Source organism: Enterobacter cloacae complex sp. ECNIH7 (assembly GCF_002208095.1).
In the GTDB taxonomy this organism is placed as follows: domain Bacteria; phylum Pseudomonadota; class Gammaproteobacteria; order Enterobacterales; family Enterobacteriaceae; genus Enterobacter; species Enterobacter cloacae_M.
Genome location: NZ_CP017990.1, coordinates 4,183,889 through 4,241,322, shown reverse-complemented (window position 1 = coordinate 4,241,322; position 57,434 = coordinate 4,183,889). Strand labels below are relative to the sequence as shown.

56 protein-coding genes and 2 pseudogenes (2 of these 58 running past the window's edge) are annotated in these 57,434 nt (G+C 50.6%); 35 read left to right on the top strand and 23 right to left on the bottom strand.

Going from position 1 to position 57,434, the window contains the following annotated elements:
* From traD to WM95_RS20895, 18 genes and pseudogenes are all read left to right on the top strand, one after another.
* On the top strand, window positions 1-1,436 hold the 3' portion of the coding sequence (gene traD / locus WM95_RS20985) for a type IV conjugative transfer system coupling protein TraD (RefSeq protein WP_032676579.1). It extends 676 nt beyond the left edge of the window; only the last 1,436 of its 2,112 coding nucleotides appear in the window; the start codon falls outside the window, past its left edge; its stop codon occupies window positions 1,434-1,436.
* Entirely contained in the window at window positions 1,423-2,184 is a 762-nt protein-coding gene (locus tag WM95_RS20980) for a TIGR03747 family integrating conjugative element membrane protein (protein ID WP_024132198.1), read from the top strand. Before traD ends, WM95_RS20980 begins: the two co-directional genes overlap by 14 nt.
* Window positions 2,185-2,376: 192 nt before the next feature.
* Window positions 2,377-2,694, top strand: a complete 318-nt coding sequence (locus tag WM95_RS20975; protein ID WP_001216596.1) for an integrative conjugative element protein, RAQPRD family — start codon at window positions 2,377-2,379, stop codon at window positions 2,692-2,694.
* On the top strand, window positions 2,685-2,930 hold the full coding sequence (locus WM95_RS20970) for a TIGR03758 family integrating conjugative element protein (protein WP_001251235.1): 246 nt from the start codon (window positions 2,685-2,687) through the stop codon (window positions 2,928-2,930). Before WM95_RS20975 ends, WM95_RS20970 begins: the two co-directional genes overlap by 10 nt.
* A 12-nt stretch (window positions 2,931-2,942) precedes the next feature.
* Entirely contained in the window at window positions 2,943-3,308 is a 366-nt protein-coding gene (locus WM95_RS20965) for a TIGR03745 family integrating conjugative element membrane protein (protein WP_000673116.1), read from the top strand.
* A gap of 9 nt (window positions 3,309-3,317) precedes the next feature.
* Window positions 3,318-3,698, top strand: coding sequence for a TIGR03750 family conjugal transfer protein (locus WM95_RS20960; RefSeq protein ID WP_000268263.1), 381 nt, complete (start codon window positions 3,318-3,320; stop codon window positions 3,696-3,698).
* Window positions 3,695-4,354, top strand: a complete 660-nt coding sequence (locus WM95_RS20955) for a PFL_4703 family integrating conjugative element protein (RefSeq protein WP_032676581.1) — start codon at window positions 3,695-3,697, stop codon at window positions 4,352-4,354. The genes WM95_RS20960 and WM95_RS20955 overlap by 4 nt, the downstream gene beginning before the upstream one ends.
* Entirely contained in the window at window positions 4,351-5,250 is a 900-nt protein-coding gene (locus WM95_RS20950; protein WP_032676582.1) for a TIGR03749 family integrating conjugative element protein, read from the top strand. Before WM95_RS20955 ends, WM95_RS20950 begins: the two co-directional genes overlap by 4 nt.
* Entirely contained in the window at window positions 5,247-6,773 is a 1,527-nt protein-coding gene (locus WM95_RS20945) for a TIGR03752 family integrating conjugative element protein (protein WP_032676583.1), read from the top strand. The genes WM95_RS20950 and WM95_RS20945 overlap by 4 nt, the downstream gene beginning before the upstream one ends.
* An 11-nt stretch (window positions 6,774-6,784) precedes the next feature.
* On the top strand, window positions 6,785-7,048 hold the full coding sequence (locus WM95_RS20940; protein ID WP_305955352.1) for a DUF7446 family protein: 264 nt from the start codon (window positions 6,785-6,787) through the stop codon (window positions 7,046-7,048).
* 16 nt (window positions 7,049-7,064) lie between these two features.
* The gene (locus WM95_RS20935) at window positions 7,065-7,448 is read left to right on the top strand and encodes a TIGR03751 family conjugal transfer lipoprotein (RefSeq protein ID WP_086544374.1); all 384 of its coding nucleotides are present in this window, start codon (window positions 7,065-7,067) and stop codon (window positions 7,446-7,448) included.
* Window positions 7,448-10,264, top strand: a complete 2,817-nt coding sequence (locus WM95_RS20930) for a conjugative transfer ATPase (RefSeq protein ID WP_032676587.1) — start codon at window positions 7,448-7,450, stop codon at window positions 10,262-10,264. The genes WM95_RS20935 and WM95_RS20930 overlap by 1 nt, the downstream gene beginning before the upstream one ends.
* Window positions 10,261-10,663, top strand: a pseudogene (locus tag WM95_RS20925) (hypothetical protein). The gene WM95_RS20930 and the pseudogene WM95_RS20925 overlap by 4 nt, the downstream one beginning before the upstream one ends.
* Window positions 10,664-10,929: 266 nt before the next feature.
* On the top strand, window positions 10,930-11,337 hold the full coding sequence (locus tag WM95_RS20915; RefSeq protein ID WP_032676590.1) for a TIGR03757 family integrating conjugative element protein: 408 nt from the start codon (window positions 10,930-10,932) through the stop codon (window positions 11,335-11,337).
* Entirely contained in the window at window positions 11,334-12,305 is a 972-nt protein-coding gene (locus WM95_RS20910; RefSeq protein WP_032676591.1) for a TIGR03756 family integrating conjugative element protein, read from the top strand. Before WM95_RS20915 ends, WM95_RS20910 begins: the two co-directional genes overlap by 4 nt.
* 11 nt (window positions 12,306-12,316) lie before the next feature.
* Window positions 12,317-13,711 carry an integrating conjugative element protein gene (locus tag WM95_RS20905; protein ID WP_000709002.1) on the top strand — a complete coding sequence of 465 codons (1,395 nt, stop codon included), beginning with the start codon at window positions 12,317-12,319 and terminating at the stop codon, window positions 13,709-13,711.
* Window position 13,712: 1 nt separating this feature from the next.
* The gene (locus WM95_RS20900; protein ID WP_032676594.1) at window positions 13,713-14,051 is read left to right on the top strand and encodes a hypothetical protein; all 339 of its coding nucleotides are present in this window, start codon (window positions 13,713-13,715) and stop codon (window positions 14,049-14,051) included.
* A gap of 10 nt (window positions 14,052-14,061) precedes the next feature.
* Window positions 14,062-15,603 (top strand): conjugal transfer protein TraG N-terminal domain-containing protein, encoded by a 1,542-nt coding sequence (locus WM95_RS20895; RefSeq protein ID WP_032676595.1) that lies wholly within the window; start codon window positions 14,062-14,064, stop codon window positions 15,601-15,603.
* Between the two features lie 131 nt (window positions 15,604-15,734).
* Here the strand turns inward: WM95_RS20895 and WM95_RS20890 are convergent, their stop codons facing one another.
* Together WM95_RS20890 and WM95_RS27660 are read right to left on the bottom strand one after the other, a co-directional pair.
* Complete coding sequence (locus WM95_RS20890) at window positions 15,735-16,943, bottom strand: IS256 family transposase (RefSeq protein WP_015386429.1); 1,209 nt, start codon at window positions 16,941-16,943, stop codon at window positions 15,735-15,737.
* Complete coding sequence (locus tag WM95_RS27660; RefSeq protein ID WP_088544975.1) at window positions 16,853-17,278, bottom strand: hypothetical protein; 426 nt, start codon at window positions 17,276-17,278, stop codon at window positions 16,853-16,855. Before WM95_RS27660 ends, WM95_RS20890 begins: the two co-directional genes overlap by 91 nt.
* Window positions 17,279-17,504: 226 nt before the next feature.
* Here WM95_RS27660 and ppl point away from each other — a divergent pair, with 226 nt between their 5' ends.
* The gene (gene ppl / locus WM95_RS20880; protein WP_032676599.1) at window positions 17,505-20,192 is read left to right on the top strand and encodes an anti-phage protein Ppl; all 2,688 of its coding nucleotides are present in this window, start codon (window positions 17,505-17,507) and stop codon (window positions 20,190-20,192) included.
* Between the two features lie 170 nt (window positions 20,193-20,362).
* Here the strand turns inward: ppl and WM95_RS20875 are convergent, their stop codons facing one another.
* Window positions 20,363-22,192, bottom strand: coding sequence for a hypothetical protein (locus tag WM95_RS20875; protein ID WP_032676600.1), 1,830 nt, complete (start codon window positions 22,190-22,192; stop codon window positions 20,363-20,365).
* A 447-nt stretch (window positions 22,193-22,639) separates the two neighbouring features.
* Here WM95_RS20875 and WM95_RS20870 point away from each other — a divergent pair, with 447 nt between their 5' ends.
* The 4 genes from WM95_RS20870 (at window position 22,640) to WM95_RS20855 (ending at window position 28,267) form a co-directional block, all read left to right on the top strand.
* Window positions 22,640-25,759, top strand: coding sequence for a hypothetical protein (locus tag WM95_RS20870; protein WP_032676602.1), 3,120 nt, complete (start codon window positions 22,640-22,642; stop codon window positions 25,757-25,759).
* Between the two features lie 528 nt (window positions 25,760-26,287).
* Entirely contained in the window at window positions 26,288-26,575 is a 288-nt protein-coding gene (locus tag WM95_RS20865) for a hypothetical protein (RefSeq protein ID WP_123923331.1), read from the top strand.
* An 82-nt stretch (window positions 26,576-26,657) separates the two neighbouring features.
* On the top strand, window positions 26,658-27,476 hold the full coding sequence (locus WM95_RS20860) for a hypothetical protein (RefSeq protein WP_032676604.1): 819 nt from the start codon (window positions 26,658-26,660) through the stop codon (window positions 27,474-27,476).
* A complete protein-coding gene (locus WM95_RS20855) occupies window positions 27,476-28,267 on the top strand; it encodes a site-specific integrase (protein WP_032676605.1) in 792 nt (263 codons plus the stop codon). The genes WM95_RS20860 and WM95_RS20855 overlap by 1 nt, the downstream gene beginning before the upstream one ends.
* 27 nt (window positions 28,268-28,294) lie before the next feature.
* Here the strand turns inward: WM95_RS20855 and WM95_RS20850 are convergent, their stop codons facing one another.
* Window positions 28,295-29,569 (bottom strand): Y-family DNA polymerase, encoded by a 1,275-nt coding sequence (locus WM95_RS20850; protein ID WP_032676606.1) that lies wholly within the window; start codon window positions 29,567-29,569, stop codon window positions 28,295-28,297.
* Window positions 29,569-30,003 (bottom strand): translesion error-prone DNA polymerase V autoproteolytic subunit, encoded by a 435-nt coding sequence (gene umuD, locus WM95_RS20845; RefSeq protein WP_032676607.1) that lies wholly within the window; start codon window positions 30,001-30,003, stop codon window positions 29,569-29,571. Before umuD ends, WM95_RS20850 begins: the two co-directional genes overlap by 1 nt.
* A 186-nt stretch (window positions 30,004-30,189) precedes the next feature.
* On the opposite strand from umuD, the gene WM95_RS27270 reads away from it, so the two are divergent.
* Window positions 30,190-31,377 (top strand): FRG domain-containing protein, encoded by a 1,188-nt coding sequence (locus WM95_RS27270; RefSeq protein WP_032676608.1) that lies wholly within the window; start codon window positions 30,190-30,192, stop codon window positions 31,375-31,377.
* 583 nt (window positions 31,378-31,960) lie between these two features.
* Here WM95_RS27270 and WM95_RS20825 read toward each other — a convergent pair.
* Window positions 31,961-32,254, bottom strand: a complete 294-nt coding sequence (locus WM95_RS20825; RefSeq protein ID WP_123923334.1) for a hypothetical protein — start codon at window positions 32,252-32,254, stop codon at window positions 31,961-31,963.
* 89 nt (window positions 32,255-32,343) lie between these two features.
* On the opposite strand from WM95_RS20825, the gene WM95_RS20820 reads away from it, so the two are divergent.
* Window positions 32,344-33,234 (top strand): integrase domain-containing protein, encoded by an 891-nt coding sequence (locus WM95_RS20820; RefSeq protein ID WP_032676611.1) that lies wholly within the window; start codon window positions 32,344-32,346, stop codon window positions 33,232-33,234.
* Between the two features lie 175 nt (window positions 33,235-33,409).
* Here WM95_RS20820 and WM95_RS20815 read toward each other — a convergent pair whose 3' ends face one another.
* From WM95_RS20815 to nirA, 5 genes and pseudogenes are all read right to left on the bottom strand, one after another.
* Window positions 33,410-34,618: an IS256 family transposase gene (locus WM95_RS20815; protein ID WP_015386429.1), complete on the bottom strand. Its 1,209-nt coding sequence runs from the start codon at window positions 34,616-34,618 to the stop codon at window positions 33,410-33,412.
* Window positions 34,619-34,797: 179 nt separating this feature from the next.
* A pseudogene (gene nirD / locus WM95_RS20810) lies at window positions 34,798-35,291 on the bottom strand (nickel resistance OB fold protein NirD).
* A gap of 159 nt (window positions 35,292-35,450) precedes the next feature.
* The gene (locus WM95_RS20805) at window positions 35,451-36,593 is read right to left on the bottom strand and encodes a nickel/cobalt efflux protein RcnA (RefSeq protein WP_032676613.1); all 1,143 of its coding nucleotides are present in this window, start codon (window positions 36,591-36,593) and stop codon (window positions 35,451-35,453) included.
* Window positions 36,594-36,605: 12 nt separating this feature from the next.
* Complete coding sequence (nirB, locus tag WM95_RS20800; protein WP_032676615.1) at window positions 36,606-36,875, bottom strand: nickel-sensing transcriptional repressor NirB; 270 nt, start codon at window positions 36,873-36,875, stop codon at window positions 36,606-36,608.
* 105 nt (window positions 36,876-36,980) lie between these two features.
* A complete protein-coding gene (gene nirA, locus WM95_RS20795; RefSeq protein ID WP_032676616.1) occupies window positions 36,981-38,279 on the bottom strand; it encodes an MFS transporter in 1,299 nt (432 codons plus the stop codon).
* 273 nt (window positions 38,280-38,552) lie between these two features.
* Here nirA and WM95_RS20790 point away from each other — a divergent pair, with 273 nt between their 5' ends.
* Window positions 38,553-39,506 (top strand): chromate resistance protein ChrB domain-containing protein, encoded by a 954-nt coding sequence (locus WM95_RS20790; protein ID WP_032676617.1) that lies wholly within the window; start codon window positions 38,553-38,555, stop codon window positions 39,504-39,506.
* A 39-nt stretch (window positions 39,507-39,545) separates the two neighbouring features.
* Window positions 39,546-40,979 (top strand): chromate efflux transporter, encoded by a 1,434-nt coding sequence (gene chrA, locus WM95_RS20785; protein WP_032676618.1) that lies wholly within the window; start codon window positions 39,546-39,548, stop codon window positions 40,977-40,979.
* 228 nt (window positions 40,980-41,207) lie between these two features.
* Here the strand turns inward: chrA and WM95_RS20780 are convergent, their stop codons facing one another.
* The 6 genes from WM95_RS20780 to WM95_RS20755 all read right to left on the bottom strand — a co-directional run bounded on the left by WM95_RS20780 (window position 41,208) and on the right by WM95_RS20755 (window position 45,365).
* Window positions 41,208-41,966: a hypothetical protein gene (locus tag WM95_RS20780; RefSeq protein WP_032676619.1), complete on the bottom strand. Its 759-nt coding sequence runs from the start codon at window positions 41,964-41,966 to the stop codon at window positions 41,208-41,210.
* Window positions 41,967-42,019: 53 nt separating this feature from the next.
* Complete coding sequence (locus tag WM95_RS20775) at window positions 42,020-42,940, bottom strand: hypothetical protein (RefSeq protein ID WP_032676620.1); 921 nt, start codon at window positions 42,938-42,940, stop codon at window positions 42,020-42,022.
* Between the two features lie 63 nt (window positions 42,941-43,003).
* The gene (locus WM95_RS20770; RefSeq protein ID WP_226991620.1) at window positions 43,004-43,366 is read right to left on the bottom strand and encodes a hypothetical protein; all 363 of its coding nucleotides are present in this window, start codon (window positions 43,364-43,366) and stop codon (window positions 43,004-43,006) included.
* A gap of 149 nt (window positions 43,367-43,515) precedes the next feature.
* Complete coding sequence (locus WM95_RS20765; protein ID WP_032676623.1) at window positions 43,516-44,205, bottom strand: hypothetical protein; 690 nt, start codon at window positions 44,203-44,205, stop codon at window positions 43,516-43,518.
* 13 nt (window positions 44,206-44,218) lie between these two features.
* Window positions 44,219-44,956: a HupE/UreJ family protein gene (locus WM95_RS20760; RefSeq protein ID WP_032676624.1), complete on the bottom strand. Its 738-nt coding sequence runs from the start codon at window positions 44,954-44,956 to the stop codon at window positions 44,219-44,221.
* A gap of 43 nt (window positions 44,957-44,999) precedes the next feature.
* Window positions 45,000-45,365, bottom strand: a complete 366-nt coding sequence (locus WM95_RS20755) for a hypothetical protein (RefSeq protein WP_032676625.1) — start codon at window positions 45,363-45,365, stop codon at window positions 45,000-45,002.
* A gap of 749 nt (window positions 45,366-46,114) precedes the next feature.
* Here WM95_RS20755 and WM95_RS20750 point away from each other — a divergent pair.
* The 7 genes from WM95_RS20750 (at window position 46,115) to WM95_RS20720 (ending at window position 51,100) form a co-directional block, all read left to right on the top strand.
* Window positions 46,115-46,531 carry a hypothetical protein gene (locus WM95_RS20750; protein WP_032676627.1) on the top strand — a complete coding sequence of 139 codons (417 nt, stop codon included), beginning with the start codon at window positions 46,115-46,117 and terminating at the stop codon, window positions 46,529-46,531.
* Window positions 46,532-46,619: 88 nt separating this feature from the next.
* Entirely contained in the window at window positions 46,620-46,985 is a 366-nt protein-coding gene (locus WM95_RS20745; RefSeq protein WP_001003975.1) for a hypothetical protein, read from the top strand.
* 154 nt (window positions 46,986-47,139) lie between these two features.
* Complete coding sequence (locus tag WM95_RS20740) at window positions 47,140-47,448, top strand: hypothetical protein (protein WP_032676630.1); 309 nt, start codon at window positions 47,140-47,142, stop codon at window positions 47,446-47,448.
* Window positions 47,449-47,529: 81 nt separating this feature from the next.
* Entirely contained in the window at window positions 47,530-48,153 is a 624-nt protein-coding gene (locus tag WM95_RS20735) for a hypothetical protein (RefSeq protein WP_032676632.1), read from the top strand.
* A 95-nt stretch (window positions 48,154-48,248) separates the two neighbouring features.
* A complete protein-coding gene (locus WM95_RS20730; RefSeq protein WP_032676633.1) occupies window positions 48,249-49,241 on the top strand; it encodes an ArdC family protein in 993 nt (330 codons plus the stop codon).
* A gap of 91 nt (window positions 49,242-49,332) precedes the next feature.
* Window positions 49,333-50,286, top strand: a complete 954-nt coding sequence (locus tag WM95_RS20725) for a DUF1281 domain-containing protein (RefSeq protein WP_000493293.1) — start codon at window positions 49,333-49,335, stop codon at window positions 50,284-50,286.
* A gap of 130 nt (window positions 50,287-50,416) precedes the next feature.
* Window positions 50,417-51,100, top strand: a complete 684-nt coding sequence (locus WM95_RS20720) for a hypothetical protein (RefSeq protein WP_000793034.1) — start codon at window positions 50,417-50,419, stop codon at window positions 51,098-51,100.
* 83 nt (window positions 51,101-51,183) lie between these two features.
* Here WM95_RS20720 and WM95_RS20715 read toward each other — a convergent pair whose 3' ends face one another.
* The 6 genes from WM95_RS20715 to WM95_RS20690 form a co-directional block, all read right to left on the bottom strand.
* Complete coding sequence (locus tag WM95_RS20715) at window positions 51,184-51,462, bottom strand: hypothetical protein (RefSeq protein ID WP_032676634.1); 279 nt, start codon at window positions 51,460-51,462, stop codon at window positions 51,184-51,186.
* Window positions 51,459-52,106: a hypothetical protein gene (locus tag WM95_RS20710; protein WP_032676635.1), complete on the bottom strand. Its 648-nt coding sequence runs from the start codon at window positions 52,104-52,106 to the stop codon at window positions 51,459-51,461. Before WM95_RS20710 ends, WM95_RS20715 begins: the two co-directional genes overlap by 4 nt.
* A 35-nt stretch (window positions 52,107-52,141) precedes the next feature.
* Window positions 52,142-52,687: a hypothetical protein gene (locus tag WM95_RS20705; RefSeq protein ID WP_032676637.1), complete on the bottom strand. Its 546-nt coding sequence runs from the start codon at window positions 52,685-52,687 to the stop codon at window positions 52,142-52,144.
* A 57-nt stretch (window positions 52,688-52,744) separates the two neighbouring features.
* Window positions 52,745-53,941, bottom strand: coding sequence for a conjugal transfer protein TraF (locus WM95_RS20700; protein WP_072268468.1), 1,197 nt, complete (start codon window positions 53,939-53,941; stop codon window positions 52,745-52,747).
* Window positions 53,942-54,049: 108 nt separating this feature from the next.
* Window positions 54,050-55,066 carry a hypothetical protein gene (locus tag WM95_RS20695; RefSeq protein ID WP_032676639.1) on the bottom strand — a complete coding sequence of 339 codons (1,017 nt, stop codon included), beginning with the start codon at window positions 55,064-55,066 and terminating at the stop codon, window positions 54,050-54,052.
* 176 nt (window positions 55,067-55,242) lie between these two features.
* The gene (locus tag WM95_RS20690) at window positions 55,243-55,803 is read right to left on the bottom strand and encodes a hypothetical protein (RefSeq protein ID WP_032676640.1); all 561 of its coding nucleotides are present in this window, start codon (window positions 55,801-55,803) and stop codon (window positions 55,243-55,245) included.
* 197 nt (window positions 55,804-56,000) lie between these two features.
* Between WM95_RS20690 and WM95_RS20685 the strand changes: the two genes are divergently transcribed.
* On the top strand, window positions 56,001-57,434 hold the 5' portion of the coding sequence (locus tag WM95_RS20685) for a TraI domain-containing protein (protein ID WP_088544974.1). It continues 105 nt past the right edge of the window; 1,434 of the gene's 1,539 nt are visible here — the first part of the coding sequence; it begins with the start codon at window positions 56,001-56,003; its stop codon lies beyond the right edge, outside the window.

The window sequence follows — 57,434 nt, the reverse complement described above, 5'->3', positions numbered from 1 at the left end:
TTGACCCGAAAGGAGATGCCGATCTGTTGAGGCGAATGTATGCCGAGGCACACCGTGCTGGTCGTCAGGATAACTTCTGGGTGTTCCACCTCGGATGGCCAGATATAAGCGCTCGCTACAATGCCGTTGGACGGTTCAGCCGTATCTCGGAAGTAGCATCACGTGTTGCAGGACAGCTCTCCGGAGAGGGCAATTCTGCTGCATTTCGGGAATTTGCTTGGCGATTTGTCAATATTATTACCCGTGCGCTGGTCGCACTTGGCCAGCGTCCTGATTACGGTCTCATACTGCGTTACGTGACAAACATAGGTGAACTGTACGAAACCTATGTTGAGAATATGCTGAGTGAAAAGGCACCACAGTTGCTGAGTACAGTCGAAGCGCTGTTAGGTAGCGGTATAAGCGAGAAGGATCTGCCGCGTCACATGCAGGGCAGGCCTAATGGCATGAATATCTGGGCTATTGAGCAGGTACTGGCCAGCGAAGAAGGAAAAAAACTGTGGGACCCGGTGCTGGATGGGCTACGTAGCGCTGTGCAATATGATCGAACGTATTTCGACAAAATTGTTGCGTCACTGCTGCCGCTGCTTGAAAAGCTTACAACTGGTAAAACGGCCGCATTGCTGGCACCTGACTATACGGACCTGAACGATCCGAGACCGATCCTGGACTGGCATAACATTATAAAATCGCGCGGCGTGGTTTATATCGGCCTCGATGCACTATCCGACCCTGTTGTCGCAGCAGCAGTCGGCAACAGCATGTTCGCTGATCTCGTTTCCGAAGGTGGACACATCTATAAATTCGGTCTCGGTGATGAGGATGGCAGAAAAAGTTCGAAAGTGGCGATAAATCTTCACTGTGACGAGTTTAACGAGTTAATGGGTGATGAGTTTATTCCTCTCATCAACAAAGGGGGTGGTGCGGGCTTCCAGGTGACTGCATATACGCAGACTCTTTCGGACATCGAGGCCCGTATAGGCAGCAGTGCTAAAGCGAATCAGGTAGTGGGGAACTTCAACTCATTGATAATGCTCCGTGTGCGTGAAAAAAACACTGCCATGCTCCTGACCGACCAATTACCGGAAGTTGACGTCTACCAGAAAACCCTTACATCGGGTGTCACTGACGTATCCCGGCCGGGAGAGGGTACTGATTTTAACAGTAACGTTCAGGACCAGGTCAGTCTGGTTAAAGTCCCGATGCTCAACCCTTCAGACGTTATCAACCTGCCGAAAGGGCAGGCATTTGCCCTGCTTGAAGGAGGGCGCCTGTGGAAAATCAGGATGCCGTTGCCGGCTGATAACGACGATCCTTACATGCCCGCGAGCCTGAAGCAGCTGGCTGACAACATGGAGCAGAATTACCGAACTGGAGAATCCTGGTGGACAGGCGGTGATGCGGCATATTCGGGGGGGCAAAATGTCTCAGCATGACAGAGATACTGCCAATCGCAGTTCGCCATCCCGACAGAAACAATCCGGACCATTCGGCATGTTGCTCTGGGATTTGCCTGTCAGTTTAATTGGCATTCTGCTGGGGTCGCTTCTGGTTAGCCTGCTGATCGAATATGCCTGCATTGCCATACTCTGGCCTGACGAAGGTGCTTCACATAGCTACCGGGTGATGGTTGCAGAAAGCCACTGGTTGTCGGAAGGGTACACGCGGAGTTTACTGATGGCAGCGCCGGTTGAGACGATTTCGCGGTGGGTACATACCGCCTGGAACTGGTTGTTTGTCGATAGCGGATTCAGCCATTGGCTTCAATCATTCAGGGAAACTGGTCAGAAGGGGACTGGAGTTATCCCAACGATAAACCGGTTCGGTGACTCACTAATCGGCTGGCTTGGGGAGTACCTGCAAGCTACGCTCTGGGTAACTCTGATTTTCTTCATCAGGGTGATGATCCTTTTTCTGAGTCTGCCGCTGTTCGGCCTGGTGATTATCACCGGCATAGTTGAAGGGCTGGTCCGTCGAGATTTGCGTCGTTACGGAGCTGGATATGAATCGAGCTTTGTCTACCATCACGCCAAACGTTTTATTAAACCCGCACTTTACGGCCCCTGCATGTTGTATCTGGCCTGGCCGACTGCTGTCTGGCCAAATCTCCTGTTGCTGCCATCAGCATTATTACTTGGCGGTGTTCTGGCCATCGTCACGGCGTCCTTTAAAAAATACCTATAGCCCAGGAAGTAGCTGTTTCGGGAATTCCCCGGAGCCCGCTCGATGTCGCGGGCTTTTTTTTTGAAGGTCCATCTGTATTAACCAGCTCACTTTGTGTCATTTAATTTTCTGACCTTCATAAATATTTTCCTGCTGCCAGCATGTCCTGTTTGCGTCAATCTCCCGACGACAAGTTATTAGGGAGAGTCGCAAATGCGTCACACCACAATCATCCTGGCAATGTTATTGCCCGTTCTGCCGGTGCTGACCTGCCAGGCGTCAGAAAAAGATGAGCTGGCACTCGTGATGCGCCAGCTGGATCAGGTTCAGGCTGGCCTTGATCGCGCCCGCGTCGTAGCCAATCAGAATCAGGACGCTCGCTTTTATTTCGACTATCAGCAGGCAACCCGTGACATCTCAACGATGAGGCAGGGCATATCCACTTATCTCGAGCCGTCGCGCGCGCAGCCAACAGCACCCTCCACTTTAGTCACCGGGCAGTACCGTGCTGAGGAGCCCTCATGGCGATGAATGGCTCTCAGCTAAATGGATGGAGTGCGGGCACCGGAAGCAGCCTCACGCCCGGGCAACTGAACCTCTTGATCCTCGGTACGCTCGCCATCGTCGTTCTCCTTTTCAGCGCATGGGCACTGGTGCAGGCCTACCGTGGCCTGGTCAGTAAATCAGTGACGTTCAGGCAGTTCAATGAGCTGCTAATTCGACTGATTGTGCTTTATCTGCTGACCCTGTTTCTGTTTTTCCACTGAAAGGATGACTCAATGAAATTCACTTTCTTCAGGCATTTTCGTTCTGCCTATTCCCGTGCGGGATATTTGTTGCTTACCGGTCTCTTAACTGCAAGTCAGGCTATGGCAGACTTGCCAGCTGTTGAACAGCCAACATCTGGAGGCGGTGGCGGAACCTACAACACCGTTATGGGCTACATCAAAATGGGGGCACTTGCGATAGGGCTTCTCGTATGTGTCGGTGCTTTTTTTGCCGTAGCGCATGCCGTGATTACCGCATTTCACGATATCCGTCGTGGTAAGGGGGAATGGACTCAGTTCCTGGTCTATCTGGTTGTCGGCATCATCCTCATCCTTTTGGTTATTTACCTCGCAACTAAAGCTTCAGATATCCTGTAAGGAGCCCATATGGCCGTCATTGATTTCCTCCCTGACAGACTGAACAACCCCCCCGTGGTCTGGAAAGGGTTCACATCCGGGGAGTTTGTGCTGGCGGCCGTCATCGGTGTTATTGCCGGTATCCCTCTGGCAATACCGTTAGCTCTGGTTCCTTTTGTCGGATGGCTGGCTTTTCCGACGTGCATGCTGCTGATGCCGCTGTTGGTTATTTTTTTTGGCGGCAACTGGATTGCCAGCTACAAGCGCGGTAAGCCAGAAAATTATATCTGGCAACGTCTGGAGGAATTGCGCTGCCGTGCACGTATGTCCCGAACCATGATTCTGGATAGCAGGGCGTGGGAACTTAAACGAACGAAACCTGTTCCGTTGATGCGCGGAGGGAAAGTATGAGTCGTTTTCGTAACGGTATAACCGCCCGCGATAATCATATTATTTCGTTACGTATCGCTTGTGTTTTGCTGGCTCTGGGGCTGTTCGTCACCAGTCTGGGATGGATGCGAGCGCCCTCGGAACTGACAATTCACAACCCACCCGACCTGCGTTCCGGCAGCACCCGAAAATGGTGGGAGGTCCCGCCATCTACGGTTTACAGTTTTGCTTTTTACATTTTTCAGCAACTGAATTCCTGGCCGAAAAATGGGGAAGCTGACTACACAGCCAAAATTGCCCAAATGAGCCCGTATTTGACGCCGTCCTGTCAGGATTTTCTCAATAAGGACGCCGAGATGCGCAAGAATAATGACGAGCTGCGCGATCGTGTACGCGTGGTATACGAAATCCCCCGTCGTGGTTACAGCAACCGCAGCGTGACCGTCATTGATGAAGATCATTGGGTGGTACGGCTGGACCTGGTAGCTGACGAATATTTCCATACCGAACCCGTTAAGCGTGCCCTGGCGCGTTATCCAATGAAAGTGGTTCGCTGGGAAGGTGACCCAGAGCGAAATCCGTTTGGACTGGCACTGGATTGCTATGACAGCGCGCCACAAAGACTTGAGGCGATCTCCTTGCCTGAGCCAGAACAAAAGTCGGGAGCATTCAATTGAAAAAATTCTCAGTGATCCTGCTGACCCTGGTACTGGTCTCAGCCGGAGCTCGTGCTGTTGAGCTTATGAAATGGGAACGGATACCGTTGCAGATTCCCCTGACTGTAGGGCAGGAGCGAATCGTTTTTGTAAACAAAAACGTGCGAGTGGGGTTTCCGCCCGCACTCAACGACAAGCTGCGTATTCAAAGCTCCGGAGGTGTAGTTTATCTCGATGCGAAAGAAGCCTTTCCGGTGACGAGACTGGAACTTCAGAACAAGGAAAACGGGGAAATACTTCTACTTGATGTTTCTGCTGCCCCCGGTAAAACCACGCGGGAACCTGTCAAAATTGTCTACGACGGAGAAGTGGCTACCGCTTCGGCGACCGATAAACAGACGGTCAGCAGTGATGGGGACAGTGCCGGCCGTCAGTCGTCGGCAGAGGCAAAGGCAGAAAGCCGGAGGCCCGCAAAACTCAATGCGCCGCTGCCCGTTGTCCTGACTCGTTATGCCGCACAGAACATTTATGGACCGTTGAGAACGGTAGAGCCCGTACCGGGAGTAAGTCCGGTTTCACTGAAGCTTCCCCCCCGGATCACCACACTTATGCCCTCTGAGTCCGTCAGCGTCACGCCGATGGCTGCCTGGAGTCTGCAGGGCAGCAGTGTAATTGCGCTGCAGGTGCGTAACCGATCAGCAGTAAAGGTCATCCTCGACCCTCGTTCGCTGCAAGGTCAGTTTACTACTGCGACTTTCCAGCACCGTTGGCTGGGGCGTGCCGGTACACCGGAAGACACGACAGTTCTATATCTGGTTACTACAGGACGTCCCGAAAGTGCCTTTATTGCTGAACAGCGTTTACCCGAATCTGAAGGAAAGGAGAGTAAGCGGAGTAACCGAGGAGCGCATAAATGAAAAAGCCTGCTTCAAACCTGCTTGTGAAAATTGCGGTTCCCGTCGTAGTGGTGGGCGCCATCATGATTGGGGTTAAATCCTGTACAGATAAAAACGATAAAAATGAAGCAGGCCAGAAAACCTCTAATGTCGCCCTTAAGGATCTGACACCAGAAGATCTCAAAGCGCTGGGTGTGGAAGGTGACACCGCGCAGGATACTTTGCGTACCCTGGTTGGTAGTTACCGTAAGGTTCAGGGGCGGCTTGACAGCCTTGAAAGCGATAATAAAACGCTTGCTGATGAAAATAAGGAGCTGAAAAAAAATAGCACCAATGTTGATCAGCAAATCAGCCAGGCTGTGGGGCAAGTTCGTTCCGAAGAGGCCCAAAAACGTGCACAACTGAGTTCTCAGGTTACTGATCTGAGCTCGCAGGTGAACCAACTTCTTGATCAACTCAAAAATGGGTCCTCCGGCTTAACGGCAGGAAATAAAGGTAACGCTGCAGGCAGCGATATTCCTGTGGGACTGGGTTATGACAATGGTCTGACCGGAGGCGCGGGAAATATATCTCAAACAGATGGAAACGGGTTGCAATGGGTTGAACCGAAAGATGGTATTGCCACGGATGCGAACGGTCGACCGGTCTCAGATAAAAACAGTAATAACGCGACTGGTTTTTCTTTTGCCACCTCCTTTGGCGCTGCAGGTGATGCAGCCAGGCAGGCTACGTCAGCAGTAAGTACAACGGTACAGAACAACATTCCCGGATCTGAAAAAAATGCCGCCCCTGTTTATACCCTTCCGGAAAACTCCACGCTTGTGGGTAGTCGGGCCATGACCGCGCTGTTGGGACGTATTCCCATTGATGGCAAGGTGACTGACCCTTACCCGTTCAAAGTGATGATCGGAAAAGACAACCTGACGGCAAATGGCATTGAATTGCCTGATGTACAGGGGGCGATCGTTTCGGGAACCGCTACGGGGGACTGGACGCTTTCCTGCGTGCGTGGCGCCATAACCAGCATCACTTTTGTTTTTACTGATGGCACTGTTCGTACGCTTCCTTCACCTGAGGGGCAAGGCAGTAATGGTGGTAATCAGAACAGCCAGGGTGGGAATAACAGCAGTATTGGCTGGTTGTCAGATGACAACGGCATTCCATGCATTTCGGGTACCCGAAAATCAAACGCTTCTACTTATCTGCCAACCATTGCCGTACTTGCAGCTGCCAGCGCAGCTGGTGATGCCGTGGCCGAAAACCAGAATACCAGCCAGACCAATGGCTATGGTGGTGTGACGTCAACGCTGACGGGGGATGCCGGTCAGGCAGTGTTGGGTAAGGCGTTATCCGGCGGTATGCGTGAGACCGTTGACTGGGTTAAAGCGCGATATGGTCAGACGTTTGACGCGATCTATGTACCGCCTGGACAAAAAGTGGCTTTACATATCACTCGTCAGCTGGCGATTGATTATGAAGAAAAAGGCCGCAAGGTGAAATATGACAATTTCAGCCTCGCTGGTAGCAGCACGGGCATGGACTGATGGGGATAAAGATGCAGAACAATAAAAACCTCGAATATCGGGTGGACTATATACCACTGGGTGGCCGTCTCTTTGCCGGTTTTGTCAGGTGTGATAATGGCAAATGGGAAGGTAGCAGGCATGAAGTCACCGAACAGGCCCTGCTCGCTGTCGGAAAGAAGCTTCTGAGCGAGGGTAATGGAATGCAGATGCAACTGCCTGATGGGCGAGTGTTTCGTCTGTCAGCTGTCATCAGTGATTCGGATGAAGCGGAGGTGCATGTTGCTCAGTTTTAATCATCTGGCCACCATTATGTTGGTCGTTGTACCGCTTGCCCTCTCGGGTTGCAGTACGTCAAAAGAGGAAATGTTGCCGCCTGGCGACAGCACCATGCTTGAATTATGGAACGATGGTGCATCGGCAACTCATGCTACCAACGAGAGCAGAACAACACTTCGCCGGCCAGTTACAGACAGCGAACGTGAGATCAATCAGCAGGTCAGTAACAGCTACAGCCGCACCCAGGAAAATGAAATTCAGCAGACGTTCCCGCGTCTGCCAAATCCTGACATGGTCATGTATGTTTTCCCGCATCTGGCTGGCGGGAACACGCCGGTTCCAGGCTACAGCACCGTCTTTCCTTTCTACAGCCAGGTACAGTATGCGTTGCCTGGTGAGCGAACGGAGGATCTCTGATGGCTTTCCCCCTATTTGGCCGACGTCGAGCGTCTCAGGATGCTCATCAGTACGGTAACGGTCCGTTTTCCGTCAGTGGGTATGAACCGCTTACCCGGGAAGGGCAACTGACTCATTCAGATGAAGCGCGTCTGTATTCCACTGCACCTTCCATTATCGATCATGTTCCATGGGGCGAGTATTTGCCAGAGCATGAATGCATTCTGCTTGACGATGGTGTATCCGTTGGGGCCGTATATGAGATTATCCCGGTGGGCACTGAAGGGCGCCCGGAAACACGTCTGGACGAGATCTGCAATATCGCTGAGAACGCCCTACAGGACAGTCTCCCTGAACTGGATGATCATCAATGGGTGGTACAGTTTTTCTGCCAGGATGACTCTGATCTCTCTACTTATATGGATACTATCAGAGGCTATGTCAGGCCAAGAGCTCAGGGAACCGCATTCACTAAAGCCTGGCTGGCTGAACAGGAGCGCCACCTTGAAAATGTGGCGGTGGAACAGGGGCTTTTTGTAGACGAGGCTGTCACAGGGGCCGCCTGGAGAGGGCAAATTCGCAGAACGCGCATGGTGGTTTACCGTTGGGTTGAGACACCGTATCGTGACCCCATGCCACCGGAGGTGCTGCTGAAACAGGTCTGCGATCGCCTGACAGCAGCTCTGAGCGGTGCCGGTATCCGGTGCGAAAAGCAGAACGGCGAGCAAATCCATAGTTGGCTGTTGCGCTGGTTCAACCCGGCGCCGGCGTGGGTCGATAAGAAAACATTGTATCGTTGCGCAAAACACTCCGATCATGCACCGGGCGATCTGCCTCTTCTGAATGATTTCAGCGAAAGCCTCTGGTTTACCCGCCCGCGAAGTGATGCCGAAAGCGGTGTGTGGTGGTTTGATGATGTGGCACATAAAGCTGTTCCGGTTGCCCGCCTGCGTACTGCACCTTCCACTGGTCATCTGACGGGGGAGGTAAAACGTGGTGATAATGTGAATGCCATTATGGATCTGCTTCCGGAAGGGACAGTTCTGGCCATGACCCTGGTGGTTCAGCCTCAGGACAAACTTGAAGAAAGTTTTGCGAGCCTGAGCCGCAATTCAATGGGGGAGAATGTTGATTCCCTGCGTGCTCGTGAAGACGCTGCTACAGCGCGTAATTTCCTGGGAAACAAACACAAACTTTACCGTGCGGCCATCACACTGCTTATCAAGGCTCAGGACAAGGAAACACTCGATAAACGGTATCTTGATCTCAGCAGTAAATTACTGAACTGTGGGATGGAACCGATAAATCCAGAACACGATATTGGCCCTCTCAGCAGTTATATGCGTGCGTTACCCATGTGCTTTAACCCTCAAATGGATAAACACAACTGGTACACGCGCCTTATGTTTGTACAGCATTTTGCATGTCTCGCCCCTATTTATGGTCGTGACACCGGTACTGGTCACCCGGGGCTTACGTTCTGGAATCGTGGTGGTGGCCCCCTGTCCGTAGATCCACTTAATAAAAATGACCGTACCCAGAATGCGCACCTGCTGCTTTTCGGGCCGACAGGTGCCGGTAAATCTGCCACTGCGCTCGATAAACTGGCTCAGATGGTGGCAATCTACCGCCCCCGTATATTTTTGCTGGAAGCGGGTAACAGCTTCGGTCTGTTTGGAGATTACTGTAATTCGCTGGGGCTCTCAGTGCACCGTGTCAGTATCAAGCCTGGTAAGGTTATTTCACTTGCTCCGTTTGGCGATTCACATCTGCTCATGCAGGCGAAACCTGAGACGCTAGTGACAAGCGAAGAGGCCCTCCCTGACATTGATGAAGATGATGAGGACAAGGACGAAGAACGTGACATTCTGGGTGAAATGGAGATTGCAGCGCGGTTGATGATCACCGGTGGTGAAGCAGCAGAAGAGGAGCGAATGACACGCGCCGACCGCGGTATGATTCGTGAGGCGATACTCATTGCGGCTCGTAAAGCGTTTGACGAAAACCGCCAGATGCTACCGGAAGATTTAATGTTCTCGCTTGAGAACATTGCCCGCGATGTCAGCATGGGAGAAGACGGCCGCGAGAAACGCACGCCAGCGCGACGTGCGCGAGCTGAAGAGATGGCAGAAGCATTACGCATGTTTACCGAAGGTTTTGAAGGGGAGTTGTTTAACCGTCCGGGCGCGCAATGGCCAGAGGCAGACGTGACTATTGTTGATTTAGGTACGCTGGCGCGTGAAGGCTATGAAGCTCAGATGGCCGTTGCTGTCATCTCGCTGCTTAATACGATTAACAACATCGCAGAAAGGGAACAGTTCAGCGATCGGGATATCATTGTGCCAATCGACGAAGCGCATATTGTAACTGCTAACCCGCTGTTGGGCCCGTATGCAACCAAAATTGTCAAAATGTGGCGTAAGCTCGGATCATGGCTGTGGTTGTTCACACAGAACCTGGAGGATTTCCCTGACACTGCGAAAAAAATGCTCAATATGGCGGAGTGGTGGATCTGCCTCGTTATGCCACCTGATGAAGTTGAACAAATAGCGCGATTTAAGACGCTCACAGAAGAGCAGAAGGCGATGCTGTTGTCCGCGACAAAACTTCCGAGAAAATACACAGAGGGAGTTATTTTGTCCCGTAAGGTACAGGCGTTGTTTCGTGCGGTCCCCCCCAGTTTGTACCTGGCGCTGGGAATGACTGAAAAAGAGGAAAAAGCCGAAAGACGGGCCATTATGAATGAATTAAATTGCCCGGAGCTTGAGGCCGCATTTCACGTTGCGCGCCGCCTCGATGAGAAACGTGGCATTGGTACTATTCAGGGGACAATATGAAAAAACTGATTATGGCGACGCCGATCGTTGTACCGGACAAGGCTTTTATTGCCTCTGTTATTTTTACCGTTCCGCCGTTCTGCCTCAGTCGGTGTGGCTGACAGTGAGTCGATTAAGCATCTGCAAGGGGAGATCGTTAAGAGACTGGAGCAGCCTGTATTGCTGTCGGTCTATCCTCACCGGGTTGGCCGGCGCAGCTGCGTTGCAGTGCACCTCAGCGACGTGCATGAGAAAACCCTGGATATCCTGATAACTGTTACCGGCAATACACTCTGGCCAGCAGAACAGGAGTACCGGTCGGGTATCCGATGGAATATCTGTGTACCCGATGCAACCGATATGCTCTGGGTTCTTAAGGAAATCGACAGGGTGACCTGTGACACCGGATGTGACTTATAACCCTCCGACCTTGCCAGACAGCGGTGTGTTTTCCGCTGTCTGGTAAGGGGGGAGGCTGCGGGTGCGGGCGGCAAAGAGCCCGCGTGTATTAAAGTTCCTGCATTTAAAAAATGACATTTCCAGCGATCTGAGATTTATGCTGACGTACAGATGATGAATTACCAGGGCAAGATTAATTATCATTTTTCACGTCAGAATTAATTACTGACCCCTCCTTAAAGAGAACGCACCCTGAATAGGTTTTTCACACTCAGGGAGTGTTTTTCATGAAAATGCCATTTTGCTGCCTGGCAGCACTGTTCCTTTCCGTCGGTGCCAGTGCCGGCACAGTGATATATACCGACTCCTCTCATGCCATAGCAGCAAATCCTGGTCCGGATGTCTCCGTTGTTGAGCTCGATGCGCCCGAACGTGCACAGGCTGACATTTTCGGTCAGTTATCTGCCGATCCCGTTCTTGCAGAACAACGTGCCCGGGCAGTGATCTCTTCCCCGAATTTCCGGCAGCAGCAACAACAACTGGCGGAAGCTTATGCGGGTGTCACTCATGCCTGGTCCCTCGGCCTGGAAAAATACCCGGCTGTGGTTTTTGATGACGTCTTTGTTGTCTACGGTACGACTGATGTCAACGAGGCGACCCGTCAGCTCGCTGCCTGGAAGGAGAAGAACCGATGAAATCTTTCTCCTTCCGCCCACGTCGACTGGCGATCGCCACATTGCTGGTTTGTTCCGGCACCATGGCCAGCGTCAATACAGCGAATCTTCTGGCCAGCGCGGCAAGTACAGACTGTATCAGCTGGCGTGTCAGTGGTATCTGCTACTGGTTATTGTGTACTCCATTTGGTTGCACGGTGAAAACCTCGGTAAAAGTGACGCATTTCATTCCGGAGGCTGTGGTATCGGCTTACCTCAATCCCGGAGATAACCCCTGGACTGAAATGGCCACAGTTAGTGACGCCGCCAGCGGTGCTGAAGGTTCCCTGCTGGAAAGTGTGACGGGCGTGAGTACGGGGGGCGGTCGTCAGGAGATGAAAGCTCCCGGGGAACGTAAGCAGAACCTGCATTTCTATTACGGCGACGCCTGGGGCCATCCAGCTACGAAAATCATTGGCGGTATGGTGCCGGGCTATTCATGCGACAGCGCTGCTACTCCTTTCATGCCCTATTTCAACAGCTCACTGGATGCTCTGGTCTGGCGAACGGGCGTCCCGGAGACCCTTTATCCCGAAGCACTCATCCCCGGGCAACGAGAAATCGGGGAAACCACATCCGGCAATATGTGGGGGAACGTTTATCCACGTAGCGGGTTTGTCACCCAGACAGACAGTTACAAATCAGCAGCGGTTGTAGTTCAGCGTGTCGCTGACGTCATTACCCGCTCCGGCCAGCTCCATGTCTACAACCCCCTTACGGGACAGAAGTCCCCGGGTTACTGGCCACCCGAGCCGGTAAAAGAAAATACCGGCACGAAAAACCACAAATGGCAGCGACTTTCGCCTCAGTTGTCCCAGACCTGTGCAGTGTTTCCCGACACCAATGGCCAGATTGCCCAGGACGGTAACTATGCCTGGGCATTGTGGCAACCGTACAGCTGCTGCAAACGTCGCGGCCAGACGTTCCTTTCCAGCACCGATTTCTCATAAAGGTTCAGAACATGAAAAAAGCAGGACTTTTACTGATTTTTGCCTCGCTGCCGGCAATGGCAGCTGATATCTCTTTGTCTTCATCGGGGGCGTCAGTTAGCGGTAACGCTATCAGCGATGGGCTCTTTTATTCTATTGGTGGTGGTTCGGTTATTTCACCCCCGCCCAGTCGTAACAATATGTCCAGGATAGGCATTAATGGTGGCCTTAGCAGTGATCTGATGTGTGGCAATTTCGACATCAAAACAACCGTTGGCAACCAGCTGAATGGTATTACCAGCGGGTTTAAGGATTTGATGGGGAATGTGATTCAGGGGGCGACCGGTGCTGTCATGAGTATGCCGGCAATGGCTATTCAGCGCGCAAACCCCGGGCTGTATGAAATGCTCACCAATGGCGTTCTGCAGGCCGGTTTGAGTTTTGATAAAGCGATGTTGAACTGTCAGAGCATGTCGAAGAAGCTGGCTGATTATACCATCGGCAATAAATGGCAGCAGGTAGCCGTCTCTGAAGAGTACAAAGATATTGTGGCCACAAGTGGTGGCGATGCGGTTTCCAGCGACCAGAAACTGCAAAAAGCAACCGGAGAGGAAGGCGTGACGTGGGTCGGTGGGCAGAAAAGGGGAGGTAAGGGGCAGCCCGCAATTCAACCCACTCGGGATCTGGCCAAAGCTGGTTATAACATGATGAATAATTTGCCAGTGACCAGTAACAGCAGCGTCGGCTCCTCGAGCTGCAATGGTACCGCATGCCAACGTTATAAATCTTCTGAAGAGGCCGCAGCGGCCGTTGTTAAAGTGCTTGGTGATCGCTCCATCAGGACTTGCCGGGAAACCAGTGAATGTACCAGTGGTGGAACCGATAACCAGCCGGGCAGTGCTGTCGCTGGTACTGGCTTTTCTCCCATCCTTGAGGATGCCACGAAAGAGAATCTGGAGCAGCTTAGTAAGCTGGTTAGTGGTGAACTGCAGCCCACCACTGATAACCTTTCCGCACTGAAAACCGGCAGTCTGGTTGTCACCCGCGGGGTAATTCAGGCATTACGTGACGATCCAGACAAAGCGGCCCTGGTTCAACGGCTTGCCGGCGAACTGGCGATGTCCGATACCGTTGAAACCGCGCTAACAATGCGCAGGATGCTCACCACCGGTGAATCCGAACCTAATGCTGCAGAGCAGCCGGAAGCTATTGCCGAGGGTGATCGCCGCATCGATGCCCTCGATCGCGAGCTGACGGCGCTGCGTAATGAGATGGAGTTACGCAAATCTATCAGCAATAACAGTCTGCTTACGGCACTGGAACGGCAGGGAACAAGGAATCAGGATAACCGTCTGCAGCAGAAAGCCGGTAACGAGGACCAGGGCTTCAGCCAGATGGGCCAGTCTCAGTCTTCCGGAGCAAACTGATATGAGACTTAACCCGCTCAGCGGCCATATTGGCCGCATTCTCCTTATGGTGCTGCTCATTCTGTTGATGACGGCCAGCATGTTTGCTATCGCAGCGGTATTTATGGCTTACGACCCTGATGGCCACATCACACGGCGCTGGTTGCATGACAGCCGATGGGGACTGTTTGCCTGGCGACTGGTTCTTTATGGCTGCCTTATTACCGCCTGGATACTGAAGGTACGCCCACAGGCATTAATCCGTTGGCCGGACGGACGTCCACGTCTTGTGCGTATGGAACTGATGGGGGTGTTGTTCCTGGTAGCCACAGAATATGTGGCCTGGACAAGCGCTGTGTAAGGAGAGGACGATGACAGCAAACAGTTTTCTGGAATATTTTCTCGTTCTCTTTGGCTGGGTAATGAACAATGCCATGTGGAGCATTCTCAGCAATACGGGACTTTTTGCATTGCCACTGGTGGTCAGGGTTCTTGGCGTCTGGCTGAAAGTGAGGGAGGAGGGGGCTGACGAGGGGAACAAAGGGCTCCTTGCCCTTCCGCGAATCGAACATGCACTGTATGTGTCTTATCTTGTGATGCTCTTTTGCTGTATTCCGCTGTTGCCGGTTGATATCAGCACAATCAAGTTCGACAGCTCGCGCGCTAAACAGTGTGGCGTCAGTGTGCCGACGCCACAGAATTCCGGCTACAAGGGACTCGTTAATGATTTTGACGGTCGTACGGCCGAGGTTCCAGTATGGTGGTATCTCCTGCATATGATGTCGAAGGGTACAACGCAGGCAATGATTGCATCAATCCCATGCGGTACGAATTTGCGGCAGATGCGTTTTGACGTTCAGAACACGAAGCTGCGTGATCCTGTGTTGCTGCAGGAGGTCCAGGAATTTGCAGATCAATGTTACTCGAGAGCATATTTCAGGTTGAAAAACAGCAACAGCCAGCTCAGTGATGCCACCATCAACTCTGTGGGCTGGATAGGTAGCAGCTACTTTCTGAATACTACCGGATATTATGACTACTACACGGCTATGACGCCACGTAGCCAGTGGCCTTACAACAGCAGCCGGGACAGTGGCTATCCAGATACTGGCGCAGGTGGATATCCAACATGTAAGACGTGGTGGTCCGATGGTACTTCCGGGCTTCGCAAAAGAGTTCTGGCCAGCTTTAGTGATAACACACGTAAGGAGATGCAACGCCAGTTCCCCGGACAGCAGTGGGAAGAAATCGCCCTACGCTGGCTTGTCAGCCCACGTAACGCAGATCTGTCCGGGGGCGGTACCACTTATGCTGTTGGCAGTAGCGATACAACCACCGGAGTAGTTGGTAATCTTACACGCCTTACCTCGTCTATTGGTCTTGGACTGAAACAGGCCGAAGCGTTACCTGGTTTTGATGCATTGAAACAGGCATTGCCAATGATTCAGGCATTATTGTTGATGATGGTAATCACGGTCATACCGGCATTACTGATGTTCAGCGCCTACGATCCGAAAACTATTTTTACTATCTCCTTCGCGTTATTCGCTCTTCAGTTCATCACGTTTTGGTGGGAGCTGGCAGGCTGGCTTGATGACAGATTGATCACCATCCTCTATGACAATATGGCTGAGCAGGGGATTGCAAACAGCTCGGTGCCTTTCGCGGCTTTCTTTAGTTCAACGGCTGATGGATGGATTATGAACCTGGTTCTGGGGATGATGTACTTGGTATTTCCCGCGTTTTGGGTAGGAATGCTTAGCTGGATTGGCGTTAATTTGGGAACAGCAATAACTACTGGATTAGAAAAAGGTGGTTCTCAACCACAGCAGGCGGGAGCCGAGGCTGGAAGAGGAGCTCAGCAGATTGTTACAGATAAAGTCGGGGGAGCTATAAAAGGAAGCTTCAAATAGTAGTATTCATTCCATAGAGGACTGCCCATAGAGGACTGCGCGATATTTGAAACGCGCAGTTCATCTATTATCAGTCCATTTCCTATCTTGATCTGCCGACCCTGTACACGATTCTGTGTAAATGCCTTTTCTCAGAAGTGACCGTCCAGGCGGTCACCGAACTCGATAATAAAGCGGCTCATTGCCATACGCCAGTCCCTCAGCGGCATCGTCCATTTCTGTGAGGCCGCCTGGATTGCCAGCCACACCACCTTTTTCACCGCGTCGTCCGTCGGGAACACCTTACGCTTTTTGATAGCATGCCGGATCACGCTGTTCAGTGATTCTATGGCGTTGGTGGTGTAGATGACTTTGCGGATGTCTGCCGGGTAAGCGAAGAACGTCGCCAGGTTGGCCCAGTTTGCCTGCCAGCTTCGGCTTATCTGCGGATAGCGGCTGTCCCAGGCTGCGGCGAACGCTTCCAGCGCCTGCTGGCCTGCTTCTTCCGTCGGTGCCTGGTAAATCGCTTTCAGGTCGCGGGTGACGGCTTTGTAGTCCTTCCAGGAGACGAACCGCAGGCTGTTGCGCACCATATGCACGATGCACAGCTGGATGCGGGCCTCCGGATACACCGCGTTGATGGCGTCCGGGAAACCTTTCAGGCCGTCAACGCAGGCAATGAGGATATCGTTCAGGCCACGATTCTTCAATTCTGTCAGCACATTCAGCCAGAACTTCGCCCCTTCATTTTCGGCCAGCCACATCCCCAGCAACTCTTTCTGGCCTTCGATATTAATGCCCAGCGCCAGGAACACTGATTTATTGATGACACGACTATCCTGTCGGACTTTCAGGACGATACAGTCAAGATAAACAATGGGATAGACTGCATCCAGCGGACGATTTTGCCATTCGACAACCTGCTCCATGACCGCATCGGTGACCTTTGAGACCAGCGCGGGTGAGACATCCGCGTCATACAACTCTTTGAACGCGGCGGCGATCTCGCGTGTGGTCATCCCTTTGGCATACAACGATAAAATCTGGTTATCCATGCCGGTAATGCGGGTCTGGTTTTTCTTCACCAGTTGGGGTTCGAAGGAGCCATCACGATCGCGTGGGGTACGTAGTTCCAGAGGGCCATCGCCGGTGGTAACGGTCTTTGTGGAATAGCCGTTACGGGAATTAGCCCCCAGTTTGGGCTGATTTTTATCGTAGCCCAGATGGTGGGACATTTCGGCGTTGAGAGCCGCCTCAACGCTGATTTTCTTCAGCAGGCGATCGAACTGGTTGAGATCGTCAGGGGTTTTGAGATTTTTGGCCAGTTCGTTAGCCAGAGCCTGCAACTGTTTTTCGTCCATAAATTAACCTGCTTTTGATGTTGGATTGAACATATCAAAATCAGGCAATTACACAAATTTATGTACAGACTCTGATCTGCCCATTCAGCCCTTTCTTCTTCCCAACGTGCTCTCCATTCGTCATTTCGTTTTTTACGTTCGGGAGTTATGGTCAGAATATTTGCTATACCATCGAGTACGGAGGTTCCACATGCATTGGTTGCACTGGTTAGTGCAATTGGCTCAGGTTTTTTCCGCTTTAACTTGGACTCATCACAAACGATATTGCGGCGTTTTGTGGTGAAGCGCGCAAAGGTGCTGCTTAGGTCATCTTTATTGAAACCGTCTTCGCTCATGGCAACGACTCCTCATTTTGTCTTTTTGTCTAATAAATAAGCTACTAAAAATCCCCTTTACACGCAAATTATAAAGCGCTATTGGGGGAGGGTATCGGCTCACCTGCGCGTTCTTTGGCGGCGAGCTCCAGCCCGCAACCTAAGAATATATGACGAAATGTTTCTGGATTACTAGGTGAATGCTTCTATAGTGGGATGACTTCTGGCATCACATGGAAAAGAAACAATGACGGTAGGATCACGCTGGTTTAAATTTGATTTTCATAACCATACCCCGGCCTCAGATGACTACAGAGTACCGGATCTCCAGCCCCGGGAATGGCTGCTGGCTTACATGCGACAGCAGGTCGACTGTGTTGTCATTAGTGACCATAACAGTGGGGCCTGGATTGACGTTTTGAAAGCGGAACTGGCGAACATGTCCCGGGACGCCAGTTCCGGTGAACTGGCAGACTTCCGGCCGTTGACTCTGTTTCCGGGGGTGGAGCTCACGGCCACCGGCAACGTCCATATCCTCGCAGTGTTGCACACCCAGAGCACCAGTGCCGAGGTGGAACGGCTCCTGGCCCAGTGCAACAACAACTTCCCTATTCCGCGTGAAACCCCCAATCATCAGCTTGTGCTCCAGCTGGGACCTGCGGGCATCATCAGTAATATCCGTCGTAACCCGGAAGCGATTTGTATCCTCGCACACATTGATGCAGCGAAAGGCGTTCTGACAAGCCTTACTAATCAGGGGGAATTGGCTGCCGCTTTTCAGGCAAACCCTCATGCTGTGGAGATCAGACACAGGGAGGAGGATATTACGAACGGGACTCACCGGCGTCTGATTGCGGATTTGCCATGGCTCCGGGGATCAGATGCGCACCACCCTGAACAAGCGGGAGTGCGCACTTGCTGGCTGAAGATGTCCGCGCCTGATTTTGACGGTCTCAGGCATGCATTACTCGATCCGGAAAACTGCGTGTTGTTCGATGATAACCCTCCGGAGGCACCAGCTTCACATTTGCGAAGCCTGACATTCAGGACTCGACTTTGCCGGCCGGCGGACCAGAATGGGGCCTCCGTCGAGTTCAGTCCGTTTTACAACGCGGTGATCGGCTCCCGGGGCAGTGGTAAGTCCACGCTTATCGAAAGTATCCGTCTGGCCATGCGAAAAACCGAAGGACTGACTGTGTCTCAAAGCAACAAGTTGAGCCAGTTCAGTCAGACGGGGATGGGCATGGAGGCGGATTCTTTCATCGAATGTGTATTCCGCAAAGAAGGCACCGATTTCAGGCTCAGCTGGCGGCCCGGTGGTCGTCATGAATTGCATATCTTCAGCGAAGGTCAGTGGGTGCAGGACAATCACTGGTCAGCAGACCGTTTTCCCCTCTCGATATACAGCCAGAAAATGCTCTACGAGCTGGCGTCGGACACAGGGGCATTCCTGCGCGTCTGTGACGAGAGTCCGGTGGTCAACAAACGTGCCTGGAAAGAGCGCTGGGATCAACTGGAAAGAGAATATCTGAATGAGCAAATCACGCTGCGTGGTCACTTGGCCAGCCAGACGATCGCGGGCACACTGCAGGGGGAGCTGTCTGATGCTGAACGGGCCGTCAGTCAGTTGCGGTCCAGTGCGTACTATCCAGTTTGCACCCGTCTGGCCACGGCCCGGGCTGAACTGTCTGCGGCGACTCTTCCTCTGGAGCATCATGAACAGCGTGTCGCTGGCCTGAGGGCGCAGGCGGAAGAGTCAGTACAAGTCCCGGTTCTCCAGGTGGAGGCGTCTGCACCACTGACAGCATTTATGACGCGTCTTTCGGACGTACAGCAACAATATGAACAGCGTCTTGACACGCTGTTGTCAGACTATGCCGCGGAACTCGATGCCATCAGGCAGGAGCCCTCTCTTCTCGCACTGGAAGAGGTGGTCCGCAACCAGGAGGAAACCGTACAACGTGAGGCTATTGCGTTACGGGAGCAGGGGCTCAATCCGAATGTCCTCGATGAGCTGATGACACGTTGCGAGTCGCTGAAATCGGAGCTGAGAAATTACGCCGATCTTGACGGGACGATTGCTGCCTCCGCAGCGAAGTCCGCAGAATTGCTGGCTGAAATGCGTAACCACCGTATGGTACTGACCGAAAAGCGGAAGGCGTTTCTGTCCTCCCTGTCTCTCAGCGCGCTGGAAATAAAAATTCTGCCGCTCTGTGCCCCGTATGAAGACACTGTATCTGGCTATCAGGCGGTAACCGGCATAGGCAACTTTGCCGAACGTATCTATGATAATGGTGACGGAAGCGGGCTGCTTCACGGCTTTATCAGTCTGCGTCCGTACAGTCCGATGCCAGCGGCTACGGAAAGCAAATATCTTGAGCTGGATAAGCTTAAAGCGCTGCATCTTGCTATCAATCGCGAGGAGCCGGGCGCCGGGGCAGAGCTTCACGGTGCTTTCAGAAATCGCCTTAAAGGTCTGAATGAAGCGCAACTGGATGCCCTGCAATGCTGGTATCCGGATGACGGGATCCACATTCGTTACCAGACGCCCGGGGGAGGAATGGAAGACATTTCCTCTGCCTCACCAGGACAAAAAGGGGCGAGCATGTTGCAGTTCCTGTTGTCGTATGGCACCGATCCACTTCTGCTGGATCAACCAGAAGACGACCTGGACTGCCTGATGCTAAGCATGAGCGTTATCCCTGCCATCATGGCAAACAAGAAACGCCGGCAGCTGATTATCGTGTCGCATTCTGCCCCAATAGTCGTCAATGGTGATGCGGAATACGTTATCAGTATGCAACACGACCGCTCTGGCCTGTACCCGGGGCTTTGTGGAGCGCTTCAGGAGACGCCGGTGAAGGCGCTGATTTGCCGACAAATGGAGGGAGGGGAAAAAGCATTCCGTTCCCGTTATGAGCGGATACTAAGCTGAGAAACTGTACCATCCCTAGGGCAGACAGACGTGTCAGAAGAGTAGCACCTGCGTGCCATTGAGTGTTTGAAAACCCGAACATTGGCCCCCATCATGCTGTTGGAGGCAGCATGATGGGGGCCGATGAGGCCTGTGAGTTACCCTTTCCCCTGACAGCCGTCACCAGAGTGTCAGTGGTGAGCATTGAGCCATGCAATCAGAAGTGCATCGCTACGGGAAAGCGTCCCATTTTTCAGCTGATTATCAATGGCTGTGTACAGTTTTTTTTCAGTGATTCCGTGAAGGGGGTTCAGTTCCCTGAAAACTGACTCACTGGTAAACTGGCACCGGGTAAATGCTTCCTCAGCGGTACTGACGGTTGGGTGGATCACCACAATATTAAACAACGCGCTGATGGTTGCCCGCAGATAGTGTTCAAGGTTCACCGTCAGCAGGTCAATGTGCGGGCTGGTGCCTGCATTGTGCACGATGGTGTTTCTCAGCAGATACAGGCGGTGAAGATGCCGGGTGACTTTCTCTGCATGCTGCTGCAGTTTATCCGCCATTTTCTCGGGTGACGCACAGATCCCGGCAAGCTTACGCACTCGGTACATGACATACGGAAAGTGCTGTAAATCTGCCTGAAGCTCCCGGGCCCGGTCTGCATCTTTAAGAAGGGCATAGAGCTGCCCCAGTGGAAGTGAGGCAATGTCTGGTGTGCGTAAGGGGTGTCCCGGTTCTCGCAGGATGAAGCGAAGCACTTTTCTTAGTGAAAAAAGCTGTTTAACAATATAATCCAGCACCATGCAGGGAGCCACAACGCTGATGACATGCTGTTCATGTGATGGTGTGCCAGGGGCAACCCCTAGCGTTAATGATTCAAGTGCCGACCAGTAAGCGGTGAAACGACTCTCCTGAACCTGGCTTTCAATACCGTTACGGAAAAACCGAAATACGGAGCTGATTTTTTTACGGGACACATCCGGTGTATCTGTGAATAGCCGGTTCATCGCCACCATAAAGCGCGCAAACTCCTCGTCCGTTAACCGGTCCGAGTTTGCCTCGATTTCATTATCGAAGCGCGGCACTTCGGCTTCGTCTTCATCCCTGATTATCATGAACTGTTTCTGGACGGTGATATCTCCCTTACCCACCATGTAGGCAATGACATCCAGGGATTCACGAAGCATCTGACCGGCCATGTTACGGGCAGATGTGTCAGACATTGAGCAAACTGGTATATCGACAGAGAGGGAGAAGCGTTGTCGGGCTTCATCAAGTGGCCGGAACACACATCCGTTGAACTGCAGTGTGGGTCCTTGCGTGTTAAGCAGGGTGTGCAGTTTCTCACTGATAATAAACATCCGGACTGTTACGTCCCGGGTAGGTGTTACCAGTTTCTGCCGGAACGAGTGAAAGGCGGTCCGGAAAGCGTCCGGTTCAGTACTCACATTTCTGAAAATATTGATGTACAGCAAGTAACATTCCGTAAGCGTCATTCCCCGGGTGAGGAGCACACTCATGACCCCGTTCGTCAGTGCGTAAATATCCCGCGCACAGTTTTCATCCAGAGGGTGCTCTGTAAACAGCTCCTGTTCAAGCATCTCAAGAGCCTCAGTGATATAACTGGCCTCGGTGATATCCGCCAGTTGTACGCAGAGGCTACAGATAAGACGAGGACGCTTTTCCACCGGGCTGCGAGTGGGGTCAACCAGCAGATCTCTGTCCAGAAGACTCACCAGTTGAGCGGGGATGTCCTCAAATGCCTCTCTCCTGAGAACTTGATCGGTCTCGAGTAACTCGAGCAGTTCTGTGGCCACCCGGAGTCTTTTTTTATCGGCACTGAAACGATCTTCCATTTCGTAAAGAAACAGCAGTTCGCGGATTGTGTTGAGTGGATTGCTGTATCCGACACGGTCCGTATCCGGGCTGTTTTTATGGCAGAAGTTGGACCAGCATTCAGTAAAATAGAGCTGACGCTCGGTAAGCACGTCCCTGTTCAGACGTCGGTCGATACGCATAGGTCTGGAAATCTCTTGTACGGTGAGTTATGATTCATTCATACCATATTTAAATCATCTGCCGCCATGCGGGGGATGTCACCGAAAAAAACGGCTCTCCCTTCTGTCAGTGGCTCAGTCCCGGGAAGGCTCAGGGCCTCATCTTCAGAAAGCCACCCTTACTGGTGGCTTTTTTTTCAGCAGTCCGGGATCCTTGTTTCACCTTGGCACTCCTAGAAATTGCAGGTTGTAAAGCTCACAGTATTACATCATTGCTAAAATTGCATTGTATTCCGATTTTGTCTCTGATTATGCAATGTTCTGTTTCCCTTCGATCCGAAAAAAGCATAAATCGGATAATAGGGTGACGAACTTTGCATGAAGGGCATCAGGTGACATTTTCCAGAGAAAAAAAGCTCCCTACCGCTTATTATTCATGAAATTTCTTATGGAAAACGCAGGATATCTATGTTTGGAAAACTTCTAAAAAGTGTCTCATGGCAGGTCAGAGCTGAGCTCCGACGGAGCCTGAAGTCGAACCGGGATTACAAAAAACTACGCTGGAACCCGGTGGAGAGAATACTTATTGCCTGCACCACCCATTACATCCGGGCTATGCTGGTTCTCTGGTCCGCAGCCTTCGCGGCTGTTGGCGTGGTCGAATATTTTCGCCCTGTACTACTACCTTTCGCTCTGCAGCATTTCAAGGGTATTACCACGCTTTCAGGTTGGATGTCTAATTTACTGGGTAGCCAGTTGACTATTATCGGTATCGTTTTTCCACTTGTCGTGGGCCTTATAAGTGTTCTGTTTCAAAAAAAATCAGCAAGGATCCATATCCAATCAGCATATCAACTTCATTCCGGATATTTGTTTGCTGGTCTGAGTGGACTGTCACTTGCCGCATTTATTGTGTTGGGCGGTATGACGTTATCTGTTGGTGACAGATACCTTAATACAGCTTTCGCCGTTACTGCTTTTGTGTGGATGCTTTTCAATATTATTCTGTCTATCTGGTTCTTCGTCTCCAGTCTGAATGTCCTGGATGAGAGCAAGCGCGATCGACTAATGAATAAGTTTTTTTTGTCTCAGATAGTGGATGACTACATTCAAAAAGCATATATTCTGGCGTGGCTGCGCTACCCGGGGGCTAACGTAGGTGAAAATTACCTCGGTAATATTAAAACACTGCCTTACTCAATCTCTGAGAAAGACGACATGCTTCATGTTAAATCTAATATCAGTAAAGGTGATGTTGTTACAGATATTTATGTTAGGCCATTTTTATTTCTGCTGAGAAGGCTAGAGGCGGTAGATGGGCAGGATGCGGAAATTATCATTTTGCCCTCCTTTGGTGTTCGTTCTGGTGAACTGACTTTATTGTCATCGAGAAATATCAAGCCTGTTTCAGGATTGTGGCGGTGGTTATTTAGCCGTTGTATTGTAACAGGGCGCCCTGAGAACAAAAGGGATCTGGATGATATTACTTTTGATTTCTTTGGTGAGGCTTACGATGCACTTAACGATAAAAATATTAGCGTCTTCAGAACAGGGATTGAACGATTAACAGATACCTATACCTCTATCAAAAGAAGTTACAATTACGGGGTCGATAAAAATTATCTGGATGAAGTAAAAGAATCAGGTTTTAGCCATACTTTCAGTGATTCATTCCATTATGAATTGAGAAAGTTTTTTCGTGAATCCGTAAAATCAACGGAATATTCAGGCGAATATTTCCGTGAATCGATGGCCATTCCATTGCAAGTGTACAGAAAAACACAGAGCACGTGTTTTACCGATTTCAGACAGTTTTTACTTTCGCTTTTCAGGGTGTGGCATGTGTTAAACGAGTGGAAAGCGGGACTGGGGGGCCCCCTCTCGGCCAGCCAGGAGCTGACTCACCAGGCCCTTATCCGCGAGTATATCGGACTGTGGGAAGGCTGGAGTATGACCACGATCACTGGCAAACCCGGGAGTGAAGATTCTTCTGGCCGCCTGATGTATCATCTGCATAATACCGCCAGGCTTCTTATTCCGTCAGTGGTTGCCGATAATGCCTCTTCCGTGCGATATGCTCACGACGTTCTCTGCCTCTGGTTTAATCAGAGCCGGTTTACACGGTACTGGGAGGAAGAGTACCGCTGGCACAGTTTCTTCCTGACTCCGGATTATCTGTCCCAGAAGGAGACTGATCCGCAGTGGGATATGTTACTCAGGGGCAGCCTGTATAAAAAAGATGCGGCCTTGTCCATTATATTTTCAAATGCCTTATCTGATTTGCGGTTGTTAATGGCAGGGTATCTTATTGCGCATTTTGAACCGCAAAAAAATATAGACTTAGCCGATCTTGTGAATCATCTCATTATGTCTGAATTATATGAAGATAGAGATACACATGACACGCTGACGCCTGCATTCAGATGTTCTGTCGATATCATTGACATGATACTGAGAATTGAGCACTGTAATCTGCATACGAATACAAGCTGGTACAGTGGGTTATCCGAAACCATTGAGGTTATGAACTCATATAATGAAAGGCCTTACATTCCTGGGCGTATGTATACAGGAGTATATGAAGATTTAGGGAGTCTCTACGGGGCGTTTGCCTTGCTGGCTATAAAGCTCGCAAGGCCTGCGGAACAGGTTACACAGCGTGTTAATGAAGCCCTGGCGGGAGGGTTGTTTTCCTACTTCAGTAAACACAGAATAATTTCTATTCTTGAACGACTGAAGCGAGACCCTTCAGTCCCTTATGAAGGCTATATCATTTCAGAAGCAGATTATGTAACGAATGTGGTTTTTTTTAATGATGTTCTGGATAAATACATTGATGTTTTCAGTCGTAGTAAAATGGCAGATATCCTTGCTGCTGAAGTAGACCAGGAACGACTGCGGAATACCGATATTCGTCTTACAAAAGAATCCCCAGAAATATTGACTGAACATGCTCTACTTAAACATTTCAGCTTTTCTCAAGATACAGAGTGTAATCGCCACTGGCAGGTCAGATTTATCTCAGGCAATGTTTCCAAAGAGTATGTTTCCAGAGAGATAAATCGTAATTTCTACGGAGATTTTCCGTCTGTATCAGATGTAAGGTCAAATATTCTCAACGAACTGCATTATTTACTGTGGAAATCACAGGCCAAACTAACGATGAAAGTTAAAAGCCTGGATGTTCTTCTAAAACAAGTCGCGCGACGGTCCGCTGATCAAAAGAATTACATTCTGGTGATCTATGGTTCTTGCTTCAGTGAAGAATTGAGAGATCTGGCCTATCAGCGGGAAAGACATGCAGCTTTTGACATACATGCTGATGCGTCAGCCAGGGGTATCCACTCTCTGCCCTTCAGGGTAAATAACTGTATTATTTACCTTGTCCACAATTCCGAACAGGAGTATTCACTTATGGTCAGCACGGAATCCTTTGGTGAACTCAGGCTGTTCAGGTATCCGGATGGAACCCTTTTCAACACCTTCTACCGCAGCAGCGACGATCCACTTGAAGGTGTAATGAAAACGCTCTGGGAGATGGAGATGGAAATCACTGATACACCAGTGGCGCGGTTTGAACATCGCTGATCAAAATTACGGTGACCCCTGATGGGGTCGCTGTTTAATTGAATTAGAGTTATCAATCAATACAAATTTTGCTCCTCAGGGAATAATCACCAATTCGCAACAATCCTTCTCTTTTAGTGCTATTCATACAATAATCCCTTTTCCCCGCTCCTGAGATCCGAAAAAAGGTTGACCCGGATCTGCTTCCCCCCTCCGGGGCGCTGCGGCTATTTAACCCGACATGTGGGGGGAATGCCGCCACCGTCACGCTATATGCTGTATTTTCGCCATCTTTCGTGACCCGGCGAGCAGGGCGGAAAAAGGCCGCCCTGCTTCTTCACTGACCGTGGTACCCTTCCGGAAAGTCGTTATACGTAAGAAAATCGGATCCCGCCGGAACCGGCATCCGGTAATTTAATGGCGTGGTTATATGCCTGGTTATTATCAGGTGAGTGATTATCACAAAGCGCGATAATACAAAAGGCAGGGATGGCGTCAGGAAGATATGTTTTCATGGCGGGAACATTTTATGTGGAATGAGTGAGAGGCGTGATGACATTTAAAGAGTTAATCAGTGTACTGAGACTCATGCACTATAAACTGGAGTGGCTGTGGATCCTGAATTTTGGCACCGGTACACCAGAACTTATAACGGGTGGGCGTTCACTTGCTGGATTTGATGCCCAGAGCAAAACATGGCGTTTTAATGCTGCCGACCGGTGCATTAAAGAAAGCGATAAAGTCTGGCCACCCCTCAATCGCCAGTCAGTTATGCAGCTGGATATGGGAGCAGTTAATTATATAAATCGGATGTACGGTGGTGATTCTGACGATTGACGGGATTTCACAACAGTGCAGGGGCGCTGAGTAATGGCGGGCGGGATTTCACATTTACAAAAACACACAGGAGGATGGCGTTATGGGAAGCCTCAAAGACCAGTTGATGGATATTGAAGCTGAACGATTTGATGAATGGCTTGAGGATAATTACCCGGATGTAGTCCCCAATTCTGAAGAATGGGAGCAGGCCGCGAACCTGTACTACTGGGAACAGGAGGCGCTTGCAGACCAAGCACAATGGGATCATGAACACGGGCTGTTTGTGGCTTCCCTGAATAATATTCAGGAGCGCTACCAGCATGCAAAACAGGAACTGAAGAAGCTAGATGCCCTGCTCGATAAGGAGCAGTCTGAACTGGTGTACAGGATGTCTTTCGTGCATACAGTTACAGTGATGGAGGCATACCTGATGTACTGCGCCAGGGCGCTGCTTGAGCATGACTGGCCACTTTGTCGTTTTCTTGTGGAGTATTACCTGAAGTCCGAACGTGTCAAAAAAAACGAAAAGCAGTCAGCTCGTGAGATGGAACTTCATATGTTCAGACCTGCTGCGCGCAATTATGTTTCCCGAATGACGTTTCATAACGTTAAAACTATTGAGCGCTATTTCGGTGCCGTACTCCACATCCCGCCCGTCTGGCCTGTTAAGCCGCTGGGCATCATTGCAGACTGGCGAAACGATCTGGTACACCGCAACGGCGTGGATGAATACGATGTGCCACGAGTCATATCAGCGCAGCAACTGCAGAATGCCCTGCAGAAAGTATCTGACCTGATAGAGGCCGCTCATCTGTCCCTGCGTCTGGAACTGGATTATTTCGGTAACTGGCGCACCGAGGAAAACCGGGAAATCATTTCATCAGCACTGTACATCCCTCCAGCCGGAGAAGAATCCTGATGACCGGACTCGTTACCCCTGGGCAGCATCCGGCACCTTCAGCGCTGTTACCGGTAGCCATCGACTACCCGGCCGCGCTTGCGCTGCGCCAGATGGCTCTGGTGCACGACGAACTGCCGAAATACCTGCTGGCACCGGAAGTCAGCGCCCTGCTCCATTACGTGCCGGATCTGCACCGCAGGATGCTGCTGGCCACCCTCTGGAACACCGGCGCACGGATTAACGAGGCACTGGCGCTGACGCGGGGGGATTTTTCGCTGGCGCCGCCGTACCCGTTCGTGCAGCTGGCCACGCTGAAGCAGCGCGCGGAAAAAGCCGCCAGAACGGCAGGCCGTGCGCCCGCCGGCAGTCAGGCGCACCGTCTGGTTCCGCTGTCCGACAGCCAGTACGTCAGCCAGCTGGAGATGATGGTGGCCACCCTGAAAATTCCGCTGGAACGTAAAAATAAACATACCGGCAGAATGGAAAAGGCACGCATCTGGGAGATCACCGATCGGACGGTCAGGACCTGGCTGAATGAAGCGGTCGAAGCCGCTGCGGCCGATGACATTACATTCTCCGTACCAGTGACGCCGCACACGTTCCGTCACTCCTATGCCATGCACATGCTTTACGCCGGTATTCCGCTGAAGGTGCTGCAGAGCCTGATGGGCCATAAGTCAGTAAGCTCGACGGAGGTGTACACGAAGGTGTTTGCCCTTGATGTCGCTGCCAGGCACCGGGTTCAGTTTCAGATGCCTGCAGATGAAGCAGTAAGTTTGATGAAGCAGATTACTCAACATGCGCGGTAAACCGGTGCATATACAGAGCTACTAGAATTATCTAATCGAAGCGCAAGGGAGATCTGACCATTTCGTTGTATAAGAAGGTGAGAGCATTTCACGTTTCATTTGCCACTCCGGCGCTATCCCTCGTCCGGCAAACCATATTTTTCCCAGTCCGGAATGGTTGATCCCGTCCAGCACTTTCATCAGCTCATCGCTGTTTGCGCGCGGCTGTATCTCGTCAAACAGGTTTAGCTGAGAAACTCCGGTGGGTGTAAAGTCATTCAGCATCACACCGGCCTTTGCATAACGATGGCCATCTATAAAAATACGATCCAGAGCTTTTACTGCGGCGGTGATGATGTCCCGTGTATCGAGTGTGGGAAGGAGCAGCTTTTCACTGGCCACGTTGCCGTAATAAGTCTCCTTGACTGCAAATGGTGAGGTTTTGACGAAAACCGAGATGTGCCGGCAATACTGTCGTTCTCCCCGTAATTTCTCAGCTGCCCGTTCGGCGTACTGACAAACAGCCTGACGCAGCGCCTCATAGGTTGTGATCCTTTCCCCAAAGGAGCGGCTACAGACAATCTGCTGTTTCGACGGAGGAGCCTCTTCAAGCGATATGCATGCTTCCCCATTCAGTTCGCGTACCGTGCGTTCCAGTACTACCGTGAAATTCTTGCGCACAAAGGTCGGGTTCATGCGGGCCAACTGCAGAGCAGTGGTGATCCCGTAGGTATTCAGTTTTTTGCCGATGCGACTGCCAACACCCCAGATTTCTTCGACTGGCTGCAGGGACAGCAGTTTCTCCGTTCGCTTCAGGTTTCCTGGTGTCAGGGCCAGTACGCCCCCGAACTGGGCCCATTCTTTTGATGCCCACTGCGCAGATTTAGCGAGGGTTTTGGTTGGCCCCATCCCCACACCGATTGTTAACCCGGTCCCGTTCTGGACATACTCGCGTAGTTGCCGGCCGAAATCCTCAAAATTCATGCAGCTATCGATGCCACGGATGTCGAGGAACATTTCATCAATGCTGTACTGTTCCACGCGCGGTGCCAGTTCTTCCAGGTGGGACATTACACGGTTGCTCATGCTGGCATAGAGCTCATAATTACTGGAGAACGTGACGATGGGTTCTGGAAATGACATCGCTTTGAGCTGAAACCATGGTACGCCCATTTTTATACCCAGAATCTTGGCTTCCTTTGAGCGTGCGATCACACAGCCATCATTGTTGCTAAGCACTACTACTGGTTTGCCACGCAGGTCAGGACGAAAGACTTTCTCACAGCTCGCATAAAAGCTGTTCACGTCGGCTAAGGCGAACATCACTGTGCTCCGCGAGTTTTATGAACAAAAGCGGTAACAACTCCAAAAATCTGTAGCTGTTCTGGCTCTGGCCATAGCGTTGGATACGCAGGATTCATTGGTTGCAGCCCCGGACGTGGGGTGAGCAGCAGTCGTTTAACGGTAAATTCACCATCGATCTCCGCGATAATGATATCGCCATGCCGTGCTGGTTCGGCCTTATCAACAACCATTAAATCACCTGAATGAAGACCGATGTCTGTCATTGAATTACCAATAGCTCGTACAAAGTAAGTAGAGCCACGTCGCTGAATGCAGTATTCGTTCAGATCTAGTTCGGCTTCTACATAGTCTTGTGCCGGGCTGGGAAAACCTGCGGAACAGCTCTCGATAAACAATGGAATCGATACTTCTGGCGGCTCTGATGTTGGACTAAGGAAGGATAAAACACGCATGATCTCACCCATTGATTAACTGTATGCATATACAGTATTAATTGAGGGGGTGAAAGAATCAAGTACTGTTTTTTAACTTGTTGATAAAGCATCGTTTGATGTTATTGTCTTATCATTACGTAAAACAGCAGATAATGATAATTAGACAAATATTAGTGCACTAACGCATTGAAAAAAGGAAAAAATATGTGTGCAGAAGAGGTAATAAGCTCCGTAGGTGATTTTCTTAAGGTGGTGAAAAGATTCTCACCGGGAAATGAAAAAGTTTTTTATCGTGGGCAGGGAAATGCTATTCATGGAGTGAATTCCAGCCTTTATCGCTTGTTAGATAATACGAAATTAAAACCGTTTAATATAACACAGTATAATTTTATTACTCAACAAATGCAGACTGATGACATTTCAGAGTATGTGTTGGCACATAAGCTTTATGAGAATTTTAAAGATAATCATGTTGTGTATCCTGATGTGAATATAATCAGCGGATACACTATGAACGAAATTGATCTTCATGTGACAGCTCAACACTATGGTTTATCGACAAGGGTTATCGACTGGACAAAAAGCCCATTAGTTGCTCTGTATTTTGCTACAGAAAAAAGAAAAAATTCAGATGAGCTAACTGATGCTTCTGTTTTTATGATTTGGGATACTCCAGATAGTAAATTAGATGTAGTGCAAAGCTCGAAATTTCTCGCTGCAATAAAATCAGAGAAAGATGCTTACAAGGAAATTTACCGTCGAAGTTCTCAGTTTTATAAATCTAACCATGCTCTTTATATTTCGAACCCTTCTGATCCAGTTTTATTGAAAAATATAAAAGATTATCTGGATGATGTAAGTTCACTCTTAATTCATTATGAACCAGGGACAGGGATTAAATTATATTTGAATCAAAGCCTTCATCTTTTTGATTTAATGACTCTGAATTTCAGTTTTACTGGTCAAAATCTTGTCACCCGTTTGTTTGGGAGTTTGACACAATTCTTAGGGGATCTAGACTACAATTACAGTAGGAGTCACGATAACGTTGATATTTTTAATAAGCATCAGACTATAATAAAACCACTACCGATAAATCAACGGGTAAAAAACCAGCAGGGCGTATTGCTTTTTTCAAATAAAATAAATGAAGAAGTTTATGCGGCCTCCATGTTTGGTGCAAGTAATACGGTGTCGAAAATAGATGAGGAAAGTCTTTCCGGTTTACAATCAAACTCGGGGCTTTTGAAGATAGTCATTCCAAAAGAGAAAATTATTGAAATCAGGAAGGAACTGGATTTATATGGATTCACTAAAGAATTCATATATCCTGAGATAATGTCTTTCACAGAGTATATGCAAGAGAAAATAGTTTCAGAAAGTCAAAATTGAATATATACCGTTATTTCATGATTTAAATGCGGAGCATACCAGCTCCGCTTTTTATTGTCGTAACCATTGAAAATGGATCGAGCTCTGATCTAATATGACTCTGTTGTACCGTTGCGTTGTATGCAACATGCCAATGCCTCGGCGATCTGAGAGAGGCGCCTTCGGGTGATCGCCATGCCAATGCCACCGTGACCTGAGAGGTGGCGCCTTCGGGCGGTAACTTCGTTTACCCTTTGAAAACGAAGATCGCATACAGTTTGAATCTGGCGATGAAGGTCCCTTTCACTTCTGTATCTGTTTTTTAGGTACGTCTTGCAGCCGTTGTCTGGTCGCAATTTTCTTATCGTTTTCACTCTTTATGACGCTGCTGGCCGTTGCGAACTTTGCAGCGTGGATATGACCATTTGGAACATTTGGGCATCTTCCACGACTGCATTGAGAGCAGAGGAGCGCGGCGTCACTTGTGCACGAGTGAAACGAGTACCAAGTGACGCGCGCAGCGCATAACTGGCAGAGCTGACGCACTGCCATTTCGACAACTTTTTTACCAACTGACCAACACGTATTTAAAGGTTTAAGGGCCTTAAAAACGTACTTCATTCACTGTTTGTTCATTTATCAACCAAACGTCTTTCCCGTAAAAACGGGTAAGGACTTCATTCTGAAAGGAGAAAATCGACACGATATCGATGGCGACACCAGTCAACATACTGGTGTGTGGAAGCAGACTGATTAATTTCAGCCCGGTGTAAACCGCGAACAGGTCAGAGACCTGGGGAGCTTCGCAATAACTCAACATTTCGCCGCCCCGATGCACAGATATCTGTCGAGACGCAGGAAGGGCAACCATAAACCGTGCCGTCGGGGTGAAATTCATCGTCTGTAGCTGTGGCGCAGCCGGTGTCAGTGCTTTTCCGTTCACGCAGACGGAAAAGCACTGACACCTGTTTAAATGGAGGGTTGTTTATGGCAAAACTGAATAAAAATCTTAAAACACTTGCCAGGCAGGCAGGGGGAAGTTTTAAAACCGTTTCTGACCGAATGAAAATTGCGGACAGGTTTGCCGAACGTTTATTAAAACTTAATGTTCAAATCAGAGATATTAAAAATATCAAGACGGGGCATATCGAGTTGTATATGAAGAGCCGCCTTTCCGAAGATATTTCCAGACGCACACTTCAGAACGAAATGGCAGCTATCCGGGCTTTGTTACGTGTTGCGGGGAAAACATTCATGGCAAATCCTTCTCATGAAAAACTGAGCAATCAGGCTCTGGGTATTTCGGAAACGAGCCGGGATGGAACTAAGGTTGCTATTCCCGATGCTTATTTTCGGCAGGTATTGACGTGTGTAGAGCAAAAGGATGATGGCGTTGCATGTGCAATGAGATTATCCAGATTACTCGGGTTAAGAACAGAAGAAACAGTACAGTCTGCTAAATCGTTGCGTACCTGGCAAAAAGCTTTACTCAATGGTAACGAAAAAATACGTGTTGTATTTGGGACAAAAGGAGGACGACCAAGAGATACAACGGTATTAGATCGCGAGTCAACTCTGGCTGCAATCAATGCGTCCCTTAAACATTTGAATGAAAATAATGGAAAGTTGATTGATAAGCCATCATTACATACAGCGATTGAACGTTATCGCAATGTTGTCCGTGAGTCCGGATTAACAGGAAAATATGCGCCTCATAGTTTACGCTATGCCTACTCTGTTGATGTCATGAATTATCATATGAAAAGAGGTTTCACTAAAGAAGAGGCACAGGCTCTGACATCAATGGATCTGGGACATGGCGATGGCAGGGGACATTACGTGGCTCGTGTTTATAATATGGTAGAGGGTAATGAGTAAAAGAGTTTTTGTTTCTGGTGACGATTCGGTTATTGGGCGTGTGTTTTTGGGATGGGTGGAACGGGTTTTACGTATTGTATTATAGACAGGGGGCATTATGAGATTGCCTGTTCACAGGAGGCACATGCGTATTACGGCGACGACCCTGTACACGATTCTGTGTAAATGCCTTTTCTCAGAAGTGACCGTCCAGGCGGTCACCGAACTCGATAATAAAGCGGCTCATTGCCATACGCCAGTCCCTCAGCGGCATCGTCCATTTCTGTGAGGCCGCCTGGATTGCCAGCCACACCACCTTTTTCACCGCGTCGTCCGTCGGGAACACCTTACGCTTTTTGATAGCATGCCGGATCACGCTGTTCAGTGATTCTATGGCGTTGGTGGTGTAGATGACTTTGCGGATGTCTGCCGGGTAAGCGAAGAACGTCGCCAGGTTGGCCCAGTTTGCCTGCCAGCTTCGGCTTATCTGCGGATAGCGGCTGTCCCAGGCTGCGGCGAACGCTTCCAGCGCCTGCTGGCCTGCTTCTTCCGTCGGTGCCTGGTAAATCGCTTTCAGGTCGCGGGTGACGGCTTTGTAGTCCTTCCAGGAGACGAACCGCAGGCTGTTGCGCACCATATGCACGATGCACAGCTGGATGCGGGCCTCCGGATACACCGCGTTGATGGCGTCCGGGAAACCTTTCAGGCCGTCAACGCAGGCAATGAGGATATCGTTCAGGCCACGATTCTTCAATTCTGTCAGCACATTCAGCCAGAACTTCGCCCCTTCATTTTCGGCCAGCCACATCCCCAGCAACTCTTTCTGGCCTTCGATATTAATGCCCAGCGCCAGGAACACTGATTTATTGATGACACGACTATCCTGTCGGACTTTCAGGACGATACAGTCAAGATAAACAATGGGATAGACTGCATCCAGCGGACGATTTTGCCATTCGACAACCTGCTCCATGACCGCATCGGTGACCTTTGAGACCAGCGCGGGTGAGACATCCGCGTCATACAACTCTTTGAACGCGGCGGCGATCTCGCGTGTGGTCATCCCTTTGGCATACAACGATAAAATCTGGTTATCCATGCCGGTAATGCGGGTCTGGTTTTTCTTCACCAGTTGGGGTTCGAAGGAGCCATCACGATCGCGTGGGGTACGTAGTTCCAGAGGGCCATCGCCGGTGGTAACGGTCTTTGTGGAATAGCCGTTACGGGAATTAGCCCCCAGTTTGGGCTGATTTTTATCGTAGCCCAGATGGTGGGACATTTCGGCGTTGAGAGCCGCCTCAACGCTGATTTTCTTCAGCAGGCGATCGAACTGGTTGAGATCGTCAGGGGTTTTGAGATTTTTGGCCAGTTCGTTAGCCAGAGCCTGCAACTGTTTTTCGTCCATAAATTAACCTGCTTTTGATGTTGGATTGAACATATCAAAATCAGGCAATTACACAAATTTATGTACAGACTCTACGGCGACAAATTCACCCGTACTGATGTGTATTAGCTCAGACTTGACCTGACAGTTTTATCTGGCAGCACACAATCAAATCTGACAGTCTGCTTTGAGCTGTGAATTCAACTGACGAACTTCACATGCCCAGAAAAGTGCCGTTCGCCAGAATTGTGTTTTAGGGTTTGCTGATAACTGCAACGTCTAAAATTGTACTACCATTTTCATGGCTTACCTGGCCACTAACACGCACCAGATCCTGAGCGTCGAAATGTTGCCCGTTCCAGACCTTCTGCTGAATGCGCACTTTGATGGTGCCGGTAGGATCACGGAATGTGTACCATTCCTCCTGTTGCTGACTGATAACATTGCCTTCCAGCGTTACCCACGCCCCTTCGCGCATTGAAGGAACGGCCTGAATACGACTTTGACCATTCTCCTGCTGAACTTTATGACCGGCGTACATGCGCTCAGTGACGACAGGCTCTTTCTCAGCGGAGAAGCCGCCCTGCGCTGCCAGGGCAGGAATGGCGATGAATGAAGTGAGTAACATACCGGTGACGTTGAAGAACTGACGACGAATCTGACTGAAATATTGTTTTTGCATAGCAGGTTCCATTTATGATTTTACATCCTCCCAGGGGGGATGATTTGATGATAAATGAGCGCCTGTAAAAGCTCAATTGCTATCCCCGGTAGGGGGATAAAAATGTGATGGGCTTCAGAGATAAAAAACCCACCGGGGGGTGGGTTCAGAGAAGAGTCATGTAAGGCGAAATCAGCGGGTCACGCCGATCCAGCCGTGATAACCCATGTAGATGCCAACAAGGGCAATCAGTACGCTTGAGAAGTACGGGGCCCGACGTGCCAGCGTATCCAGGCCGCTCCAGCGTTTTGTTGCCTGACGAACGCTGAAAGCCGCTGCTGCGCCCACTGAAACCAGCGTAATCGCTAACCCAATGCTGAAACACAGTACCAGCGCGGCACCGAGCGTAAATTCTTTCACCTGGATGCAGAGCAGCAAAACGGTAATGGCTGCCGGGCAAGGAATGAGTCCTCCGGTCAGGCCGAACAGGATAATTTGCCCGGTGGTTACGCTGCGATTGGCAAAGCGTTTTTTGATGTCGTTCGCGTGCGCTTTCTCATGGGCGTCCTGATACTCGGGGGAATTAACATCCAGTCCCTCCAGCGCGGAGTGATCGTGGTCATGATCGTGACCGTGTTCATGCTCGCGGAATTCCACATCATAATCGTGTACATGGCCGCGATGACCCAAAGAGAGACGAACATCAAAACTGTGCGGCTCCGGGATCGCCAGGGCCGATTCCATAAACCCGTCTTTTTCGATGAAATCAAAGGCCTGTGAAAATGTTCCTGTGCCCCGGTTAGTGACCAGCGAGATATCGCGGGCTTCCCATTTCTTGCCGCTGAGCGTGCGTAAACGCCAGTGAGGCGGCTGGCCTTCCTCGAAAATTGAGAGTTCAATGCTGCCATGACCGGTATCGATGATGCGGGTTTCGTCGTGATCGTGATGACCGTGGCCGTGTTCCTCTTCCTGCTCCATCTTCCACAGTTTTTCGCCGCGCCAGGTGCGCCAGAACATCCATGCCGCCGTGGCAAGAATGATGATCGCTGAAATCAGCTGGAACCAGGGTTCAGCCGATTCGGCGGTGAATTTCTGACTGACATACATTCCGCCCATGGCAATCAGCCAGACAACTGACGTGTGCGAAATGGTCGCGGCAAGCCCTAATAATACGGCTTGTTTGACCGTTCCCCGGATAGCCACAATAAAGGCGGCCATCATTGTTTTGGAGTGCCCGGGCTCCAGGCCGTGAAGCGCACCCAGCAGGATCGCGCTGGGGATGAACAGCCAGGCATTCGCCACGCCTTGCTGTAAAAGAGCAGAAAAATCAGTCATATTTCGCTTGCCTTAAAGATACTTGGTTATCTCTTTAAATTCGCTAAGCGTGTTATCAGACTCAGTGTAGTCGGCATGAAGGGCGTCCTCCAGGCAGTGATCCAGATGGTCATGAATTAAGGTACGCTTCGCATTCGTTATCGCCTTTTCCACAGCGTGCAGCTGCTGGGCGATATCCAGACACGCTTTTTCATCTTCGAGCATCTGGATGGTACTTTTCAGGTGCCCTGCGGCACGCTTAAGTCTTTTAATAATGTCAGGGTGTGATGCGTGAACGGTCATGATTTATCCTCTCCAGGTGGAGGGGATAAGATAATGTGTATCAACGCCATGGTCACACGTTTTATCGGCTTATCCTCTCCTGCCCGTTTGTCTGTTTTACGGAAATTACTTCTCTTTCTTCGGCCATGAAGGGTGTTCATCATCAATGACGAAATCATGCTCATGGGTCGATTCGTTGTTTGTTTCTGGATCGGTGTGGCTGTGAACCTGGGCGTAAACTTCATGCTCAGGCCGCCAGATAAGAACGGCAGTAATCAGTGACAGTGCGGCCACAATGGTCAGGGCGATGAACGAAGCCTGTGTCCCCCATGTTGCACCGACCCACCCGGCCAGCGGATAAGTCACCAGCCAGCATGAATGCGACAGTGCAAACTGGGCGGCGAACAGTGCCGGTCTGTCTTCAGCCGTAGAAGAACGGCGCAGCAGGCGACCACTCGGCGTCTGAGAAAGCGAATAGCCCACGCCCAGCAGCGTCCAGAGCACAACCAGCGTGATGTAATCCTTGAGGAAAATGCCCAGCCCCAGGCCAACGACTAAGAGTACGGTGCCCACAAGCATCGGCATGCGGTCACTCATTTTGTCGAGAAGTCTGGGGAGAATCAGAGCCGATATCATGGATCCGACACCGAAGAAGGTCAGCGCAATGGCGGTGGAGCGCTGCGAGAGACCAAAGTCCGCCTGAACCAGAACCACGGTGTTGACGATAACCATCGCACTTGCTGCGGCCACGGCCATGTTGAGTGCCAGCAGGCCGCGCAGTCTTGGGGTTTTCAGGAAGATGCGCATGCCCCGTGTGGTTTTGTCATAGATGCTGCGGTTGACCGTTAACGCTTTCATCTTTGGCAACGTCACGGAAACAACCAGAGTCGCTGAGGCGAGGAACCCGACCGCCGTACCGGCAAACAGGTTGTGGAAGTTCATGACCGTCAGCAGCGCCGCCGCCAGCATGGGGCTGATTACACTTTCCAGATCGTAGGCCAGACGTGACAGAGACAGCGCCCGGGTATATTCGCGTTCGTCAGGAAGAATATCCGGGATTGTCGCCTGGAAGGTTGGCGTAAACGCCGCCGAGGCAGACTGAAGAATGAAGATCAGGATATAGATTTCCCAAATCTGGGTGACAAAAGGCAACGCGACAGCCACGAGGGCGCGAACCAGATCCAGCGTCACCAGCATGGTTCGACGCGGGAATTTGTCGGCAAAGGCCGCTGCCACAGGCGCAACCAGAATGTAGGCGCTCATCTTGATAGCCAGTGCGGTACCCAGAACCGCCCCGGCCCTGTCTCCGGCAAGATCGTAGGCTAACAGCCCCAGGGCAACGGTCGCCAGACCGGTGCCGATAAGGGCGATAACCTGTGCCATAAACAGGTGGCGGTAGGTACGATTAGAAAGAATATTGAGCATCAGGAAATCTCTTGGCTTGAATTTACATCCCCCCCAGGGGGATGTTGAAAGCATAGAGGGAGCTGAAAAAAATGACAAGCTTTATCCTGGTGGGGAGGATTAAAGAGACATTCGTCAGTAATTAACTTCAGTTTTTAAGCTCATTAAGTCTTCATCAGCGAGTCCACTCTATTCGCATTCATTGTAAATATGTAGCATATTCTTCATTCTGTTATATCATTAACAAAATCCCTCGAAGGAGGGGAGACAATAAACAGAGAGTGGTGAGTGAAAATGAAATATCTCCTTCTCATCCTGTCGCTTCCGACAGAAAACGCCGCCGTCCGGATGCGGATCTGGCGTGCACTCAAAGCGTCCGGAGCGGCAGTATTGCGGGATGGTGTCTATCTGATGCCTGAAACAGAATTATGCAGGATGACTCTGGATGCTCAGGCAAAGGATGTCTGTGATGCTGGAGGGATGGCTTTGGTACTCAATACTGAAGAGCCTGAAGGTTCCTGTTTCGCCAATCTTTTCGATCGTGGTGAAGATTTTGCGGTACTGCTTGTAGAGATCTCACGTGCACAGGGAGCCCTGACCGGGGGGAATGTCCAGGAAACACTCAGGCTGGTTCGCAAACTGCGAAAATCGTTTACCGGTCTTGCTGACATCGACTTCTTTCCGGGAGAGGCGCAGCGCCAGGCGGACAATGCACTACAGGAACTGGAGATGGCCTGCTCGCGGATATTGTCACCTGATGAACCTCATATGGTGATCGGTACCATCCCGAAGTTACGCATAAGTGACTATCAACAGCGAGTCTGGGCAACACGACGGCGTCCCTGGGTGGACAGACTGGCCTGTGCGTGGTTAATCCGGCGCTTTATTGATCCCCGGGCAAAATTTCTCTGGATGAGCAATCCGGCGGAATGTCCGGCCGGAGCTATCGGGTTTGACTTCGATGGGGCCACATTCAGTCATGTGGATAACAGGGTAACTTTTGAAGTGCTGCTGGCTGGTTTTTCTCTGGAACAGGAGGGGCTTTCACGCACCGGGATACTCGTGCATTACCTTGATGTCGGCGGTGCCCAGCCCCCGGAGGCTGCCGGGGTGGAAAGTATTCTGGCGGGATTACGTGAAACCTTTACCGACGATGAGCAACTGCTGAATGCGGCCTGTCCCATTTTTGACAGCCTTCTGCTGACCTACAGCAAAAGCGCCTCCAGCGACGATAAGCCGGGTCATTAAGCCTCCGGTGTGGATCCATCAACACAGGTCATCATAGTCATGGACATCAATAACAGCAGTTCTTCAGACCCGGTATTTCCCTCTCAGCAAACACCGGCATATGAACGGCACGGTGTGTCTTTTCGAGAAGCGTTGCTGGTATGGGTGCGGGTTGCCGCGCTGAGTTTTGGCGGACCGGCAGGCCAGATAGCCGTGATGCACAGGATACTGGTGGAAGAAAAAAACTGGATCAGTGAAACCCGTTTCCTGCACGCCCTCAACTATTGCACTCTTGTTCCTGGTCCGGAAGCACACAAACTGGCCGTCTATATCGGCTGGTTACTGCATCGCACCCGGGGAGGGCTTGCTGCCGGGATATTATTTATTCTGCCTGGCCTGCTGGCCCTGGGAACACTGAGCTGGATTTATGCCAGCTATGGCCAGATTGGCATTGTCCAGGCGCTCTTTTTTGGCCTCAAGGCTGCGGTGCTTGCCGTAGTGCTGGAAGCCGTAATGCGGGTCGGCCGGCGGGCACTAAAAAGCCAGGCCATGGTGGGTGTTGCCGTCTTGTCATTTATCGCGATATTTGTGTTTGCCATCCCTTTTCCGTTCATTATTGCGGCAGCTGCGCTGATCGGATTTATCGGGAGTAAAACCGGGATCAGCGCTTTTCAGCCCCGTTCAGGCTCTGACAAACCCGATGCGGCGGATGATTCCGGGGCAGCGATTGATGTCGCGTTTGCTCAGGAAATCCCTGAACACGTGCGACCTTCTCACAGAAGAGCCATAAAAGTGACGCTCCTGGGTTTACTGATATGGCTGGGACCGCTGATGGCTTTTGTGGTCACGATGGGGGTTGATAACGTCTATACCCATATTGCGGTATTTTTCAGTAAGATGTCCGTGCTCACGTTCGGCGGGGCTTACGCGATACTGTCTTATGTGGCGCAACAGGCTGTTGAACATTTTCACTGGCTTACCCCGGGGGAAATGTTAATCGGACTGGGGATGGCTGAAACCACTCCGGGTCCGCTGATTAGCGTTGTGCAGTTTGTAGGATTTATGGCGGCATTCCGCGATCCGGGAGTATTCAGCCCGGTGCTGGCCGGGACGCTGGGCGGTATTTTAGCCAAATGGGTGACCTTTACCCCTTCGTTTCTGTTTATTTTTATCGGTGCGCCCTATATCGAGGCATTGCGTAACAACAAGGCACTCAATGCCGTACTGTCTACCATCACCGCCGCTGTCGTGGGAGTGATACTCAACCTGTCCGTCTGGTTTGCCCTGCATACGTTGTTTGCGCAAATTAATGTTGTTCGCACTTTTGGCATGGTCCTGCAGGTACCGGTACTGTCCAGCCTGGAACCCTGGTCACTTGCGCTATCCTGTGTTGCCATGCTGGCGCTGTTCCGCCTGAAGCTGGGAATGATGACGACACTGGCCACTTGTTGCGCCGCCGGGATTGTTCTTCATCTACTCGGTACAGGACCCTGAGTGTTCTTTAGTCTGTAAACGATAAGGCAAGAGAAAAAACTGTCAGGTTTTGCCTGTTAACGCCCCCTGAAACCATTTATGCCGGATTCGCTGATTGCCGGCACTCACTGGAATCGTACATGGCGTAAAAAAGCTTCAGGTATCCCAGCGTTATACCTGAAGCAGCATAAAGAGTGTCGGAGGTGTTATCACCGCTTCCCTGCGCAGTCCCTCCTGACCAGAATGGTATTAACTCAATTGCCCAAGGCAGGTTTTCAGGCTCAAACGGGTGGCTTCAACATCGCTGTGGATGATGGTGCACCAGTCGTCACGGTTAGCCCGAATATCCTCCAGCCAGCTGTTCAGGGCCTGATTGAATGCCATGGTTTTCTCGCGCTGCGGCCAGCTCATCTGGTTCGCGCTGTAAATGTCCTGCCCGGGCTGCGGCATCTGTACAGTTTGCTGTGTCGACATCCGGGAAGTCACTGACCAGGTATCAGAGTTACCATCCCAGGAAGGCATCACAGGGAAGCCCGCACCGCGCAAAGCGATATCCCAGGTGGCATCAAACAGGAATGTTTTCCCGTCTAACTCAAAAGTCACGGTGTCATGAAACCCCTGTGTTTGCGGCAAAATGGCCAGTATTTCCGGAGGAATGGGTAAATCAGCCCAGTCAAACTGCACCAGTTTTCGCCTTGCCGTAATACCACCGGCAACCAGCAGTCGTTCGGCCGCGGCGGCTTTATGACGACAATCGCCAAAACCCTGCTCAAACAGGCTCATGCTTTGGTCATTCCATGAACCGAGCTGATAGGGCATTCGCCTGACCAGTTCAAAAATGGCTCTCCGCAATTCCGTTGAGCCACTCTGAAGCCCGAGAGACTGCAAGATCCAGCCCGGTGTTATCGTCTCCTGAGCAGAGCGACGAGTGATTATTTTTTGCCATGTATTACTGACTCTTTCCGCCAGAGAGGCTGCCAGGGTTTCCCCCGGCAGTAATGTTGTCATCAGCAATGCTCCTGTGGTGGTGAGGAAATGTCTACGCGTCAACATATCGGGCGTTACACCTCCACGCTGCGACGAAGCGCCGACATAACCAGTGATTCACAGACCACTTCTTCATCCTGCGCCCGATTCACGCCAGGGAAGACCATCTGGCTCATCGGGGACGAACGAAGCCGGTGATAGCGGGCAATCGCGCCATTCATGCCGCCCATTTGCTTGCGTCTGACCAGCCGCAGCCCGTGCTCCCAGGCGACTTCATCCATCGCACTTGCCAGGACAGGATCATGGTTGAAGATTAAGACGCCATCCCCTTTCAGCAGGCGTGCTGCGCTGCGAAGGAATGCCGCGTAATCCTGCTCGAAATAGGCCGCTGCCTGGGAGTAGATAATATCGACCTCACCGGCCTGAACGCCCCGGTTCTCCAGGGCACACAGCCCGGCAGCCGTCACGTAAGGGTGCTCAGTCACGCCTTTTGGTAGCGATTCATGCCATGGCGTGAGATTGGTGAAGTGCAGGAATGCACTCTCCCCGAGTTGCTCTCTGAAGCCCTCAGCAAGCCCGGAAATTGTCGCCTGATGGCTGGCCGCTTCTTCTGCACGAAAACCCGCCCAGGCAGCACCAATTTCGAGGAAGGTGACGGTGCCATTTTTGTGGTGAATGTTCTTCGCGTAGTGAACGATATCGAACCCAATTTCCCGCGCCAGACGAAACGAACCGCCGCTGGAGGTCCAGGGGCCGTCAAAGCCAAAGGCGAGGATCGCTTTAAGCATCGAGCCCGTTTCCTGATGCATCATTTTCAGGAACGGAATGACCTTCCGCCGTGAAGGAACCGGAACATTCGGACGCAATTTTTTGGCCTGAAGGTCGCGATTAACGCCCATGCAGAGCGTCTGCCAGTGCAGGGGATCAATACGATAATTGAGTGCAGTGAAATTCCGCGCAATCTCGCGACGCGCCTGGATAGAGTCTTTATACATAGCCTCTCCGCTAAATCTGAAGTTGATTAAAGCCGGGCAGGAAACAGCTGCCGGTAACAGCGATCAGATCTGGCGGGTGCTGGGAGGACGGTAGATGATGTCCGTGGCTTTAACCGGGCTACGGAGATCGGCAAGTGGCAACCATCTGTCTGCTACAGGGGAGAGGGAAATCTCCACAGAGGGCGGCTGTTCAGGGGTTTCATGGAAATGGTCTGTCTGATGATGACCTGCGTGACCAGACTGAGGGATATCCGAATCGTGAGAGTGATCCTGCATTGTCATGGTGACTTCTGCATCGTGCAGATTCATCTCGTAGCCTGTCAGGCCGTTTGTACCGTGCGACGCAAACGTCCCCATCGACGACATCATCATGCCAAAGGCCATGATGACAATCATCAGAACATAACGGGGTGAACGCTTAAACATCAGGTACATCGCTCAATGCTTCTCTCAATGGACAATGACAATGGTTTAAAAAGATTAGCATCCCCCCGGGGAGGATGTAAGGGCTGGAGTGTAAAGTCTTGTATTGCCGGGATGAATAAAATGGGCCCGCATCATGCGGGCCCGATCAATCAGATGACGCGCTTGATACTCATGTACTCCCCGTTGGTATCCAGTTGGATCGTGATCGTCTGCGAACCTCGATTTCGCCAGAACCAGCCGTGCTTCCCGTCAAAGGCGGCCTGCAATACCCCATCTCCGGAGGTTATCTGCCGGTCCTTGCCATAGCCGTGGTAAAACCCTTTCGGTGCGTTAACCGGATCGCCGTGCGCATCAACGTTTACAGGGCCGGAACTCATCCACTGAAAAGCCACCCGGGCGTCCTTACGCATTTCCATCTTCACTTCAGCCGCTTCATTCGGTTTCAGCGTAATCAGCAACTGATTGCGTTGAGAACCGGTTGTTGATACTTCCGGCGAACGGGTTGTCACTGGTGCGCTAAGTTCCGGGTAGTTGTTTTGTGTGATCGTCGGCGGATTATCCGGCACCGGGCGTTCATTTTCCGGGGTCGTTGACTGCCCCCATTGACCTATACTTGCTTGTTTATCTGCAACGGCTTCAGCAGCCAGTTGTGTTTTTATCTCTCCCATTTGCTTGAGACCCAGCAAACGTCCTACGCCTGTCGGATCGATACCATATTCGGAAGGCATGACGATAGTGATCAGCAGTGTCAGCGCAACAATCGCCGCCAGGATGGTTGATTGCATCAGTTTGAATGCCGACGGCAATTCTGCACGGGTAGGTAAATCAGTGTTATACATTCTCTTTTCTCCCTCAGGCTAAAATGTAGCCACAAATCTGGTAACTCATTAACAGGAAACCGGCGCTCATCATGACGACGTTGGCGGTGTAGGCATGGCGGAAAAAGCCCGCCGTCTGCCGCCAGTAGCTCATGATGATCAGGATGGCGCTGAGCGCCAGCAGCTGGCCTATCTCCACCCCGACATTGAAGGCAATCAGGTTGACGAAAAGGCCATCGGGAGAGATTTCGAACTCCTTGATTTTGGTCGCCAGACCAAAGCCGTGGAAGAAACCAAAGATGAGCGTGGCCAGCTTCGTGTTTGGCTGAAAACCAAACCAGCGCTGGAAAGCTCCAAGGTTATCAAGTGCTTTGTAGACCACTGACAGACCGATAATGGCATCAATAAGATAAGCGCTGACGCTGATATTGAAGAACGTGCCGATAAGCAGCGTCGTTGAGTGCCCGACAGCAAACAGGCTGACGTACAGCCCGATATCGCGCATTTTGTAGAGAAAGAAAATCACGCCAAACAGAAACAGCAGGTGATCGTAACCGGTCACCATGTGCTTCGCGCCAAGATAGATAAACGGAATGATGTTAATCCCGGTGATTTCCTGGATGTACCCTTTGTCGCCCTCCGCCACGCCGTGGGCAGACGCGCCCTGGCTGTAGAACAGCAATAACAACAAAAAAAACAGACAAGCTGAACGCGCCTGAGCAGAAAGCAGGCCACCGCTCAACCGGCCCTGCATATCAAGGCTGGTATTCATAAAAACCCTTACAGTTTGAATAATAACGAATTAAAGGAAGTTATTAGGCAATCAGGGATCTCGGAGGGCGTTCGGGGGCGGCCAGGGGCATCCGCAGGATTTGTTCTGAACTCAGCGCAAACATCGCCCGCATGCCTGCGTTCCAGGCCTGCAAAGCAGTCAGTGTGAAGAGTTTGTTCAGATCGTGGGAATGATCGGCATTGAGGTGATGCACGTTACCGTGCGAGTGGAACAGCAACGGATCGTGCTCATTCAGCGGTTCATCGCTGTCGTGCTGATGGTCACTGATGGACGTTGTATCCTGGACGTTGTAGACAGCCTGTGGTTTTGCCATAAGCGAACTGCTCAGCACGGCAACAGCCATGATGATAAGCACGATTCTGGAAATGACTTCACGGCTGATAAACACAGTCAACGGCATCCTGATGATACAAGGTAACAACGTGCGTAATGTATCCGCTATGCTGGCCTGATTTCAATAGCTGTTTTGAGTCTCGTTTTGTCTGAAATATTTCAATATTTCCTAGCTTCCATTTTTGGCACAGAGCTGTCTGTCAGATTAGGTTTGGCTCTGTGCCATAGATGTGTCAGGTCATATCTGAGCTAATACAACTGATGCCTGTCTGTATTTCATCCATGGCGCACTGTCTGAAACTTTCAGGAAATCACTGAGAGAAAAAGAAAACGCTCATAAAATGTAAAAATATGATCCTTTTTTCTGATCAATTTAAACATGACACATTTTCTCAGGATATTCTCAGCAGTAGTGACTTTCCCGTTAAGGGCTTCATCGTCCTGGTTCAAACCACAATGTGGGAAGATCTTTGCGTTGACACTATTGCCTGAGGTGCGGGAATTGTGTACGCTTAATTTGCTAACGTTGTCTCTGACAACTGCCAATGCCTGAGTGATTTGAGACAGGCGCCTTCGGGTAATCACATGCCAATGCCATCATAACCTGAGAGATGGTGCTTTCGGGCGGTTCAAACCTGTTTAACCTTTGCAAACAGGAACCTGATTACAGGTTAAGGTCCTTTTCTACTTAACTTCACACTACCAAACACCTGATTTACTCATCCGGCATTTTTGGCCTGATTCTCACCCTAAGGGATACTTTCCCTTTGGGACGGTTCCCTTTTTTCATAAGGAATCGTACCCATGCATTACACCAGCATGATCAATCCGCTCGCGTTACTGAGTTGTGACTCACCCGCTTCTGCAAAAATCATTGTGGATTACGTAAAAACTCAGCTTAACGTTCGTCTGGATAACAAACTCATAGTCGACGCAGATCCTCAGGTTCCTGCTGACGGCCTTCCTGATTACCTGACTTTTCTCAGACATGTCGCGTATACAGTTGGTTTTGCAACTGAGCATGGCTTCATAAAACATACCTTTGTCGAAGAAGCAGTGAGCGAGCTTACGCTTCTGGGGACAGATGTTCACAGTTTTCACTGGAGTACAGCTTTTCTTCAGGGCGTTACCAGGTCTCGCGAGGAAAAAGAGCTGGACGAAGCTACAGAGCAATTGCGCGAAATGTTTTATCAGAGCGCCCATTTCTCAGACATCGCCTGACGGCCTTATTAGTCGAAGATTTTCTCACCCTAACGGGACTTCTGTCCCGGTCAGGGACAGGATTCCACAACTCTTTAAGGAATCCTTTATGAACGAGTTAATTCTCACCGAAGATTTTCACATCCGTGCCAGCGAGCGTAATGCTCACAAAGTTGCACTGGCTAAAGCGGAAGGCGAACTGCTGAGTATCGCAGCGCTTCGCCGCCTTGACCTAAATACCGGGACAGATGAAGACGGCTTTCCGTATTACGTCTGGGATATGGCTTCTGTTGCCCGGGAACTGGCTGAACTGTATGTTCGAAAACTTATACCGGGATCATGGGAGGCATTCTTTAACGACCTCTGCCGCATGGCAGAAGGTATTGATAAAGAAGCCTGGACATATTTCTACAAAAGCGCAGTCAAAGACGAAGAGGCCTTTCTGTCTATGGAACGCAGCGATGCTGATTTCTGACGTGATGCACTGAACCCTATGGGGACTTTCTCCATACGGAGGTGGTTGTGTTTTCTGAATGAAGCCAGCTTATAACTGATGTACCAACCCATGCGGGGACAACCTCCCTGCATCTGCGGTGATGGTTTTCTCCGCATTAACTAAGGAGAAAACCATGAGCAGTATAATACTGTTGTTTATCACCCATACCACGCGCGTCCTCAGCCGCATTTCAGAAGCAATGCGGCAGCAGCAGGCCGAATGGTTCACCAACCGTAGCGGTCACAGCAGTTTCCGCGCCGAGGTCGTTCAGTCTGAAGGGGGTTTTACCGCCATCATTTCACGCAGAACGGGCTACAGTTCGCGTGACTGGCAGTATCAGCAACTGGCCAGCGCCGGTCAGTTTGCCTCCGCACGTAAGGCTTTACGGGCGGGACGGCAGATGGCGCAGCAGATGGCCTGGCTGCGTTACCGTTTCGACTGAATCAGTTCTGACTGATTAACACTTCCCGGAGGGACCTTCCCTCCAGGGGAGGTCTCCTCCTTATTAATTTAAGGAGTCCTGATGATTCGCTTTACCTCAACCGAATTACGCCCTCTTTTATCACAGCAGGGCGGTATGCAAAGGCCACTGCTGCTTGAAAAGAACCTTGGTATATACATCCGGGTTCCGGATGACCGAAACCCCGGCGAATGGCTCAGGGCATGGGCGGAAGGTTGTAATCCCTCGAAAGATGCAAACTGGTCGGAAAATGCAGACCTGTTAATTCCCGGGAAGGAATACGCTTTTCAGACCTTTATGGAGCAGAGCAAATTCGACGCCGTTCTGAACGAACACCACGATCTTTTTATGATGCCATCGGCCGGTCCACTGGGGACTGGTATGACAATTCGTAAGGAGACCTGCCCGCCAGAAAAGGTGTATGTCCTGGTGGAGGAATATCGCAGCAATATTCGCTGGCTCTACGATCAGTCTCTCCGGCATTTACCTGCCTGTGTAGGGAATGCGGAACGTCTGAGCTGGCGCTCACAGGCGCTGTCTGTGCTTGACAGGGTAATCCGTCTCGACTGTAAACGGGCAAAACCGGCTGATCGCACGATGTTTGAGAGTGCGGTTCGCAGCGTACGCAGCAGCGTCAGCGAGGTGATGTCTGATGGCTCTTTCCGTTACGCGGGAACCCGCCGCTAGGTTGTATTACTGACTATCTCTGACTTTTTTCCACTCCCGGTGGCGCATTCTTCCGCCCCGGGGAGGATGCGCCCTTTTTTACAGGTTGCATCCTTATGAACAAATCCATTCGCGGCCGTAAGGCCGCGCCGGCTCAGAAAGCCGATCTTTACCAGCAGGTCACCGACAAAATCATTGCCGCCCTGGAAAAAGGGGTTCCACCGTGGCGCCGGCCGTGGCGTTCTGCACAGAACGTACATGGCAGCGCGTTACCGGTGAATGCCACAACCGGCCGCCATTACAGCGGAGTGAATATACCCTTGCTGTGGATGTCTGCTGAAGAGCGGGGATTTTCATCCGATCGATGGCTGACATACCAGCAGGCGAAAGCCGTGGGTGGTCAGGTGCGCAAGGGTGAAACCAGCTCGATGGCCATCATCTACAAACCGTTTGAGAAACAGGCGACGGATGGCAACGATAACAAGCTGTTCGATAAAGACGGTAATCCCGTCATGGAGTCGCTTGCAATGCTGAAGCCGCTGCAACTTTTCAATGTCGCCCAGTGTGATGGACTGCCGGATGCTGTTGCCGGCATGCCGCCAATAGAGGCAGAAGAGGAGCGGCATTCCATACTCAGTGAACAACAACAGGGGCAGGTACTGTCAGTACTGAATGCAACCGGTGTGGTTTGCACATCGTACCGACAAAACCGGGCGTATTATCAGCCATCAACCGATCGAATTGTGATGCCTACGACTTCACAGTTTAATTCTGAAGCTGATTACTGGTCCACACTACTGCATGAACTGGTTCATGCAACCGGCCACAGCCGCCGTCTGAGCCGTGAAGGGATAACATCTTCTTCGCGAAAATTCGGTGATCCAGTTTACGCCTTTGAGGAGCTTATTGCCGAAACCGGCAGTGCTTTTCTTTGTGCAGAGCTGGGTATTTACGGTGATGTTCAACATGAAAGCTATCTGGCCAGTTGGTTGAAGGTACTTCGTGACGATAAAAAAGCCTTTTTCCGCGCCTGCCGGTTTGCCCGGGAAGCGTCGGATTTTTTACTGCAGCCACTGAACCGACAACCGGAACAGAACAAGGCTGCTTAACAATAAACTTGATGGCTCTGGTCATCAGCATCCCCTGAGGGTATCTCCTCAGGGAGATGCCCTCTGTCTAAACTAAAGAGGAGTAATAACTATGTTTTCATGGTGCAAAAACCGTCTGGAAATCACTGCGAAATCTGTTTGTATTGACGTGATGCAGTCCTGGATTGCCGGCACTGAAACTCCGCGTTATCGACATGCCATACGGCAGGCCATAAAGCTGTTTCTTGCTGGATGTGCCGGGATACTTAAGCCAACAAAAGCGACAGAGTTTACTGCTTATCCGATGCTTACGGCCGCCGGTACGGGGGCTTCTACTTCGGCAAACCAGGCGTTCCAGCATTTCCTGGAATTAATGGAAAAGGATGCGTGGCTCGACAGCGCTACTATTGCACGTATGGAGAAGATCTGGGTTCAGTCCGGCCTGGAAACACTTAAATGGGAGAGTATTCCAGTTTCATCGCGCCAGATAATGTCCCAGTTGATGGCTGTTCACTATGCTGACTGGTTTGGTGTTGCCAGCTTCGGGGAACAGTTCGATCCGCAGGAGCGTTGGGAATGGCTCAGTATAATGCCGGCCGCGAGTTGTCCCTGCGATATGCTGATGATAATGCCGTCACGTCTTGCAACTGAGCTGAACGGTAACAGTGGTTTGTTCCGGGGGCTTAACACAACTGCAGATCTTTACACGCAGCTGTATGGTGTGGAGTTCCCGGCTGGTCATAAAGCCAACTGGAGCCGTGAATCACTGGGCACGATATTACTGACGTTCGATACCCCCTGGTACCCGCCATCTGGAGAGGTTATGGGTGAGATGTCAGAGCTGTTTGACTGTGAGATCCGTCATTACTGGAAATCAGTGGATGAAGGTTTTTCCGGATATAACTGTTTTGACCGCGGTGATCACGTTGACAGTGGCCCCTGGCCGGAAGAAATGCAGCAACTGAGCAACGGTGAAACAGCAAGAATGTACCTTGTCTCTACGGAAACCACAGCGGTAACGCCATATGCGGCGCCAGCGGCACAATACGGGAGCATTCGGGCCTGACACTAAACCAGGATAACCCGGGCTAACCGGTTCAACATACTGGCCACAACACTTGTTGTGGCTTTTTTTCACCCTGACGGGAAACACTGTTTCCCTGTCAGGGGCGTGTTTCCCGTTAAAGGAGACATGCATGAAAAATCTAATAAACCATGAAAAGGCGTTCATTTCGCTTTTCAACCAGACTGCTCGTTATCACCATCGACATCAGGTTTTTGAAGACTTCATCAGTTGCAGCGTTATTGCTCTTCAGAATGCCCTCAGTTTCTGCGAAAAGCGGGAGCAGAAATATCTGCGCATAGTTGCACGTTATGAAAAGAAGGATGTAGTCCGTATGGCAGAATTGCTGGCCCATGTTGTCAATGGGCTGGATGATTCACCGGGGGATTTTCTTGGACAGGTTTTCATGCAGCTTGAACTGGGTGATAAATATCGTGGTCAGTTTTTTACCCCATGGGATGTGGGCATCATGATGGCGCGCATGCAGCTCGGCAACGTTGCTGATAATTTTGCGGACAAGCCTTTTATTACCCTGGCGGAGCCAGCCTGTGGCGCGGGATGTATGGCGCTCGCATTTGCCACTGTGCTGCGCGATGCCGGTTATTCACCACACCGGTATTTGTGGGTTTCAGCTACTGATATCGATCCGCTGGCTGCGGGGATGGCTTATATTCAGTTAACGCTGTGTGGAGTGCCAGGTGAAGTGGTTATTGGCAACTCTCTTTGCGATGAACGCCGTCGTGTGTTGCATACGTTTGCGCATTACCAGGGCAACTGGCCCGGTCGTTTACGTCATGTCCTGAATCAGGCCGCCTGAATAATAAAAAGCTCCCTCCCGGGGGCTTTTTTATTGGGTATAGAGATTGAATGGTTGATGAGGCAGCATCTTGCTACTGGCCGTTATAGTAGTCTTATCTGAGTTGGCATTTCTCCGCGAACGAATTTAATGGTGAGCGGAGCATCAGTTCTGACCTGCAAAAGTGCTTTTACTTCCTCTTCAATTTCAGGCCAGTACAGGCCTGTTTTCTTATATGCAGGGAAAAAGAAAAACCTGATAACGGCAACGATCCTGTTCATCCAGTTTGCCTTCACGGACTTGTGGATGTCTTCAAACTCATCCAGTGTCATAGCGCCAATTTCCTTCCCGTTGGCTTCGACTACCCAGTACACATCTTTCATTCCGTCACCTCATCGTTCAGGCTTTTCCGTTTATCTACATCGTCTATTAAGGTGTTTGCCTGGAGATGACGAAGTGCGAATTCCAGTGAGGGAAACTCCATCGTTTCCTGACGTGACATAAAGCGATCTGTGGCGATGCCATATGTACCTGTTTCGATATTAAAAACGAAGCTGTGGCAGCAGTCCACCGCGGGGTAGTTATAAATCATTAATGATTTTTCTTTTCGCTCATCAGCAATAAGGTACGGCAGAACAAACTCCACCATCCGGATTGTTTGCTCCAGTTCTTCTTCAGACTTTGTTGTGAAACCGATCCCGTAAACTGACTGTCCGGTATAAATATTGCCGAAGGCAGTCAGACGCAGACCTGCGATCGTACCGACCCATTTATCACGGTATGCTCGCATGGTGGTTGAGGCATCCTCACTCATACTAAATATTCCATGCCAGTTGGGAGCATCTCCCCAGCTCGCTATGACGAGTTCATCTCTCTGATTTTCCAGGTCTGCAAGGTGGTCTTCGGCTATTTCCAGATTTCGTTCTGCACGTCTGACTGAGCGCTCTCGCTTTGCAATAACCTCTGAGGCATCGCTAATTAGCTTTTCAATGGCTTTGATATTTTCACCAGTTGGTAAACTGGACATATCAGTCTCCTGCGGCCGTGGAGAAGGTGACTTGCTCATTGCCCGACCTCCCGACTAACCTTCGTACCGCGTGCGACTTCCGGAATTTGTTTCCACAGGCGCGCGGTCCATTCAGGTTTAAGATGCTCCGGATTGGAGGAACGATAAATTGCGGTCACGTTGCTGCGTTTAGCATCGCCTGTGACTTCTATTGTCAGACGATCATTAGCTGCCCAGTTCCGGCTCATGCGATAATAAGACCCAGGTTGGGCTGACCAACTGGCACCTTCTGAAATTGCCGATGCTGACCAGCCAGCATTTCCCTGACCATTGTTTCTTGCGGCTGAAACGTCTTCATCAGAAGGAAAACCATAATGCTGCTTCAGGCGTAGTGCAGCAGTATCTACGCCGACTGGCAGGCTGAATGCCTGGGCAATCTCATTACGTTCAGCCTCTTTTTCAGAAGGATGCTGCTCACCAGGTGATATCATCGTGCTGACATCTGACAGTTGCCGCTGAAACTGATTGAGCTGGTTCTGGCTACACCCAGCAAGAGCCATAAGTACAAAAGAGATACCTGAGCAAAGAATGAGTTTTTTCATAGTGTTCTCCTGAGGACTTCCAGGGCTGTCAGTAAACAGCCCCTTCATTTTGCTGGATCAGAAAGTGAATTGAAGTTGTGCAACCGCCCCGTAGGTACGATCAGTGCCTGCGATGCCCGTGATATCCAGGTGAACCACATCAAACGGAGAGAACCCCAGGCCGGCAGTGAAAGCATTGCCTTCTCCGGAAGCCATGTTCTGGCGGTATCCCGCGCGCACCTGCATCCAGTTCCAGGCATTAATCTCGGCACCCAGACTTGCAAACTGACGCTTATTATCACTGGTGAAACCACTCGCCTCAGTCAGGTCGACATCGAGCGCGGTTGTGATGAAGCTGTTGTGCCATGAGGCGCCGGCAGTGGCCTGCGGTTTAATCCTGAACGTTCCCTTTTCACCATTTACTTCTTTGGTATCGATTGAGCGGGGGATGATATTTTGTACGGCCAGACCAAGAGTCCAGTTGTCGTTCAGGTTTGTGGACAGACCGACGTCGGCGTTAAAACCGGTTTTGGTATTGCGGTACTCGCTGGAGTCAATGTCGTTTTTGTCAAAATTACTGACGGAAACGTTGTAGTTAAACAGGTCAACGCGCTGGTATTTTGGTGTGATACCAAAGGACCAGGCATGTCCTGCAGTTTCGAACTCATGCGCCATGGCCACTCCGACATCGGTGATCACAGCCGCACGACCGTAGGCTCTTGACGTAAGTGAGTCAGTATCCACTGCAGAAGGGGGGATTGTGCCATCGGCGACCTTGTCGAGGTATTCCAGGTCGTGATCGCTGACCTTACCATCGACAGAGACAGTACCCCATGATTTCACCACAACGGCGAACGGTAGTGTCTGGTTCGGCACAGTTGCAATAACTGAAGCCCCGACCTGGCCGTTCGCATGTGTGTTTTTCAAATCCTGAAGCTTACTCTTGAGTGCCGCGGCGCTTTCGCTGACACCGGACTGATTAGCGACGGCGCTGTCGAAACGATCCCAGAGGTCCTTAACATCATCCGCTTTATCCACGGTTTTATCCGGGTCAGAGACCTGGGCGCCCACCGATGGCAGCACCAGGCTGAAATCATCGGTTGGTCCGGACGTAGTTAACAGAGCAGGGTTAGACAGAGCCGCAGTACCGTAGTGCGCGGATGCCACGCCGGTGCCACCCATAGCATCACCGCGTGCCTCCATCCAGTTCGTCGCAGCATTAACCGACGGCGCTGCGGAAACCAGAAGAGCAAGGGAAACGCAGCGTGTAATCATTGAAATTGAAGCTTTCATCATTTATATCCTTTGTCGTTTATGGTGTTTAAGGCAAAAAAATCCCCTGGCGCTGGTGCACCAATAAAACAATGTGTCTGACTGATTATTTCACTTAATATTGAGGGCTGTTATTTGGCTAACAAATTTACTCCATTCTGGTGTTATAAATTCCTCAGGGAAAAGAAAAGGTTCTCTTTCCTCTTCGGTCCATATATTTTGAGAAAACTTACCTGACTCTGTTTGTTGAAGTTTCTGAATTTCCCACAGTGCAGCGGCCGGAAGTATCTTTCCTTCTCTCAGCGCATCCAGTAAATAACCGGATGCATAAAATGTGTCGAAACTGTTGAGAATATGCGCTCTGAAGAGAATGTTGCTCATACTCAGGAATGAATTAAGTTGTGTTTTATAAGTACCTGAAGATGGACAATGCCCGATACATTCAACTACACGAATTGTTGTGTTATTAACGGTTTTATAGCGCCGAATAAAAATGAAAACATGTCCGGATTCGTCTTTGATATCTCCTGAGGTGTATTGATTCTCTCTGACCAGGAATATGTCAGGACGGGTCAGGTTGTCGTCAGATGTATATTCCTGAATTCTTTTTTTAATTATCATGGCAACCTGAATCCATTCGCTGAAAGCGGTCAGGTACACTGGCCGGGGATCACTTCCTTCCAGCCATCTGGTACTTACACAGAACCAGTCAGATAGCTGTTTCAGCAAAGGTGCAGTTAAGTAATCCATCGTTCTTTCACGGCTTTCCAGAACGCTCAGACCGATATTCCAGTCCGAGAGCAGGCGAGCCACGTCCAGTACCGACAGGCGGTGCTCATCCATCAGCAGCCAGAACCGTTCGTGGATATGTGTGATCACAGCCTGTCGGGGGATAAGCGTCTCGCGCATGATACCCTCGACGAGAATATTGACCAGTTCAGCTGATGAAATACCCAGGCGTCCTGATACCAGTGTGACGAAATCCCTGACAGCTGGTTTAAAACGTATTGCAATAGGGCTGCCAGACGTTTTCTTTCCGTCCGAAAGCTGGGCTACCAGCTGCTGCATATTTTCATCCCGTTCAGTGATGATACTGGCAAGGATGGAGGTGACGTTCAGACGGTTCATATAATTTCCCGGTGTTGGCTAATACATTAATTCGACTTAAGTTATTAATTATTGTATCCACTGTGGATACGTTACCGCGCACCAGAGTGGATGTATAACGATGAAAATCGATCGTTCAGATCGACTACATTGATGTAGCCAGTGTGACAACGGGTGAAAAATCAAAACAGGGGAAATTATTTTTCCGGATTGAAAGTTTTTCGTATGACAAGAACGGGCCATAACGTTCTGGACGGTACACGCCAGCGCCACTGTGCAAGAAGAATTTCCAGTTGCATAACTGCACGCGCAGCGGGTGTGAAGGGGACATGTATGACATGGCTTCGGTAATGTCCGGCCTGAATCTGAAGATGCCTTCTGATACGTTTAATTCGATAAGAGGTGAGGAGATGGGAGGCAATCACGATGGTGTTCTCTCTGCCACTGAGAGCGTCCTCTATACTGGTTAGCACTCCATTCCAGAACCAGGCCACACGTTCGGATGAAATACTGACGGTTGGCTGGTTTGGCGACAGATGCACGAATATCCTTGAGCTGCGCTTATGGTAGCTCAGGATGCAGGGCTGGCTGATGAGTCTGCGCTGCATCCAGTTCACCACTCTCAGAGAAAAAGGGGATATCAATACAAGCCCCCAGAGATACACCATCCCATCCTGATACCCCGTAATTAAAGCGATGAGCCCGTAACTCGCAAGACCCCAGCAGAGGATAATTCCAGAGACCACTAATCTTTGCATTCCTGTAGCTTCCCTCAGATTTCTGATGGCGCTTAAGGAAGCATGCTGATTAATTCTCTTCATCTGAAAACTGTGAACCGGCCTTTAAGGATTAATGCAAGTTCGTTTTGTTTAATCAGGAACTAAGGCTTTTGACTTGCAAAATACAACCGTCTCCATAGCGTAGCGTCAATTCGGTATTTGGTTATGGGGTGCTTATGCGTGGACTGAAATGGTTAACAGGCCTTGGGCTGGCAGTCGGAACGGAATACTCAGTAAGGCCATCCGTGCAGCCGGCACAAGCGGGAGGGTTCCGGAACGTACTGTCCGGTCAGTTGTTACTGGGAACTGCGGAGCGACAGAAGAACGTCCGGATGTTGCGGGAAAATTGCCCACTGTCACAGTCAGCCTTTGACGAATTCTGGCTAAAACCCTTAGAGCAAATGGCTGCTCGCGTTCAGGAAGTACCGGCAGCCTGGGCGGGGCCGTTCGCCACACCAGGGAGCTTTACTGACCTCAGTTTATCCGTGGCCGCAAGTGCCGTGAGGCTGGTACGCGGTATGATGTTACCTCCGGGAGCGACGCCTGAGGAGCAGGCAGAGCAGGGGCCTGCCTGGATATGCGCAGTGTTCTGGGCTGGGCTTTTTCATCATCTTGACTGGTTGTCGCAGATTGAAGGGAGCCTGGCGAACGGAAAAGCCTGGTGTCCGGGGATGGAAATACCCGGTGCAAACTGGCGGGTGCGTCCCCGGCAGGGGAGAACGGCTTCAATGAACGGCATGTACATTGCCAGTAAACTCATCCCGGATGCTGCGGCTATCTGGCTTCAACGCTGGCCGGCGATTTCAGGTGCGCTATTTTTGTACCTCAGCGGACAAAAAGCTCAGTCTGGAATTCTCAACAGCATCATCAGCGATGCGCTTGCCAGCGTTGCCAATAAATCAGGAACCGTTTCTGGTACAGCAAGCTCCTCTGAAAGCGATAAGGTGATCACCTCAGGGGAGGAAGGGGAGGAAGGATCCAGAACAAACAATATCCCAAATTTAATAGACGACGATATGCATCAAACGTCCAGTCACAAAAATATAACACCGGTTCCAGAGCCAATTAACAATGCTTCAATAGGTTACGATACTAACCAGACAGGTGATTATGCTGCTAAGGATGTTACCGGTCAGGTTACGTTGCTTTCGGCATTTGATAATCATGATACACAGTCATCCGATGAACGAACAGGTGATGAAACTGTCCCGGATGAGTCGGTATCAACCGCAGAATTTCTTAGCGTGCTTGACCAGATGTCGGGCTCTGGTGCTCCTGTTGTTGAAGAGAAGGTTGAAACTACTTCTTCTGAAGAGCCTTCGCTGGTCGGGATGGAATCTGGCACTCCAGGAGAAAAGTTTCTGGACTGGCTGAAATCCTCAATCCTTGACGGTACGGCTAGTGTCAATGAGGGCGAGAGTTTTGCACATATTCTGGCTCAGTTTGTATTCATTGTTTCACCTGAGTGTTTTTTTAAATATTTATCGCTGAATACAAACGAGTCACTGGATAAATCAGAGTTACAAAAAAGCTTTGAAGCTCTGAACGTTCATTATTCACGAAATGGTAAAGGCCTCTGGCATTACCATAAATACGATACGCCGGACAAA

Excerpts from the sequence above, each read along its gene's own strand:
- WM95_RS20980 (WP_024132198.1), top strand. The coding sequence starts at position 1,423 with ATGTCTCAGCATGACAGAGATACTGCCAATCGCAGTTCGCCATCCCGA.
- WM95_RS20975 (WP_001216596.1), top strand. The coding sequence starts at position 2,377 with ATGCGTCACACCACAATCATCCTGGCAATGTTATTGCCCGTTCTGCCG.
- WM95_RS20970 (WP_001251235.1), top strand. The coding sequence starts at position 2,685 with ATGGCGATGAATGGCTCTCAGCTAAATGGATGGAGTGCGGGCACCGGA.
- WM95_RS20965 (WP_000673116.1), top strand. The coding sequence starts at position 2,943 with ATGAAATTCACTTTCTTCAGGCATTTTCGTTCTGCCTATTCCCGTGCG.
- WM95_RS20960 (WP_000268263.1), top strand. The coding sequence starts at position 3,318 with ATGGCCGTCATTGATTTCCTCCCTGACAGACTGAACAACCCCCCCGTG.
- WM95_RS20955 (WP_032676581.1), top strand. The coding sequence starts at position 3,695 with ATGAGTCGTTTTCGTAACGGTATAACCGCCCGCGATAATCATATTATT.
- WM95_RS20945 (WP_032676583.1), top strand. The coding sequence starts at position 5,247 with ATGAAAAAGCCTGCTTCAAACCTGCTTGTGAAAATTGCGGTTCCCGTC.
- WM95_RS20940 (WP_305955352.1), top strand. The coding sequence starts at position 6,785 with ATGCAGAACAATAAAAACCTCGAATATCGGGTGGACTATATACCACTG.
- WM95_RS20935 (WP_086544374.1), top strand. The coding sequence starts at position 7,065 with ATGTTGGTCGTTGTACCGCTTGCCCTCTCGGGTTGCAGTACGTCAAAA.
- WM95_RS20930 (WP_032676587.1), top strand. The coding sequence starts at position 7,448 with ATGGCTTTCCCCCTATTTGGCCGACGTCGAGCGTCTCAGGATGCTCAT.
- WM95_RS20915 (WP_032676590.1), top strand. The coding sequence starts at position 10,930 with ATGAAAATGCCATTTTGCTGCCTGGCAGCACTGTTCCTTTCCGTCGGT.
- WM95_RS20910 (WP_032676591.1), top strand. The coding sequence starts at position 11,334 with ATGAAATCTTTCTCCTTCCGCCCACGTCGACTGGCGATCGCCACATTG.
- WM95_RS20905 (WP_000709002.1), top strand. The coding sequence starts at position 12,317 with ATGAAAAAAGCAGGACTTTTACTGATTTTTGCCTCGCTGCCGGCAATG.
- WM95_RS20900 (WP_032676594.1), top strand. The coding sequence starts at position 13,713 with ATGAGACTTAACCCGCTCAGCGGCCATATTGGCCGCATTCTCCTTATG.
- WM95_RS20895 (WP_032676595.1), top strand. The coding sequence starts at position 14,062 with ATGACAGCAAACAGTTTTCTGGAATATTTTCTCGTTCTCTTTGGCTGG.
- WM95_RS20890 (WP_015386429.1), bottom strand. The coding sequence starts at position 16,943 with ATGGACGAAAAACAGTTGCAGGCTCTGGCTAACGAACTGGCCAAAAAT.
- WM95_RS27660 (WP_088544975.1), bottom strand. The coding sequence starts at position 17,278 with ATGAGCGAAGACGGTTTCAATAAAGATGACCTAAGCAGCACCTTTGCG.
- ppl (WP_032676599.1), top strand. The coding sequence starts at position 17,505 with ATGACGGTAGGATCACGCTGGTTTAAATTTGATTTTCATAACCATACC.
- WM95_RS20875 (WP_032676600.1), bottom strand. The coding sequence starts at position 22,192 with ATGCGTATCGACCGACGTCTGAACAGGGACGTGCTTACCGAGCGTCAG.
- WM95_RS20870 (WP_032676602.1), top strand. The coding sequence starts at position 22,640 with ATGTTTGGAAAACTTCTAAAAAGTGTCTCATGGCAGGTCAGAGCTGAG.
- WM95_RS20860 (WP_032676604.1), top strand. The coding sequence starts at position 26,658 with ATGGGAAGCCTCAAAGACCAGTTGATGGATATTGAAGCTGAACGATTT.
- WM95_RS20855 (WP_032676605.1), top strand. The coding sequence starts at position 27,476 with ATGACCGGACTCGTTACCCCTGGGCAGCATCCGGCACCTTCAGCGCTG.
- WM95_RS20850 (WP_032676606.1), bottom strand. The coding sequence starts at position 29,569 with ATGTTCGCCTTAGCCGACGTGAACAGCTTTTATGCGAGCTGTGAGAAA.
- umuD (WP_032676607.1), bottom strand. The coding sequence starts at position 30,003 with ATGCGTGTTTTATCCTTCCTTAGTCCAACATCAGAGCCGCCAGAAGTA.
- WM95_RS27270 (WP_032676608.1), top strand. The coding sequence starts at position 30,190 with ATGTGTGCAGAAGAGGTAATAAGCTCCGTAGGTGATTTTCTTAAGGTG.
- WM95_RS20825 (WP_123923334.1), bottom strand. The coding sequence starts at position 32,254 with ATGAATTTCACCCCGACGGCACGGTTTATGGTTGCCCTTCCTGCGTCT.
- WM95_RS20820 (WP_032676611.1), top strand. The coding sequence starts at position 32,344 with ATGGCAAAACTGAATAAAAATCTTAAAACACTTGCCAGGCAGGCAGGG.
- WM95_RS20815 (WP_015386429.1), bottom strand. The coding sequence starts at position 34,618 with ATGGACGAAAAACAGTTGCAGGCTCTGGCTAACGAACTGGCCAAAAAT.
- WM95_RS20805 (WP_032676613.1), bottom strand. The coding sequence starts at position 36,593 with ATGACTGATTTTTCTGCTCTTTTACAGCAAGGCGTGGCGAATGCCTGG.
- nirB (WP_032676615.1), bottom strand. The coding sequence starts at position 36,875 with ATGACCGTTCACGCATCACACCCTGACATTATTAAAAGACTTAAGCGT.
- nirA (WP_032676616.1), bottom strand. The coding sequence starts at position 38,279 with ATGCTCAATATTCTTTCTAATCGTACCTACCGCCACCTGTTTATGGCA.
- WM95_RS20790 (WP_032676617.1), top strand. The coding sequence starts at position 38,553 with ATGAAATATCTCCTTCTCATCCTGTCGCTTCCGACAGAAAACGCCGCC.
- chrA (WP_032676618.1), top strand. The coding sequence starts at position 39,546 with ATGGACATCAATAACAGCAGTTCTTCAGACCCGGTATTTCCCTCTCAG.
- WM95_RS20780 (WP_032676619.1), bottom strand. The coding sequence starts at position 41,966 with ATGACAACATTACTGCCGGGGGAAACCCTGGCAGCCTCTCTGGCGGAA.
- WM95_RS20775 (WP_032676620.1), bottom strand. The coding sequence starts at position 42,940 with ATGTATAAAGACTCTATCCAGGCGCGTCGCGAGATTGCGCGGAATTTC.
- WM95_RS20770 (WP_226991620.1), bottom strand. The coding sequence starts at position 43,366 with ATGTTTAAGCGTTCACCCCGTTATGTTCTGATGATTGTCATCATGGCC.
- WM95_RS20765 (WP_032676623.1), bottom strand. The coding sequence starts at position 44,205 with ATGTATAACACTGATTTACCTACCCGTGCAGAATTGCCGTCGGCATTC.
- WM95_RS20760 (WP_032676624.1), bottom strand. The coding sequence starts at position 44,956 with ATGAATACCAGCCTTGATATGCAGGGCCGGTTGAGCGGTGGCCTGCTT.
- WM95_RS20750 (WP_032676627.1), top strand. The coding sequence starts at position 46,115 with ATGCATTACACCAGCATGATCAATCCGCTCGCGTTACTGAGTTGTGAC.
- WM95_RS20745 (WP_001003975.1), top strand. The coding sequence starts at position 46,620 with ATGAACGAGTTAATTCTCACCGAAGATTTTCACATCCGTGCCAGCGAG.
- WM95_RS20740 (WP_032676630.1), top strand. The coding sequence starts at position 47,140 with ATGAGCAGTATAATACTGTTGTTTATCACCCATACCACGCGCGTCCTC.
- WM95_RS20735 (WP_032676632.1), top strand. The coding sequence starts at position 47,530 with ATGATTCGCTTTACCTCAACCGAATTACGCCCTCTTTTATCACAGCAG.
- WM95_RS20730 (WP_032676633.1), top strand. The coding sequence starts at position 48,249 with ATGAACAAATCCATTCGCGGCCGTAAGGCCGCGCCGGCTCAGAAAGCC.
- WM95_RS20725 (WP_000493293.1), top strand. The coding sequence starts at position 49,333 with ATGTTTTCATGGTGCAAAAACCGTCTGGAAATCACTGCGAAATCTGTT.
- WM95_RS20720 (WP_000793034.1), top strand. The coding sequence starts at position 50,417 with ATGAAAAATCTAATAAACCATGAAAAGGCGTTCATTTCGCTTTTCAAC.
- WM95_RS20715 (WP_032676634.1), bottom strand. The coding sequence starts at position 51,462 with ATGAAAGATGTGTACTGGGTAGTCGAAGCCAACGGGAAGGAAATTGGC.
- WM95_RS20710 (WP_032676635.1), bottom strand. The coding sequence starts at position 52,106 with ATGTCCAGTTTACCAACTGGTGAAAATATCAAAGCCATTGAAAAGCTA.
- WM95_RS20705 (WP_032676637.1), bottom strand. The coding sequence starts at position 52,687 with ATGAAAAAACTCATTCTTTGCTCAGGTATCTCTTTTGTACTTATGGCT.
- WM95_RS20700 (WP_072268468.1), bottom strand. The coding sequence starts at position 53,941 with ATGATTACACGCTGCGTTTCCCTTGCTCTTCTGGTTTCCGCAGCGCCG.
- WM95_RS20695 (WP_032676639.1), bottom strand. The coding sequence starts at position 55,066 with ATGAACCGTCTGAACGTCACCTCCATCCTTGCCAGTATCATCACTGAA.
- WM95_RS20690 (WP_032676640.1), bottom strand. The coding sequence starts at position 55,803 with ATGCAAAGATTAGTGGTCTCTGGAATTATCCTCTGCTGGGGTCTTGCG.